The following is a 55094-nucleotide window of genomic DNA, read 5'->3' on the forward strand; positions in this document are numbered from 1 at the left end:
CATCGAAATAGATATCGCGATAACGATTTGTCTGGACAAGCCCCGGTCTGAGGGGTATGGATTTTATTATCGCGATAAATGATATCGCAAAATCGTTCCTCGGGAGATCGACATGACCTCGTTGAAGACCGGCGCCTCGCGTCGCGGCATGCTGACCGCTGGTTTGGGCCTGTCCGCCACAGCCGCCGCCCTGCCCTTCGTTCAGACCGCCCAGGCTGCCCAATCAACCACGGCATCCGCATCGGCCACGAAGAGGATGGGCAGCGGCACGGTCACGGCAAAGGACGGCACGCAGATTTTCTATAAGGACTGGGGTTCGGGGCAGCCGATCGTCTTCCATCATGGCTGGCCACTGTCGTCGGACGACTGGGACGCCCAGATGCTGTATTTCCTGTCGCAGGGATTCCGGGTCATCGCCCACGACCGGCGTGGTCATGGCCGGTCGACGCAGACCGCCACCGGCAACGACATGGACACCTACGCCGATGATGTCGCCGCATTGGCCGCCCATCTCGGCCTGAGGAACGCCATCCACATCGGTCATTCGACCGGCGGCGGCGAAGTGACCCGCTATGTCGCGCGGCATGGCGGGAACGGGCGGGTGGCGAAAGCCGTGCTGATCGGGGCGGTGACGCCGATCATGCTGAAGACCGCGGCCAATCCCGGCGGCCTGCCGCTGGAGGTGTTCGACGGCTTCCGCGCCGCACTGGCCGCCAACCGGGCGCAGTTCTTCCGCGACATTCCATCCGGCCCCTTCTACGGCTTCAACCGCGAGGGCGCCAAGGTCTCGCAGGGTCTGATCGACAATTGGTGGCGGCAGGGCATGATGGGCGGGGCCAAGGCCCATTACGATTGCATCAAGGCTTTCTCCGAAACCGACTTCACAGACGATCTGAAGATGATCGACGTGCCCGTCCTGGTGATGCATGGCGACGACGACCAGATCGTTCCCATCGCCGATTCAGCCCTGCTGGCGGTCAAGCTGCTGCGGAAAGGGACATTGAAGGTCTATCCGGGCCTCCCACACGGAATGGCCTCCACCCACACCGACATCATCAACCGGGATCTACTGGCGTTCATCAAGGCCTGATGCCGTCTCGCGAAAGCTCCGGACAGCGTCCGGAGCTTTCGCCGGCACTCGCCCCGGCCGTCCGAAGGGAGCGTTAGGCGAAGGGAAGGCTCCTGGGGTAGCGTGGCGGCAAAGCCAACCCCGGAGAGTTTCCATGACAGAGAAAAGATTGCGCATCGGCGTCGTGCTGTCGGGCTGCGGCGTGTATGACGGTGCGGAAATCCATGAGGCGGTCTGCACGCTGTTGGCCATCTCCAAGGTGGGGGCGGTCGCGGTGTGCTATGCCCCCGACATTCCGCAGGCCCATGTCGTCAACCATATGACCGGCAATGAAACCGGTGAGAGCCGCAACGTGCTGGTCGAATCGGCACGCATCGCCCGCGGCAAGATCACCGCGCTCAGCGAGTTTTCCGCAGGCGATGTCGATGCGCTGATCTTCCCCGGCGGCTTCGGCGCCGCGAAGAATCTCAGCGACTTCGCCTTCAAAGGGGTCGACTGCTCGGTCAACCCGCAGGTGGTGGCCGCCATCGCCGCCATGCGCGCCGCCGGCAAGCCGATCGGCGCGCTGTGCATCGCCCCGGCCCTCCTCGCCAAGATTCTGGGGCAGCAGGGAGTGGAACTGACCATCGGCAACGACAGCGGCACCGCCGCGGCTCTGGAGTCGATGGGAGCGCTCCACCGCACCACGACCCATGGCGAGATCGTCGTGGACGAGGGGCTGAAGGTCGTCACCTCGCCCTGCTACATGCTGGATGCCACCCTGGTGCAGATCGCCGAAGGTGCCGAGAACACGGTCAAGGCTCTGGTCGATCTGGCAAAGTAACGGGCGGAATTTTGCGGCAAAGGGGGTAAACCTGCCTCCTTTGCCTCCCGCAATATCACAAAGCTGGGCAATAATTCATTAACCGCCTTCCCACACCCTTTGCCTCGGTTTCTTTTAAGGCGAGGGTTGGCAATGACCTGCATTGTGGGATTGGTGGACGGCGACCGGGTGTGGATGGGTGGCGACAGCGCCGGGGTGAACGGCCTGGACATCACCGTCCGCGCCGATACCAAGGTGTTCCGTAACGGCGACAGCCTGATCGGCTTCACCAGTTCCTTCCGGATGGGCCAGCTGCTGCATTACCGGCTGGAGGTTCCGTCGCGCGACCATGACACCGACCTGTTTCGCTATATGGTCGTCGACTTCGTCGATTCCGTGCGCAACTGTCTGAAGGATGGCGGCTACGCCCACCGGTCCAACGATGTGGAAACGGGCGGCACCTTCATGGTCGGACTGGAAGGCCGGCTGTTCACCGTGCAGTCCGACTATCAGGTCGGCGAGGCGGTGCGCGGCTATCACGCCATCGGCTGCGGGTCGGATTACGCGCTGGGTTCGCTTGCCTCCACCATCGGCCAGCCGCCGGAAGAACGCGTGCTGAAAGCCCTGGAATGCGCCGAGCTGTTCAACGGCGGCGTCCGCGCGCCCTTCACCATCCAGTCCAGCCTGCGCCGTCCGCAGCTGGCGCTGACCGAAGCGGCCTGACCGTCTTAGTCCTCAACCTTCGACCAAAGTCGAAAGCAGCAGCGAAGGCCGCGCTCTGGTCATCCAAAGCATCGTGGCGTATGAACCCCTGTCCTGCTGCATTGCGGGACAGGGAATAACCACAATAATTTTTGGGTGATAGAGATGACAGACCAGGCGGTTACAGCCGATGCTTATCTGGGCGAAGACGCCAACCCGGCCGGGTTGCTGAGCAACTGGGGGAATTCGCCCCTCTTCGTATTCCCCGCCATGCTGCTGATCTTCATCATGCCGCTGGCGATCATCTTCCACCCGACCTGGGTGGTTCTGCCCGCCGTGCTGTGGACCTTCGGCATGATCGCCACGATCATCAAGCTGACGCGCGGCTGACATCCCGGTGACAGCAAAACGGGCGTGAAGGGGGATGGCCCCCTTCCACCCACCCTGCTCTAGCGCAAATCGGTAAAGCCGCCGGCAATCGGAAAGCGCCACGGCCGCGCAGCCGTCCGGCGCGACACCCGCGGGCCCGGCGGAGCCCGGCGGCGGCCTGCTTCCGCTTGGACCACCAGCCGCCAGACCTTCGCCACCGTCTCCGCCGCATGCCCGCGCGCCACGAGATCGGCCGGCGAAAGCCCGCCATCGAGCAGGCCGGTGACAAGATCGTCCAGCGCCTCCGCAGGCGGCAGCCCGGCCGGAGAGTCGACCTTCATCCGGCGCGCCAGCACCCGTTCCGGCACCACCAGGCCGGCCGGCCCGCGCGATCCTGCCGGCTGGTGGGCATTGCGCCAGCGCGCCAGTTCCAGCGCCGCCGTTTTCGGCACATCGGCCAGCACGGCATAGCCGCAGCCGCTCTCCTCCGGCCCGAGCCCGAGCAGCCGGTCGGTGCGGTCCGCGGTCGACAGCAGAATCGCGCCCATCCGCTCCGCCAGCGCCGCCAACGTCGCGGCGCGGAGGCGGGCATGCAGTCGATCCTCCGCCACGGCGGAGTCGCGACCGGCAAAGGCAGGGGCCAGCAGCGAGTCGGCGGCCTTCAGCACCGGCGCCAAGGCGACATTGTCCAGGCGGCAGCCCAGCAGTTCGACGATTTCCGCCGCATCGTCCAGGCTGTCGGCCAATTCGGCGGTCGGAGCCCCCGGCAGCGGCGCCCGTACCGCCAGCACCCGGTCCGGCCCGAGAGCATCGACGGCGATGGCGGCGACCAGAGCCGAATCCAACCCGCCTGTCAGGCCGACCACCACACCCGGTGCGCCGGATTTCATTACGATATCGTGCAGACTCAGCATCAGCGCGCCATAGAGCGCTTCCGTTCCCTCCGCCGGAGCGATCGTTTCGGCTTCGAAACTGTCCCAGGAATCGTCTTCCCCACGCTCCCATCGGGTCAGCAGGAGATGCTCGGCGAACAGCGGGGCCTGGGCGACCAGACGGCCGCCGGTGGCAAGCGCGAAGCTGCCACCGTCGAACACCCGCTCCTCCTGTCCGCCGACAAGATTGACCGCGGCCAACGGCAGCCCGCATTCCACCACCCGTGCGACGGCGGCCTGCACCCGCGCATCGGCGCGACCGGGGGCGAAGGGGCCGGCCAGCATTGCGACCAGCAGTTCGGCTCCGCTTTCCGCCAGCGTTTCCGCCACGTCGCCGGTAGCCAGATCGCCGCCGACCAGCACCCCGATCCGCACCCCACGGACATTTACCGGCCCGGGCATGGGACCGCTGTCGAAACGATCCTCCGCCGGTACACCGATCTCGGCAGGATCCATTGCGGCCTGAAAACGAACCGCGGCGATCTTGCCATCGTCCAACAGCAGGGCGGCGTTGTGGAGCCCCGCTTCCCCACTCCCTGAATTTCCATGCCAGAGCGTGCCCACCAGCAGTGCCGGACCACCGTCGGCGGTCTCGTCCGCCAGCGCCTGGACCATCGCCCTCACCGCATCCAGAAAAGCCGGAAGTGCGGCCAAATCCATCAGCGGAGCGCCGGACACGGCAGCAGCCGGGCACACGACAAGGTCGGCGCCACGGGCGGCGGCCTCCGCCCTTGCGGCACGGAGCCGGTCGGCATTCGCAGCAAGGGTGCCTGCGGCGGGATTGATCTGCGCAAGCGCAATGGACAGGCGGTCGGTCATGGTGGCTGGCTCCCTTGTTCCGGGTCCTTTTGCAGCAAGGGTAGCAGCCCCATCCCCGCGGTGAAAGCAGCGGCTCGTCGCAGCTCATCACGCAGGCGGAACAAGTGCCGGCAAGACATCGGATGAAGTTTCACAGTCGATAACGCTTAGTAAGGTAACGAACTTGTTTCAATCATTGAAGGAAATCTATGAAATTAAGAACTGGTAAAGGTTGTCGGCGCCATGCTTCCTCCTGCAAGCAAACAACGCGATGCGGGGGCATCAATGTACTACGCGGAGCTCAGCGGCCCGAACGGCAAACCGTCGGTGCTGTCCACGGCTGTGCAGAACGGATCGTCAAAGACGGCCGGCACGGCGAAGGACGCGCTGACCAAATCGGACGCGAAACCGGTGGACGGCGACAAGGCCGACAAGAAGGGCCAGTCGCCGGCCTACACCATCAGCCAGTCAATGGAATCGCTTCTGGACAGCATGACCGGCAAGGCCGCCGCCCAGGCGGCGGGCGGGGGCAGCGCCCTGGCGACCGGCAACAACAGCCTCGACCGTGCCAAGCAGGCCCAGTCGCTGATGCAGTCGGCGCTGGACCACGGCAAGGATCTGGCCGGCATGTTCGGCAAGGGCATCGACTCCCTGAAGCAGGGGTTGGGCGATGTGCTGGGCGCACTGGGCGTTCCGCAGAACCGCATCGACGACGCCGTGAACGGCTTCGGCGACGGTCTGAAGTCAAAGCTGGACGGCATGAACCTCAGCGACCTGTCGGTGGACATGCAGGCCACCCAGTCGCAATGGTCGATCGAGTCGCACGGAATCGACCTGGAAATCCAGGATGGCGACCGCAGCGTCAAGATTTCCTTCGCGAAGTCGACCCTGGATTTCCGACGGGACGATCAGCGCCTGCAGGCGTCGCTGGGCAAGGGCGGCGACATGGCGCTCAGCGCCACCGGCATGACCACCACGGCCACCGGCAAATCCACCGGCATGATCGTCCGCTCCGAAGGGTTCAGCGAGGATGAGATCAAGGACATCCTCGGCAAGCTGAACGACATGGCCGCCAAGGGCGGTGGCGGCGACGGGATGAAGGGGCTGGCGGTGCTGAAGCCGACCACCTCAAAGGACGGCGTCACCAAGCTGACGCTCGATCTGTCCAGCCCGATCGCAGCGGGGCTGTCGGCTGGAAAGAGCGGAACGGCAACCACTGCGTCGGCCGGCTCCGCCGCCGCGGGCGCCAAGCAACAGAGCGTCGATCTGACCGCCTGACGCTGTCAGGGGCATTCATTGTCACAGCACCGGTCCGGATCCGTCCGGACCGGTGCTTGCCCATGCGGAATGGCTTCTTTACAAGCGGTCGCGGTGGCGATCCGAGGACCGTGCATCGCCCGAACGAACGCCCCCGGATGAACGACATGACCGACCGCGACACGCTGCTGGCTCTGAACCAAGCCTTCTATCGGGCCTTCACCAACCGCGACGCCGCCGCGATGGAGGCCCTGTGGGCGGAAACGCTGCCCGTCTCCTGCATCCATCCCGGCTGGACCGCCCTGTTCGGGCGCGACGCGGTGCTGACAAGTTGGCGCGACGTGCTGCGGGCACCGAGCGGCATCACGGTGGAAGCGCGGAACGAGCGTGTCACCCTGCATGGCGACACCGCGCTGGTGGTCTGCGAGGAAATGCTGGGCGACGCCGTCTTGGCGGCGACCAACCTGTTCGCCCGCGAAAAGGGCAGTTGGCGCCTTGCCCATCATCAGGCCGGCCCCATCGCCCCCGCCCGCGCCGATGTCGAAATCCCGGCCAAGCCGCCACGGCGGCTGCACTGACCGGTCAGGCCGTGTCCTCACGGCAGGCTCGCCACCTCCGGGCGGGCTTCCAGACGGCGGACGATGTCGATCACCACCTGGTCGGCGGTCACCTGATCAGGGTCGCTGTTGGTCAACGCCACCACGCCCCAGCGGTGCGCCTTTGAAAAGGCGATGTAGGCGTTGAAGCCGCCGGTGGAGCCGGAATGCCAATGGATCGGCGTGCCGTCCGTGGCCCAGGCGACGAACCAGCCGAGCGCCATCGCCCCATTCCCCAGGCTGCCCGGATCGGCCAGCAACCGGCCATCCACCTGAACCGACTGCGCCAGCGCCAATGCGGCTGCCACCGATGGCGCGCAGCCGTGGCCATCCGGCCCCGCAGCCCCGCTCGGGCAATCACCGAGGTTGGCGGAGAGCCAGCGCAGCAGATCGTCGGCCGATGAATAGAGGCCGAAGGCCGGCAACATCGCCGGCGCCTCCCAATCCGGCACGGTCCGGCCATGGGCGTGGCCGGCTGCCTTGCGCATCCGCTGCTCCGCCGTTGGATGCAGGGTGGTGTCGCGCATACCGAAGCGGTCGGTCACCACCCGCTTCAGCAGCGTCTCATAGGGTTGGCCGGCCGCCGCCGACAGCGCCTCTCCCAGCACCGCCATGCCGGCATTGGAATAGCTGAAGCGCATCCCCGGCGGCACCGGCAACTGATACCCCGACAGCCACAGCACCAACTCCCTCCGTGACAGCGGCTTGTAGGGGTTGCGCGGGTCTTCGAGACGGTTCCAGGAGAACCGGGGGGTTTCCGGCACGTTGGGCAGGCCGGCGGTGTGGGTGGCGAGATCCCGCAGCAGGATCGGCCGGCCGTCAAAGTCCGGCACATGGGCCAACGGCACACGGGTCCGACGCGGTGCAGATGACGCTGGAGCGGGTCGTCGGCGCCGACGCGCCCCTCCCGCATCAGTTCCGCCATGATGGTGCCGGTGAAGGGCTTGGTCAGGGAGGCGATCTGGAACAGGGTGCGTCCGTCGGCCGGTCCGCCATCCGGGCGCCCGGCATCGCCGCGTCCGACCACCAGCGTCCGTCCATCACGGATGATACCGACCACCAGACTGCCGCTGCCCGCCGGCGGTTGCCGCTCCTCCACCGCCCGGGTCACCACATCCACCAGGGGATCGGGAACCCGGTCAATGCCGATCGCCCCGGTTTGCCCGAGCGGAACGCTCCACAGCAGCAGACACAAAACGCCACAGAGCAGCCCGCGCCGCATCCCCACCTCCGCCAGGCTCCAAGTCACTGGCCCGGAGAGTGGGCGGACGCACGGCAGGCGGACAGGGCCGCGAAGGGCGATGCGGCGAAAGGCCGTGCGGGAGCCGCCGGGGTACTCCCCAACCGCCCAGTCACAGCCCGACCGGTCAGGCTTGGCAGGCCGGAGACGGCTATTCGGTGGGAATTTCGGCCCTGGGCGGGCGTCGGTCCTTGACCACGGACAGCGGCACGTCGTCCGCCGCGATTTCCAGGATCGGGTGTCCGTCCAGCAGCGACGGGCAGCGCTTCACCTGGGTGAAGGCCAGGAAAAAGTCGGCCTTGCGCCAGTCCGGTTCGATCCCGTTCACCAGACGCAGCCAGGGCGGCAGTTCGAATCGCACCGCCAGCGTGTTGCCGCAGACCGTCAGCGTGTATTGCCGTGGCGGGGCGTGGCCGTCATTCTCGCGTTCGACATACTCGATCAATTCCTGCAACGCCTCATGCAGGGAGTTGCCCCAGTAATCCAACTCGAACTTGCCGTCGGCGCCGCGTACTCCTCCGACGAACTGGTTGTAGTAGACGTACTGGTTCGGGTGCATGGCACCCAACTGCCAGGCGTACACCACACCGACCACGGTCATCGCGGCGGCGAAACCCTGCCCAAGCGCCCGGCCGCCACGCAGGGACAGCGTCCACAGCCGGTCGGCGGCGATGGCTGCCATCACCACGAAGGGCGGCGCCAGGAACAGGAAATGGCGGATGCCGTTGTAGACCGACGGCCGCATCAGCACGAACAGCAGGATCGGCAGGAAACCCGCCAGCACCAGCGGGGTGTAGCGGACCACCGTGAAGGCGCCGGCCCGGCGCCAGCCGCCGCGCGCCAGCCAGATCACCGCCATGATCACCGCGGCTCCGACGCCGATCACCACCGCCTCCGGCAGCTTCACCGCCAGATAGACCGGCAGATACAGGGCGGGCGGGTCGTTGGAATGGACCAGCTCGCCCATGAACAGCGTCTGGATATCGATCGGGAAGTGGGAGACGACGCGCAGCGCCTCCAGCGGGTTGCGGAACGGCCGCTGCACCACCCAGGGCCAGAACACCGCCATGATGGCGTAGGCGACCGGGATCGCCGGCCACAGCGACAGGAAGGCACGCCGTGCATCGGCCAGCGCCCAGCGGTGCCCCTCCTGCCGGGTGACCAGCGCGAAATGCAGCGCCATGGCGACCGCCAAATAGAAGCCGGCCAGCACGGCACCAACGCGGATCGCCAGCGTCATGCCCAGCACCAGCCCGAACTTGAGCACCGCGCTGCGGCTGGGCCGCGGCATCTGCTTCAGGATGCGTGTGGCGAAATAGAGCGTCCACACCATGCCGGCCGCAAAGGGCACGTCCTTGGTGTTGTTGAACATGGCGCCGTAATAGACACCGCTCAGCGACAGCAGCGCCGCGGCGATGAAGCCGGCGCGCGGACCGGCCAGCAGGCGGGTGTAACGCCAGGTTCCGGCGATGCCCAGCACACCGACCAGTGCACAGAGCAGGTGCCGCGTCTCGTACTCCTCGAAGGGGGAGAAGGGCACGATGACGGCGGTGACGAGGTCGAACAGTCCGCCGTAGTAGGCCAGATCCTTGAAATGGAAGGCAGACCGGTCCTGGAAACCGCTGAGATAGTAGGACAGCAGCTTCTTGCCATAGATGTGCTGCACCTCCTCGTCCGTGCTGATGCCATAGCTGAGGAAGGTCAGCGCAGCCAGGATCAGCACGCCCAGCAGAAGCGCGCGCGACAGCCCGTCCCACAGGGCAGCCTCGCCACGCGGCAGCGCGCGGCCGCTCGCCGTGACGGTGGACGGTGCGGCGATGGCGGGGCGCGGGCGGCGGCGGGCGGCACCGTCATTGCCGTCCCCGTCGCCAGTGTGCAGACGGGTCTCGATGCTCATCGGCGCGGCTCCCGCCCGAGGGCTCCGTCGCCCACGGCGTCGCCGACGGGATCCGGCTCGCGTTCATGCCGGCCATCCGCTTGGCCGAAGCCGTGGGCGGAGCGGACGATGAACAGCGGCCGCCCCTTCACCTCGGCGAAGACACGGCCCAGATAGTCGCCAATGATGCCCAGCGTGATCAGCTGGATGCCGCCCAGGAACAGCACGGCGACCAGCAGAGACTCATAGCCCGGCACGTCGATGCCGTGGACCAGCGTGCGGATCAGGCGGATCAGGATATAGACGAAGGCGACACCCGAGACGGCCATGCCGACCAGACTCCACACCCGCAGCGGGAAGGTGGAGAAGGCGGTCAGCCCGTCGAAGGACAGGCGCAGCAGCTTGACGAAGCCCCATTTGGTGTCGCCGCCGGCGCGTTCCCCCTGCTCGTAGGGGATTGCGGCCTGACGGAAGCCGACCCAGGCGAAGATGCCCTTCATGAAGCGCGTGCGCTCCGGCATCCGGTTGATGACCTCGACGACGCGGCGGTCCATCAAGCGGAAATCGCCCACCTCGCGCGGCAGCTTGATCTCCGACAGATGATCGAAGACCCAGTAGAACAGACGGGCGAACAGCCGATGCTTCAGGCTCTGACCGACGCGGGCATGGCGCACGGCGACGACGACATCGAACCCCTCGCGCCACTTGGCGATGAAGGCCGGCAGCAGTTCCGGCGGATGCTGGAGATCGGCGTCCATCGGCACCACGGCGTCACCGGTGGTGTGGCTCAGGCCGGCGGAAAGCGCCAGTTCCTTGCCGAAGTTGCGCGACAGGTCGACCACCTTGACCCGCGGTTCGCGGTCATGCACGTCCAGCAGCCGGTCGACGGTGTCGTCGCGGCTGCCGTCGTTGACGCACACCACCTCCCAATCCATGTCGAGCCCGTCCAGCACCGGCACCAGCCGGGCGAACAGGGCGTCGATGTTGGGACCCTCGTTGTAGAAGGGGATCACGACCGACAGGCAGCCGCGCCGGGGACGGCCGGACCGGTCCACCGGGGGCCGATCGGCCGCAGGGCGGGCGGAAGCGGTGCGGGCATCCTGGGAAGCCGCGGAAAGGGGCGCGTCGGGAATGGACATGGCCAGCCGTCGGGTCAAAGCGTCAGGGACCGGGAGATGAAGGGATCGGCGACGACCCCGGACGGCCGCTGCGCCCTTCGGCATATATCACGATACGGGGGGATGTTCAAAATGCCTCTCCTGTGACCGCCGCGGCACAAAAAATGGCCTGTTCGCCCGTGAAAGCATCCGGACGCCCGCCACCCGCAGTCCAACGAAACAGGCAAACATCCCCCGTTGCGGTTTATTCCAACCCAGCGGAACGGCGGCGTTTCCCTGCGCCAGTCACAGGGTCTCCCCGGTTATCGGTGAGCACAGCCGGGTGATCGCCGATCATACCAGGGCATGTGGCACGCTTCCTGAAACCGGCATTGTGGAACAGGTCGCAATCATTGACCTTTTCAGGTTCCGCACAGCACCCCGTGCCGATGGAGGCCCCGGCCATGAGCCTGTTCAATCGCTTTTCCGTAGGAACGAAGATCACGGCTTCCAGCGCCGGCATTCTGGTGTTCCTGATGCTGATCGGCGGCATCGGCGTCGCGGCCCTGTCGGAGGCCGGCAGTGCCGTCGAAACCTATCGGCGGCTCGGCCAGCAGACCAACGAACTGGGGCGCATCCAGGCGCTGATGCTGGAGATGCGCCAGAAGGCGACCCGGTTCCTGCTGACCGGCGATCCGGAGGTCGGCGCCACCGTCCGCCGCACCGCCGAGGACGCGGCACAGACCATCGACAAGGCCCGCAGCCTGTTCACCGATGCCGCACTGTTGCAGACCGCCGACCATATGGCGCAGGAGATCGCCCAATATCAGGAAGCTTTCGCCGCGACGATGGATTTACAGGCCCAGCGCAGCAAGGCCATCTCCGAACTGGATGAGATCGGGCCGCGGCTGGAAAGCGCGCTCGACAGCATCATGGACAGCGCCAGCTCCGCCGGTGACACCGACGCTGCCTATTTGGCAGGCATGGCGTTGCGCCACATGCTGTCGGCGCGGATTTCGGCGACGCGCTACAATGTCGATGGCTCCCCGGCGCTGGCCAGCCAGACCCGATCCCAGTTCACCGATGCCGCCAGCCGCGGCGGCGCGATGATGGCGAAGCTGACCGACATGGACCGCCGCAAGATGGCGATGTCCTATACCGCCATGCTGCGCGTCTACACCTCCGGCTTCAACGCCGTGGTCAAGGCGACCACCGAACGCGACCGGCTGGTCAACGAGGTGCTGATCCCCGTCGGCGATTCCATCGCGAAGGAGGCGGAGCAGCTGACGGAGGCCAGCGTCGGCAATCAGAAGAGCCTGGGCATGGCGACCGGCGCCTTCATCGACAAGGCGCGCGGCGGGATGATGATCGCCTCGCTGGTCGCCGTGGTGCTGGGGCTGGCGACGGCGCTGCTGATCGGACGCGGGCTCTCGCGGCCGGTGGTGGCGATGACCGAGCGTATGACCCGGCTGGCCGGTGGCGACCGCGGCGTCGACATTCCCGGCCTGGAGCGCGCCGACGAGATCGGCGGCATGGCAAAGGCCCTGCGGGTCTTCAAGGACAGTTTGATCGAAAGCGACCGGCTTGCCCTGTCCCAACGCGCCGACCATGAGGCGCAGCGCAGCCGCGGCGAACGCATCGACCGCCTGACGCAGGAATTCGACCGGCTGGTGCTGGCGGCGCTGGGCAGGGTGTCGGCAGCGGCGACGCAGTTGCAGGCGACCGCCCAGACCATGTCGGCCACCGCGGAACAGACCACCCGGCAGGCCGATGCGGTCGCCAATGCCTCCCATGAGGCGACCGGCAATGTGGAGACGGTGGCCGCCGCGACGGAGGAACTGACCGCCTCCATCGCCGAGATCGGCCGGCAGGTGGCCGAGAGCACCCGCATCGCCGGACAGGCGGTCGCCACGGCCGAGAAGACCGACAGCACCGTCCGTGGCCTGGTCGACGCCGCCCAGCGCATCGGCGAGGTGGTGCAACTGATCACCGACATCGCCAGCCAGACCAACCTGCTGGCGCTGAACGCCACCATCGAGGCGGCACGGGCCGGCGAAGCGGGCAAAGGCTTTGCCGTCGTGGCGTCGGAGGTGAAGAACCTCGCCAACCAGACTGCCAAGGCGACCGAGGAGATCGGCAGCCAGATCGCGGGCATCCAGGAGATCAGCCGGCAGGCTGCCGGCGCCATTGCCGAGATCGGCCGGGTGATCGCGGAGATCAGCCATATCTCCACCACCATCGCCGCCGCGGTGGAGGAACAGGGTGCCGCCACCAAGGAGATCAGCCGCAACGTCCAGCAGGCGGCGCGCGGCACGCAGCAGGTGTCCGGCAACATCGCCGGCGTGTCGGAAGCCGCGGCGTCCACCGGCGACGCCTCGCGCGAGGTGCTGACCGCCGCCGACGGACTGAACCATGAGGCGACCGACCTGCGCGGCTTCGTGTCGCGCTTCCTGTCGGACATGCGCGCCGCGTAAGAAACGGTGCCGGACTCGAGCGCTGCCATTACAGTTATGGCGCTGGCGGGACCCGAATGGACCGGGTCTTACCGGCGCCATTTGTTTGCCGGACAGCCCTGCTCCTTTGCGCGGTTACATTCCGCTTGCGCCGGGGCGCCCCCTTCGGCACATAGGCGCCATGATCCTGACCCCCATCGCCATCGACGACATGCCGAAGGCCGTCGCCGCCTTCGACGCCCATCTGGACGGCCACAGCCAAGCGCGGGCCGCCTTCCGCCGGATCGCCGCGACCTGGCCCGTGCGGCCGGACGATGAGCCCGGCGGCGGAGTCGACACGCCGGCCCACCGGGCGGACGCGGTGCGGCTCGCCCACGCCCATGGCATCGACACGCTGGACGAGCCGCCCAGCCGCTCCTTCATGTGGGACGGCAAGGTGATCCGCACCGATGTCGAGGCGACGGTTATCGTGCATGAGGTGGCGCACTGGCTGTGCGCGGCGCCGGAGCGGCGGACGCTGATCGATTACGGTCTTGGCCCCGGCCCGGAGACCACCGCCCGCAAAGAAGCGCGCGCCGACAAGCGGCTGTGTTTCGAGGACTGCATGCATGAGGAGCAGCAGACCTCGCTGCTCGGCGTGCTGTGGGAGGTCGAACTGGACCAACCGGGCATTCTGGCCTTCCTGGAGCAGAACTGGATGGAGCATTGGGAGCGGCCGAGCACCGCCGCCTTCTTCATCCGTCATGCCGAGGAGTTGTTCACCCGCGGCCTGATCGACGCCGACGGCCGCCCGACGACGGCGCGCGCATGGGCGGATTCGCGCAAGAGCGTGCTGGTAGGGTAAAGGCTCGGCCGGCGATTGCCGGCAAAATCCGACGCCACGCAAAAATGCCCTCCCCTGCGCGCCGCGAGGGAGGGCATTTCCGTTTTACCTCAGCCTCACGCCCTCCATCATCACGCCGCGGTGATGCGGGTGATGAAGGCTTCGATCTCGTGATCGAGACGGTTGAAGCTGCGCGACAGCTCCTCGGTGGTGTTCTGCACCGAGCCGGCGGAATGGCCGGTGGTCTCGGCGGCCTGCTGGACCAGACGCATTTCCTGCATCACCGCCATGGTATCGACCGCAGCACGCTGGGAACGGGCGCTGATGTCGCGGGTGGCGGCGTCCTGCTCCTCCACCGCGGCAGCAACGGTACCGAGGGATTCGTCGACCTGACGGATGGTGCCGACAATGGCGCGGATGGCGCCCACCGCCGCATGGGTGGCGGACTGCACCGCCGCGATCTCGGCGCCGATCTCCTCGGTCGCCTTGGCGGTCTGGTTGGCGAGGCTCTTAACCTCCTGGGCCACCACGGCGAAGCCCTTGCCGGCCTCGCCGGCCCGCGCCGCCTCGATGGTGGCGTTCAGCGCCAGCAGGTTGGTCTGGCCGGCGATCGACTGGATGAGGCCGACGACCTCCTCGATCTTGCGGCTGGCCTCGCTCAGACCCTGAACGATGCTGTCGGTTCGTCCGGCCTCCTCCACCGCGCCGCGGGCGAGCTGCGCCGACTGGCTGATGGAGCGGGTGATCTCGTCGATGGAGGCGCGGAGCTGTTCGGCGCCGGCTGCCACGCTTTCGACCTCGCTGGTCGCTTCCTGCACCGAATGGGCGACGCTGTCGCTGTGGTGGCTGGTCTGCTTGGCGTTGTCGAGCATCGAGTTCGCCTCGTTGCGCATCGACGTCGCCGACCGCACCACCTCGCCCATCATCGCCTTGACCGACGCTTCCAGATCGTTGGCGAGTGCGGCCATCGCCTGCCGCCGCTCCTGCTCGTTGCGCAGGCGCATCGCCTCCTGCTCACGCGACAGTTCCTGCACGCGGACGGCGTTTTCCTTGAAGACCTGCACCGTGCGGGCCATCTGGCCGATCTCGTCGCCACGGTCGGCGGCCGGGATGTCGGCCTCCAGATTGCCGCGGGCCAGACGCTCCATCACGTCGGTCAGCCGCACGATCGGGCGGGCGATGTTCATGCCGATGAACAGGGCGACGCCGACCGTCATCAGCAGCGCGCCGCCGGCAACCACCATGAATGCCTGCGTGGTGTGGTCGACCGAATCATTGACCGCGGCATAGGCATCGGTGGAAACCTTGCGCTTGTAGGTCAGATAATCGCGGCTGGTGCCCTGCAGGCGGGTGTAGGCGGCCTGGACCTCCTGCAGGAAGTCCAGCGGATCGACGCCCATCTTCAGAAGGTCGAGGAAGCTGCCCACCTTCGCCAGATAGGTGGCGCCATCGGCACCGAACCGCTCGAAGAACTTCGCCTCCTCGTCGGTGTCGGCGGTGGCGCCCTTCAGCGCCTCCGACTGGCTCTTCAGCTTTCCGAGCTGGTTGTTGAGAGCCTTCATCTCCTCTTCCACCGCCTTGGGCGAGGCGTTCGCGCTGCTGAGGATCACGGTCCGGTACATGCCGGCGTGGGCCACCGTCAGGGTGTCGGTCAGTCCCTGGATTTCCGCTTCGCGGGTGAAGGAGCGGTTGAACAGGGCGTCGAGCAGGGTCGATTGCTGGGTGATCGCCGACCAGCCGAGCACCGCGATCACCAGCATGCCGATGATCGCCGTCGTCGCCGGAATGGCCATCTTGACGGGAATATGGAAGTTGTTGAGGAGGGTCATGGGGCACCTGCGTCGGCCGGCAGTCCGTGGCGAGAACGATCCGGCATGGCATTGGGGCGGAGAAACGTGCGGCTACCGCGCAACGCCGCTCCGGTCGATGAAATCCTGCGGGGACGTACTCCCGCGCCGGTTCCGGGGCTGACGTCGAGGCGGCCTGCCCACCGACACGGCCATCGCTGCGCCATCTGACCCGGGAAATCTTTTTCAATGATTAACGCGCTTGTGTTTGGGCAAGTCTTTGATCTGACACAATTCACAAGCAATTTCTTCGGTGTCGAAGAGTTCAGTATCTTGATCATACTATGATATGCGACAGAAGAGACGGACCTATTGTTGTCCGGATCAAAAACGTCCGGCCACCGCCAGCATGACGGTAAACTCTCATATTCCGTGTTATTCCAGATCAAGACACAGCCTTGCCGATATCGTGATGCTTAGAAATTCATACAATTAGAGGCTAACAGGATTTCCCTCTCTCATCAATGGCGGTGGATGCGGCCATTCCCCTGAAAAGGGCATGAAAATCTCCCTTCGCTCCCGCAACGCGGCGCGATAGCGCTATCAAGTAAAATCAGCGTATTGAAAATATTGTCGGCAATGATGGCGAGCAGGCTCTCGCAGTCCTTCAGCCCGCCGACGACACCATGAAGGCGATGGAGATCGACACCGGCGACAGCAGAGTGGAGATCAGCAGCGACATCGACACCACCTCGCGCCCGGCATTGTAGCGCTCCGCGAAGACATAGGCGTTGATGCCGATCGGCAGGGCCGCGGCGGTCACCGCCGGGGCGACCCACAGCGGCGGCAGGTCGAAGACCTGGGTGGCCAGCAGCCAGGTCAACAACGGATGCAGGCCGGTCTTCAGCAAGGCCACGACAGTGGCGGGCAGCACCGCGCCCGAAGCCGGGCTGAGCGCCAGCGACGCCCCCAGCGTGAAACAGGCGCAGGGAAGCACGGTCTGCGCCAACATGGTGAAGCTCTTCATCACCATCGGCGGAATCGCCAGATGGATGAGGTTGGCGGCCAGCCCAAGGATCACCGACACCACCAGCGGGCTGCTCAGCGTCGCCTTCGCCGCATCCAGCGTCGCCTTCACCGGCCGCCCGGCCCTTCCGTTGCGTGCCGACCGCTGGGTTTCCGCCAGCATGGTGGCCGAGGTGAACAGCAGCGGCGACTGGAAGACGATCAGCAGCATCACCGGCACCGCCACCGTCGGTCCATAGGCCTCCATGATGATGGGCGACCCCAGCAGCGCGATGTTGGAGAAGGAACTGGCGAGGCCGATGGGCGCGATCTGCTCCCGCCGGCCCGCCAGCCGCATCCACAGCCCGCCCACCAGGAACACCGCGACCGCCGCGACATAGAAGGAGCCCAGCACCGCCCATTCCAGCGGGTCCGGAATATCGGCCCGCGCCATGTTGGAGAACAAAAGCGCCGGCAGCGCGTAGATACCGAGGAAACGGGAAAGCCCCTGGACCATCGCTGTGCTGAAGCCACGGTAGCGCGCCGCCCAGAAGCCAAGGGCGATCAGGCCGAACATCGGCAGGACGATCTGGAAAATCAGCGACATGGACGCGGCACCATAGGGGGCGGGGTCGGCGACAACCGCCGATGCGGGGGCTTTCCTTTACACGGTTCCGCTCAATCGGCGGGAACGATCTCCAGCGGCGGAACGCCCAGCACGTCCACCAGGGTGGCGCCGGCCTCGATCTGCTCGGTCCATTTGCGCTCGCGCTCCAGCAGGGCGAGGCTTTGGACAAGGGCGGCCTCGGCGAAGGCCAGCGGCACCACGACCACACCGTCCTCGTCGCCCAGGATCAGGTCGCCGGGATTGACCGGCACGCCGCCGATGGCCGCGGTGACGTCCATCTTGCCGCCGAAATTCTTGTGCGGGCCGCGGGCGACAGCGCCCTTGGCGAAGACCGGCAGGCCAAGCCCGCGGATTTCGTGCAGGTCACGGACCGACCCGTCGACCACCAGACCGCCAAGCGCGCGCCGCTTGCAGCAGCGCACGACCCATTCGCCGGCCAGCGCCACGTCGTCCAGGCCGCCACCGGCCACCACCACGACGTCGCCCGGCTCCGCCAGGCTGACGGCATGGTGAACCATGCTGTTGTCGCCGGGCATGGTGACCACGGTGCGCGCCTGGCCGCAGATCCGCATGCCGGGGACCATCGGCTTGATCCGAGAATCCATGCTCTGGCAGCGGTTCATCGCGTCGGAAGCGACGCTGCTGGGAACCGACGACCATTTGGCAAGGGCGTCGGTCGACAGGCGGGGATAATCGACGAGGTAGCGTTGCATAGCCATGGCGGTTTCCTTTCTTCGTATCTGGTTCTGGTAACGGAGTCGCGATGTCCGGTTCGAAGTGCGGCGGCGGAATGCCCTTCCGTGACGGACCGTTTCCCGCTTCCGGCAAGGCTGGGCGAAGGTGGGGCGGAGGCAGGACCAAGCGACGCTTTCTGCCATCCCGATCCTCGGCCCGCGCCTTACCAGGCACCATTGCAAGGAAAGGCGCCGGACCAGCGAAGATCGATGGCCGGGACGTCCCCACGCGGGAATGTTTCAGAATTTTAGCGCGCTTTTCCGCAGATCATCAACGTTCGGCACAACCCCCGGAGCTTTAAGCGCCATTTATTTAGATTTTGAAGTGTAACCGCCCCGGCGATCAGGCGCAAGGAGGTTGACAATCTGTAAATATGTCATGGGAAATTCCGCATCGCTTTCCGGGCTGTTGTAAGGCGCAACGCATCCAAAGCGCGAAATTTCAGTGAAACAACAACGTCGGACGATGGTGGATACAACTGCGGACCCGCGGAACGGTCACTCCTCGACGTCGGAAAGACACTGGCACGTTTCTGCCGAAAGGATTGACTACACTTGCATGACGGTTGGAATTGGCTTTGCAGCAATTGAAAGCTGGGCAGGCCGCCAGACGGCAGATCCGGCGGGCCGGTCATCCTGCATCGAACCGCTGCAGCGGGCGGAACGGAAGCCCCACGGGCGGTGGGAGCCCAGGCGGCAGAAGCGAGGCGCCAAAAAGCGAAAGGCCGGCACCCGAAGGTCCGGCCTTTTGAGATCGCATACTCCAGCATAAAGGCTGGATGAAAATGGAGCGGGCGAAGGGATTCGAACCCTCGACCCCAACCTTGGCAAGGTTGTGCTCTACCCCTGAGCTACGCCCGCGCTCCGTACCGTCAATCGGCAGTTTGTTTCTGCCGTCCGGCGGTGTGCGGCGGACTATACTCATCGGCCGACGCAATGCAAGCGCCTTGTTTCAGTTTTTTTCACCGGCTGGACGATTTTCCAAGCACCCAGTACAAGGGCTGTCATGGACACCGCATCGACCTCCCTTCCGGACGCCTCCCTTCCAGATGGGGACGCGCCGCTGCCAACCTCGCCGGAGCAACTGCTGGCGCGGCTCGACGCGCTGGGCATCCGGGCGACCACGCACAGCCACCCGCCGCTGCATACGGTGGAGGAGAGCAAGGCCCTGCGCGGCGCCCTGCCCGGCGGCCATTGCAAGAACCTGTTCCTGAAGGACAAAAAGGAGCAGCACTGGCTGGTGGTGGCCCTTGAGGATGCCAAGGTCGACCTGAACAGGCTGGACAAGGTCATCGGATCGGCGCGGCTGTCCTTCGCCTCGGCTGAGCGGCTGTGGCGCTTCCTCGGCATCCGGCCGGGATCGGTGACACCCTTCGCCCTGGTGAACGACACGGAACACAAGGTGCGCGTGGTCCTGCAGCAGGCGATGATGGAGCATGACCTGCTGAACTATCATCCGCTGCTGAACGACCGCACCACCGCGATCCCGCGGGACGACCTGCTGCGCTTCATCCGCGCCTGCGGGCACGAGCCGGCTATCGTCGAGTTCGGCCGTCCGCAGGAGTGACGGGCGCCACGCGGTTTCGACGCAATGCTTGCTTGAGCCGCCCCGCGCGCTCACATATGTCGGCAACGACGACGGTTCGGACCCGGAGAGGGCCGGATCGGCAACTTCATGGCCCACCGGGATGTCCTAATGGGCCAGGCATCACCAACGGGACCGAAACACGCCATGTTCTCCATGCCCCCTGCCAACGGGTCAAAGCCCGCCGCTCCCGCCGCCGGTGCCGCTGACGTCGTCAAGGACAGCAGCGACCGCGCCTTCATGGCCGACGTGATCGAGGCCTCACGCGACGTTCCGGTGATCGTCGATTTCTGGGCACCCTGGTGCGGCCCCTGCAAACAGCTGGGCCCGATCATCGAGAAGGTGGTGCGCGCCGCCAAAGGCGCGGTGCGCCTGGTGAAGATCGACACCGACGCCAACCCGATGATCGCCTCGCAGCTGCGCGTGCAGTCGATCCCGGCGGTCTACGCCTTCTTCCAGGGCCGTCCGGTCGACGGCTTCATGGGCGCCCTGCCCGAATCGCAGGTGAAGGCCTTCGTCGACAAGCTGGTGGCGCTGGCCAAGCAGGCTGGTGTCGGCGGCGATGACATGCTGGACGAGGCCTTCGCCCAGGCCAAGGAGTTGATGGAGGGCGGCGACCTTCAGGGCGCGCTGGACCTCTACAGCCAGATCCTGCAGGCCGAGCCGGAGAACGCCCAGGCCTATGCCGGCATCGTCCGCTGCCTGATCGCCGCCGGCGACCTGGAAAACGCCAAGCAGATGCTGGCCCAGGCCCCGGAAGCCATCGCCAAGGACAAGGAGCTGGCCAATGTCCGCGCCTCGCTGGAGGTGGCGGAGCAGGCCTCCAACGCCGGCCCGATCCCGGAGCTGATGGAGAAGGTCGCCCACGACCCGAACGACCATGCCGCTCGCTTCGATCTCGCCATGGCACTGTTCGCCGCCGGCAAGCGCGAAGCGGCGGTGGACGAGCTGCTGGAGATTTTCAAGCGCGACCGGACCTGGAACGACGATGGCGCCCGCAAGCAGCTCGTCAAGTTCTTCGAGGCGTTCGGACAGACCGACCCGCTGACGGTGAAGACCCGCCGGCGCCTGTCGACCATGATGTTCAGCTGACGTTTTTTCCGGACGCAGGACGGCTGTTCCACCGGCGATGGGGTTCTATCTGATTGGCATGACCACGAACCCAACCAGAAACCCCTTCGACCCTGAGTTCAGCCAGTTGCCGGCGATGCTGCCGATCTTCCCGCTGGCCGGCGTTCTGCTGCTGCCACGGGCAAGATTGCCGCTGAACATCTTCGAGCCGCGCTATCTCGCCATGGTCGAGGATGCGCTGGGCAGCGGCCGTATGATCGGCATGATCCAGCCGCTCGACCCCGCCGGGCGGGAGCGGGAACCGGCGGTCTACGGCTGCGGCTGCGCCGGCCGCATCACCAGCTTCGCCGAGACCGAAGACGGCCGCTTCCTGATCACCCTGACCGGCGTCGCCCGCTTCGAGATCGGGCGGGAGGTGGAGGGAACCCGCGGCTACCGGCGGGTGGTTCCCGACTGGCGGCCCTTCCACGCCGATCTGGAACACGAGCCCTGCGGCGACATCGACCGCAACCGCCTGCTTGGCGCGCTTAAGAGCTATTTCCGGGTCCAGGGTCTGTCGGTCGACTGGAAATCCATCGAATCGACGCTGGACGAGCGGCTGGTCAACTCGCTGGCGATGATCTGCCCCTTCACTCCCGGCGAGAAACAGGCACTGCTGGAGGCCCCGACGCTGGCAGAACGCGGGAAGCTCTTGATCGGGCTGGTGGAGATGGCCATTCTCGACAGCCATGACGGGGACGGTCCGCCGCCCAGGCACTGACATTCTTCCAGTCACCGCCCTTCTTCCAATCACCACGAGACATGAGATGGCGACGCCCGAGGACAAGAGCAGCGAAGCGAAAACCAACGCCCGCGTCGATCCGAAGCTGCTGGAGATCCTGGTCTGCCCGCTGACCAAGGGTCCGCTGCGCTATGACGCCGAGCGCGGGGAGCTGGTCAGCGAGCGCGCCGGCCTCGCCTATCCGATTCGCGACGGCATCCCGATCATGCTGATCGACGAGGCCCGCAGCATCGACAAGGCGGGGTCGCCGCGATGAGCGACAACGGGTTCGGCACCGTCCACTGGCCGACCGAGATCCGCCTGAAGAAGGAGGAGAAGCGGCTGGACGTCGATTTCGACGACGGCCGGACCTTCTCCTACCCGGCGGAGTTCCTGCGCGTCGTCAGCCCGTCCGCCGAGGTGCAGGGCCACAACCCCAGCCAGAAGCAGACGGTGGCCGGGCGCCGCCATGTCGGCATCATGCGGCTGGAGCCGGTCGGCAACTATGCCATCCGCATCGTCTTCGACGACCTGCATGACAGCGGCATCTTCAGCTGGAAATACCTCTATGAGATCGGCACCGAACAGGACGCCCTGTGGGCCGAATATCTCGAAGAGTTGCAGGCCAAGGGCCTGAGCCGCGACCCGCGACGGTAATGGCGTCCCTCTCCCAACCTGGGTTGCGAGAGGGATTTCACCTTACTTCCAGATCGGCTTTCCACTGCCGGGCAGGCCGTACAGGTCCCACTTGCGGCTGACCGTCTCCACGACCTCGTCGGTCATGTGGAGCTTCTCGCCCCATTCGCGCTTGGTCTCCGGCGGCCATTTGTTTGTAGCGTCCAGACCGACCTTGCCGCCCAGGCCCGATTCCGGGCTGGCGAAGTCGAGATAGTCGATCGGCGTGCCTTCGATCACCGTGATGTCGCGCGCCGGGTCCATGCGGGTGGAGATCGCCCACATCACATCCTTCCAGTTCCGCGCGTCGATGTCGTCGTCCACGACGATCACCCACTTCGTGTACATGAACTGGCGCAGGAAGGACCAGACGCCCATCATCACCCGCTTGGCGTGACCGGGATAGGCCTTCTTCATGCTGACCACCGCGATGCGGTAGGAACAGCCTTCCGGCGGCAGCCAGAAATCGACGATCTCCGGGAACTGCTGGATCAGCAGCGGGATGAACACCTCGTTCAGCGCCTCGCCCAGCACCGACGGCTCATCGGGCGGACGGCCGGTGAAGGTGGACAGATAGATCGGCTTGCGGCGCATCGTCATGGCGGTGACGGTGAAGACCGGGAAGGGCTCGACCGAGTTGTAATAGCCGGTGTGGTCGCCGTAGGGCCCCTCGTCGGCGTATTCGTCGAGGCTGACATGGCCTTCAAGGACGATCTCCGCCTGGGCCGGCACCTTCAGCGGCACCGTCTTGCACTCCACCAGCTCCACCTTCTTGCCGCGCAGCAGGCCGGCGAACTGGTATTCAGACAGGGTGTCGGGCACCGGCGTCACCGCCGCCAGGATGGTGCCGGGATCGGCCCCCAGCACGACGGCGCAGGGCAGCGGCTCGCGCTTCCCACTCGCAGCCCAGCGATGATGGTGCTGGGCACCGCCGCGGTGCTTCAGCCAGCGCATGATGGTCTTGTTCCTGCCCAACACCTGCATGCGGTAGATGCCGAGGTTGAAGTCGTCCTCGCGCTTGCCCGTCGGTCCCTTGGTCACCACCAGCGGCCAGGTGATCAGCGGCGCCGGCTCGCCCGGCCAGCAGCTCTGCACCGGCAGGCGGCCGAGGTCGATGTCGTCGCCGGTCAGCACGACCTCCTGGCAAGGGGCCGAGCCGACCGTCTTCGGCTTCATCGACAGCACGGTCTTGGCGAGCGGGATCAGTTCCAGCGCCTCGCGGAAGCCGCCCGGCGGCTCCGGCTGCTTGAGGAAGGCCAGGGTCTCGCCAACCGCGCGCAGCTGGTGCGGCTCGCGGTCCATGCCCCAGGCGACCCGCTCCACCGTGCCGAACAGGTTGACCAGCACCGGCATCTCCGAGCGGGTGCCGTCGGCCTTGATGACGTTCTCGAACAGCACCGCCGGGCCATTCTCGGCGAGCAGGCGGGTCTGGATCTCTGTCATCTCCAGAACGGTGGACACCGGCTCCTTCACCACCACCAGCCGCCCCGCCTTCTCCAGCCGGTCGATGAAGTCACGCAACGAGGTGTAGGGCATCGCAGGGTGTCCGATGTGGTGGTACGTCCGAAACGGACGATAACCTTCAACTCGGCGGCCGGTCCGTCAAGTGCGGCGGGGTGGAAATGCGGAGAATTGTCTCCCCGGTCATCGGCTCCCAAGCCGGTCAACAATCTGCCGCCGGTGATTGACGCCACCGAAGAACACGGCGACGATCAACACTTCGGTAAGCACATCGTCGATACTGAAATAGAATGTGAACTTGTTGCTCGTCACCGTCCGGATGTCCGGTCGGATTTCCGGATGTTCCGTGCCGCGATCGGAATGGGTTGCACATGTCCGAAGGTAATCGGGCGCCTCGGGAACGCGGCGCGCCGCCCTTCTGGCCGCTCTTTCAGAGTCGTCCCCCAAATCCAGGTAAGCCTGAAACAGATAGCCTTCGATGCAGTCGAAGTCCCGAGTGACTATCGGCGCATATCGCACCTTATTGCGCTGCACGTGCTTTCCTCTTGCGCTCCAGCATCGCGTGGATGTCCGCGATCCCCTCATCCACATCGATAAAGGGACCGGCAAGGCGCTGGTCGATCAGCAGCCGGAGAGCTTCAAGCTCCAAATCACGGGCTTCCGTCTCGTGGCGTAGCACCTCAAGGCCCTGCTGGATGACGGCGCTGAGGCTTGGATAATGCCCTGCTTCGACGAGGCTGCGCGCGTAGGCTTCCTGCTCGTCGGTGAGGGAAATCGAAGTCTTCACGGTCATGGGTCACCCCCAGCGCCAGACGGCACTACTGGGTCATACCAAGAGCAAGAACCAGACCCCGCCCGCCCCAAAACAAAACCCCTCCCCCACCCCCAGTGGACCAGAGGTCCGGCCGGGCGCGGGAAAGGGGCTCCGTCACCACTCAGGAACCAGGGTGCGAGACCCGGTCCAGGATCAGTACATGTGCTGGCCGCCGTTGACCGACAGGGTCGAGCCGGTCATGAAGCCGTTGTCGTCATCGACAAGGTACAGCACGGCCTTGGCGATCTCCGACGCGCGGCCCAGGCGGCCGACCGGGATGCGGGCGACGATCTTCTCCAGCACGTTGGCCGGAACTGCGCGCACCATGTCGGTGTCGATGTAGCCGGGGGCGATGGCGTTGACGGTGATGCCCTTGGCGGCGCTCTCCTGCGCCAGCGCCTTGGTGAAGCCGTGGATGCCGGACTTCGCCGCGGCGTAGTTGACCTGACCGTACTGGCCGGCCTGGCCGTTCACCGAGCCGATGTTGACGATGCGGCCGAAACCGCGCTCGCGCATGCCGTCGATGACGTTGCGGCACATGTTGAAGCAGGAGGACAGGTTGGTGTGGATCACCTTCTCCCACTGGTCGTAGGTCATGCGGTGCATCACGCCGTCACGGGTGATGCCGGCATTGTTGATGAGCACATCGACCGGGCCCAGGTCGGACTCGATCGCGGCGATACCCTTCTTGCAGGCGTCGAAATCCGCGACGTCGAACTTGTAGGTCGGGATGCCGGTGCGGGCGGTGAACTCCTCGGCCGCCTGATCGTTGCCGGCATAGTTGGCGGCGACCTTGTAGCCGGCATTCTTCAGGGCGACGGCAACCGCCTCGCCGATGCCGCGGGTGCCACCAGTGACGACTGCAACACGAGCCATAGTTCTTCTCCCCAGATTTAGTGATGGTTGGTTGGTTTCTTTGGATTTTTATTGTTGGGCATGGGACTACCTCCGCAGATCCGGCGGAAGCCCCAAGCCTTGGACGAAGCGGGCCGCTTGAATGGTCGAAAGCGGCCCGTCCGGTCCTCAGTCGCGCTGGACGCAGAGGGCGATGCCCATGCCGCCGCCGATGCACAGGGTGGCGAGCCCCTTCTTCGCGTCACGCTTCTGCATTTCGAACAGCAGCGTGGTCAGCACGCGGGCACCCGAGGCGCCGACCGGGTGGCCGAGCGCGATGGCGCCGCCGTTGACATTGACCTTGCTGGTGTCCCAGCCCAGATCCTTGTTCACCGACAGGGCCTGAGCGGCAAAGGCCTCGTTCGCCTCGATCAGGTCGAGGTCGTCGACGGTCCAGCCGGCCTTTTCCAGAGCCTTGCGCGAGGCCGGGATCGGGCCGGTGCCCATGATCGCCGGATCGACGCCGGCGGTCGCCCACGAGACGATACGGGCCAGCGGGGTAACGCCGCGCTTGGCCGCGTTCTCCGCCGTCATCAGCACCAGCGCAGCGGCGCCGTCATTGATGCCCGAGGCGTTGCCGGCGGTCACCGTGCCGTCCTTCGAGAAGGCCGGGCGCAGCTTGGCCAGCGATTCCACCGTGGTGCCGTGCTTCGGGTACTCGTCTTCCGACACGACGACGTCGCCCTTGCGGCCCTTGATGGTGACCGGGACGATCTCGTCCTTGAAGCGACCGGCCTTCTGGGCGGCCTCGGCCTTCTGCTGGCTGGCGGCGGCGAAGGCGTCCTGCTCCTCGCGGGTCAGCTGCCACTTCTGGGCGACGTTCTCCGCGGTGGTGCCCATGTGATAGCCATGGAAGGCGTCGGTCAGGCCGTCGCGCAGCATGGTGTCGAGCAGCTCGGCGGAGCCCATCTTGGTGCCGTTGCGCAGGTGCATGACGTGCGGCGCCATGCTCATGCTCTCCTGGCCGCCGACGACCAGGATATCGGCGTCGCCGTTCTTGATCGCCTGATAGCCGAGCGCCACGGTGCGCAGCCCGGAACCGCAGAGCTGGTTGACGCCGATGGCGGTCGCCTCCACCGGGATGCCGGCATTGACGGCGGCCTGACGGGCCGGGTTCTGACCCTGGCCGGCGGTCAGGATCTGGCCAAAGATGACTTCGTTCACTTCCGCCGCGTCGGTCTTGGCGCGGGCCAGCGCTTCGCGGATCGCGATCTCGCCCAGAACATGGGCGGGAACGGCGCTGAGAGCACCGTTGAAGCTGCCGATGGGCGTACGGGCGGCACCGGCGATGACAACCTCGGTCATTGAACGCTCCTCGAAATAGGACAGTTTTATTATAGCGCTGGTGGGACGCTCGGAGTGATTGTTACCTTAAGTCGAGCACTATGACCGGTGCAAGCTGGCTGAAGGTCGCGGAGCTAACCTGTCGCAGCAAGCCATTCGGCCAGCGGATTCCACACCCCGGTTTCGGCGCCCGCACTCACCACCATTCCGATATGCCCCAGCGGCGGCCGCAGAATCCGGGCACCGGCAATCGCCGCGGGAAGCGCCAGGGCGGAGGCCGGCGGGACGATGCGGTCGCGCTCCGGGATCAGGGCCAGCGTCGGCACGCGGATGGCCTGGGGATCGACCGGAAGGCCGGCGACCATCCAGGCCCCCGCCACCGTGTCGTTGCGACCGTACCACCCGGCCAGCGCGTCGCGCGCCACCCCGGCCACCAGCGGCACACCGTCGTTCAGCCAGTCCTCCAGCGCGACAAAGGCGGCGGCGGCACGGGAGTCCGGCGCCATCCGGGCGAAGCCGGAGAACTTCTTCAGCGCGAGCAGCGGGTCGAGCTGGGCGAACAGCGCCTGCAAGGCATCGGTCGGCAGTTCGCCCCAGCGATCGAGCACAGGTCCCCAGGGCTGGATGAAGGTCGCCACCCGGCGCGCGGTCGCCGAGTCCTCCGCGTGAAAGTCCCAGGGCGTCGCCATCAGCCCCAGTCCGGCGAGGGAGCGCGGCCGGCGCTGCGCCAGCGCGGCGGCCAGAAGCCCACCCATGCAATAGCCGACCGCCGGCACCGGCGCCCCGGCCGCCTCGACCACGAAATCCAGCGCGCGTTCCAGCCGGCCGGCGATGTAGTCGGTCAGGGTGAAGCGGCGCTCCAGCGGCCCCGGCCTCCCCCAGTCGAGCAGAAGCGGCCGGAAGCCGCGCGCCGCCAGCCAGCGCATCAGGCTCCTGTCCCGCGACAGGTCCAGGATGTAGGCGCGGTTGACCAGGGACGGCACGAACAGGACCGGCCGGCCGCCGGCACCCTCGCCATAATCCAACAGGCGCGATCCACCCTCCGCCCACACCACCGGCGGATCGGGCAGGTCGCGGCGGTAGGGATGGCTGCGATAGCGTTCGATCCCCGTCAGGACGGCGTCGATGCGCCGACGGACCTCGCGGTCAATTTCCCGGGTCAGCCGGTCGCCGGGCTCTTGCGCTCTTCCTTGCGGCCGGCCGTCCCGCATCCGGTCCGCCCGCGCCATCTCCTCCCGCAGCACCGCCGCCCGCTCCCGCAGGGCCGGGGCCCAGGGAAGCGAGCCGCTCCTCAAGAGCGGCAATGCGGCCGAGGAGCTGAGCAAGCTGCCCAGCGCCGCCGTCAGATGCAGGGCCAGCGGGCGCGGCCCCTGCCGCTTCACCACTCCCCGGCCGGGTGGAGTTCCGCCCGTCTGCCTGTGGTCCGCCAGACGTTCGCTCATCGGAAGGCCGTCCGTGTTTGGGGGAGCCGCTGTGGGGGAAGGGCGAGGGGCGGGGATCCCAGCCGGTGCCGGGCATGGAGCCACCGGCCAGGCCGCCCAAGCCGAACGGTCCGGCCCAAGAACCCGTCCAAGAGCCGGCCCCCTGCCCCATCATCTGGAACATCCGGGTCATCATGTCCGCCATTTCCGGATCGGCGGCGCAGGCCGTCCATTGATCCTGCCACAGGTCCAGGTAACGGCGCGCCAGCGCTTCGTAAGAAGGCGGCTCGGCGGCGGACGGATCGGAAGGGCGGTCTGGATTCGACGGGTCGGCCATGGTCGGATTATAGGGGGCGCCGGGCGGCATTGACCAGTCCGGCATAGCCCCCACCCTGACCTTTCGGGTATCGGCGGCAAGCGGCCGGACGCGTCCCGCCCCCTCGTCCTGACCAGGAAGAGAGCGCAACCGCGGCGCTATGCCGCGGCGCAACGCTGGACAAATTGCTATCCCTTCGAGTAGTTCTAATGACGGAACAATTTCCGCCGCAAGTCCCGCGTGTTCCGGAACAGCATGGCCTGGAACACGTCCCTTCTTGAAAGAATCAGCGATGGCCGACAAGGAAGACCAGAAGTCCGCTCCGATCACGATCAAGAAGTACGCCAACCGGCGGCTCTACAATACCGCCACCAGCAGCTACGTCACGCTGGACCATCTCTGCCAGATGGTGAAGGACGGGCTGGACTTCGTGGTCTATGACGCGAAGACCGGGGAAGACATCACCCGGTCCGTGCTGACCCAGATCATCGTGGAGGAGGAAAGCAAGGGCCAGAACCTGCTGCCCATCAGCTTCCTGCGCCAGTTGATCGGCTTCTACGGCGACAACATGCAATCGGTGGTGCCGCGCTATCTGGAATATTCGATGCAGGCCTTCTCCCGCAATCAGGAGCAGATGCGCGACTATTTCCAGAACACGCTTGGCGGCATGTTCCCGTTCGGCCGTCTGGACGAGGTCAGCAAGCAGAACATGGCGATGTTCGAGCGCGCCATGCGCATGTTCACGCCCTTCGGCGCCCCCGGCGCCACCGACGAGGCACCCGGCGCACAGCGCCCGGCCGGTCAGTCTGCCCAGGCGCCCGCCGCCCACCCCGTCGGCGCCACCTTCGACGAGCTGCAGAAGCAGATCGACGAATTGCAAAAGCAGATCGCCAGCATCGCCAGCCCCAGCGGCAAGTCGGACACGAAGTAACGGGCAGCCGGCAGGTCCGGCGGAAAACGTTCCCGGTTGACGGGCAGCGAGGAAGGCGGGGTCATACCCCGCCTTTTTCATTGCGCATACGGAAACGGACGCGCAGGCTTTGGACCGTGCACAGGGGGGCAACTTCTCGTCCACGGAGCCGGTACGGACAAATGCTGGCCTGCCAGCTTTCGACTTCGAATCCGCCGGCCCGTCCAACCGCCAGGAGGGAACCGACCATGACCACCGAACTGACCGTTTCCATCACCATGGCCAGCGACGACCCGCGCGAGGTGACGCGGTTCGAGAACCTGCTGCGCGACTGGCTCAGCCACCAGCCTGGCGTGGCCGGCATGGCCATCGCCGACCGCGGCAACGACGCGGCGGCCGAAAGCATCTGGCGCGCCGCCCGCAAGGCGACCTTCGGCCCGGCCCTGAAGAACCCGTTCGCGCCCTGATCAGCCCCGGAACAGGTGCGGGATCATCGCCGACTCCGGGCAGACGCCCGACCCCAGGCGTGGATCTGCCGATTCCCGCACCGCCATGCCCAGACATTTGTCGCCGACGATCCAGGCGTGCAGAACGGCGCGCGTGTCCTCTTCGCGGAAACAGGGCGGCGTTTCCAGCCAGACCGCGCCATGGGCCGCGACATCCTCGCCGATGTCCGGCCCGTCGTCGGCGATCACCGCCCCCTGCCGCAGGATACGGGTCGGCGCACCGTCCAGCCCGTGCAGGGCGCGGACCGTCACCATGTCGGCCCCGGCGATGCCACTGGAGTCCAGCGCCGCGCGGCACAGGTTGGGGTGGCGCGGGTACAGGTGGGACAGCACCGCCAGCAGTCCATGGTTCGACCACAGCCAGCACCACAGCGGCGACAGCACGCTCATGCCGCTGCTCCGCAGACGCTGGAGGAAGCCGTCGTCGGCCAGCCCGTCCCAGGGATAGAGCTTCGCCAGCCAGGAGATCGGCTGCCCCTCGTCATCCAGGAACCGGCGACCGTCCCAGGCGATGGTGTGCAGCGGCAGAAGGCGGGTGTCGATGCCGGCCTCCGCCGCGGTGGCGGCGAGATAGACCAGTTCACCTTCACGCACCGGATCGGGGGTGGCGCAGGTCGCGTGCATCCGGTCCCGGCCGGGCATGCCCGTCGCCATCTCCTCCCACCGCTCCACCAACGCCTCGTGCAGGCCGTTGAACTGGTTAGCGTCGGGGGCCATCGCCTCGCGCCAATTGCGCTGGATCAGCGAGGCGGCGAACAGCCCTTCCGTGGTGTCGTAGTTGCACGCCAGCAGCTTCACACTGTCGCGCCCGTCATAGGCCAGCGTCAGCCGGCCGGCCAAGCCGCCGGCCCGTTCATTGCGCCGACCGCCAGCCCAGTAATCAAGCCAGGAAGCCTCCAGCAGGCGCGCCAGCTCGCCGCGGATGCCGAGCGAAGCAAACAGCTTGTGCTCCATCACATGGCGAACGGCGACGGCGATCATGCTGTGCAGTTCATCCGCCACGCTTTCGATCAGGTCGATCTGCGAGGCGGTGAACTCATAGACGGTGTCCTCCCGCCAGCCGGCCCCGGCCGACATGGCGCGCACACCATAGGGATATTTGCGGAGCCCCGGACGCCAGTCGGCCCGCGGCTTGATCGTCGTCCTGCGCATGCCCGTTCCGAGTCCCGATCGTCAGCGGCGGAAGGCCGGGTGGCAGGCGGCGGCAAGGGGGCGACGCCCGCAAAGCCGCATGGCATGGGTGACGGTCAGCAGGCTGGTCAACTGTCCACAGGTCAACGGTCAACTCCGGGGGAGGCCAATCCGACGCAGGCGCGGATGCTCGCGACGCAATCGCTGCGACGCAAGCACAGCCTTGCGTATGTAACCTGCCGCGCCGCAGCGCGCCAGCGCGCATCCGCGATAGCTCTCCCCCGACTGAATGTGCCGAAGCCACGGCGGGCAAGGCCGCGCCCTCGATTGATCGCTGAAGCGGACCAGCGGCTGCGGCGAAAGGCAGCAGCGGTCCGCCTCGGCGGGCACCGGTCGCCGGCACCCGTCAGATCAGCGTCGCCGCGGGATGCCGCGCCAACGAACGCATGGCCCACAGGGCGAGACGGCCGCGACGCGGCTTCATGGTGACGGCCGCCTGATGCAGCGGTGGCAGTTGCGAAACCGCCGACAGGCCGGGGACCAGCAGCGGGCGGTCGTCGCGCGAGCCGCCCATCCGCTTGAGGCGGCGGGCCGACAACACGATGCGCAACACCTCTTCCTCGGACAGTGTCCGGCGGGCCGGGACGGAGGCGAGGCTCGCTGCCTCGCACAGGGCCGCCCGTTCGGCCAACAGCCCGGTCAGGCCCTTGGCAGCCGCCGTCAATGCAGCTTCATCGTAAAGGGCGAGGACAAGCGTCCTCAACCCGTGTTCCATCCGTGTGGACATGGCGGGCGCTCCGGAAAAATCGGAATGGCGTGCGGAATGGGTGCGTGTTTTCGTCGAAGCGTGCAGAGGAAGGCTTACGGTTCGACAGACGCGATTATCCGTGCGCGGCACCCGTTCGGCCATGCGCCCCAAGGTGGTAACACCCTGTCTGCGACTTCCTGATGCGGAAAGGCCACAGTGGCTGTACCGATAAATATCCCGACAGATCGGTCGGAAATTCAGCTTATCAGGTGATGGCCGGCTTTACTGAGCCCCGGCAGATGTTAGAGAATGGTGGAGCCAAGGAGGATCGAACTCCTGACCTCTACAATGCCATTGTAGCGCTCTCCCAGCTGAGCTATGGCCCCACTATATATCTCTTACTCTTGACCAACACTGATGGTGTTGGTGCGCTTGGAGGGACTCGAACCCCCACGGCCTTTCAGCCACTAGGACCTGAACCTAGCGCGTCTACCAATTCCGCCACAAGCGCGTCCGCGTTTCTTGGGGTCACGCGGGGCGCTCTATGTACCCAGAGCCGCTGCTTCGCTCAAGTGGAAAATGCAATCGCGCAAAAGTTTTTCGGGAGGCTTGGTGGAGGGCAATCCGCTCCCATCACTCCGCCGGCTTGATCGCGTAGAACCGGTAGACCCGCATACCGGCCTCTATGGCGGCGACGCGGCGGGCCCACAGCTCGACCTCCTCCATCACCGCCAGTTTGGTCGGCGTGTCGAGTTGGAACTTCTCCAGATGCTCGACCAGCCCCTGGATAGCGGACAGGATCAGGCCACGGTGGGTGTCGGTGATGTCCTCGGCGATACGCAGGTCGAGGTTGCGCTGGGCGAACGCATTGGCCATGCGGTCCTTCGGCCACAGGTTCGGCGTCAGAGGCTCCTTGTCGCACCAGGTCTGCACTGCCTTGGTGCCCATCGCGTCCGCTTCGGCGATGTAGTCGGTGATCAGCAGATGGCCGCGCGGCTTCAGCGCCAGTTCCATGCCGTCGAACATCTGTTCCTTGTCGCGTACGAAGAACAGGCCTTCCTTATAGACGATGGCGTCGACGCGCTTGGGATAGCCGAAATGTTCGGGATTGAAGGTCTCGATCGGCGCTTTCTTTTCAAGGCCCATCTTGAAGGAGCGGACCATGCCCTCCTTCGCCAGCAGTTCCGACGCCTCCAGCCCGGTGACCCAGCAGCCGTATTTGCCGGCCATGGTGCGGCTGGTGCCGCCCAACCCGGCAGCCAGATCCAGCACGCTCATCGCCGGGTTCAGGCCCAGCGGCTTGACCAGATAGGGAATATGGTCGGCCCCACCGGGGGTGTTGAAACCCTCGCCCCACATCTTCTCCGCCACCTCGATGCGGGTGGCGGTCCACAGCGGCTTGCCCCAGCGATTCATACCGGGGCCGGGAGCGGAGGCCGCAGGCTGCGGCTGCTCCTTCTCCTGCGGTTGCTCTTCGCCCTTCTTCGCCTTCAGACCGGACAGGTCATAGCCTTCCCACCACGCATACAGGCGCGTCTTCAGGCTCGGTCCGTTTCCGGATGCTCCGTCCTTGTCCGTCATCGCCCCATGTCCGTCATCGCCGTGGCACCCCATCCGCCGACCGACCCCCGCCGCAACCGGCTTCCCCGGCCGGTTGCGAGCGGCACGCCATCCTTACGGTTGCTTGGCTCACCCCAAACACACCGTCCGCAAGAATCCGTTCAGCCTCAGGTTAGACGGACGCTAATGGCATGCAAGCGGAAAAATTTCTCCGCGGAAACATGCCCGGCCCCCGTCAGCGCGCGGCCTTGGCCGATGCCGTGCCGGACTCGGCGAGGGAGGCCATGCGGGTACCCGCCGCGTTCAGCACCGGAGCGCAGGCCGCCGGCATCTTGCGGACCACCCGCGGTTCGGGCTTGTGGCCCGGCGGATGCTCGATGGCGGGAGAAGCGCTGTCGAGCCAGGACATCAGCTCGTCGCCGCAACCGTCGCCTTCGGGCTGGGCGTCCTGCTGTTCACACAGCGGGCTGCCGGCCGGGCAGCCCAGGCGGATGTGCATGTGGCCGTCATGGCCGTGCCAGGGGCGCAGCTTGTTCAGGAAACTGCGGTCGGCCCAGCTGCGCTGGCACATCGCCAGCTTGATCGCCGGATTGACGAAGATGCGGGTGACGCGGGCGTCGCTGGCGGCGATCTGGATCATCTTCGCCTGCCGGTCCGACCAGTCGTCGGTGACGCGCATGCGGTCGTAATCGACATACTTGATCTCGTCCAGCCGCTCACGCCCGGCCCGGCCCATCGGCGGCAGATCCAGCCGCAGCCAGACGTCGGCATCCAGCCCGATCTGGTGGCTGGCATGACCCGACGGCATCGGCCCGCCGCGCGCCTGCCCCATGTCGCCGATCAGCGCAGTGCCCAGCCCGGCCATCGCCACTTTCTGACCGAAGTCGCGCAGCATGTCGACCAGCACCGGATGGCCGAAGTTACGCTGGCGCGACAGGCGGATCACCTGATAACCGACACCCTCCGGCGGCAGGGCGCGGGCGCCGGCGATGCAACCGGCCGCATAGCCGCCAATGGATTTGGCGGCACCCAGCGACGGGCCAGTCACCGCCGCCCAGGCGACGCTGGTGGCATAGACGGGGATCGGCGCCGGCTTCTTCTTCCGCTGCTTGGCGTCGACTTCGCCCGCCGCCAGCAGGGCGGCGGCAAGCGCGACGCAGGCGGCCAGTTTGAAGACACGCCCGCCAAAAGCGCGAAATCCCATCTCCGTCCCCCGCATCGCCGCCGCCATCACCACGGCTATAGCGGAGTCGTGGTTAAGGAATGATGGAGGAGGTAGCCGGGCGGCACAACCGGACGGACAGGCGCGAGCCTGGCCCATCCGGGCAATCCAATCGGGGTGCGCCCCGCAATACCTGCCGCTCAGTCCAGAGTCTGGCGATAGCGCTTCAGCGCCACCACCGTGACCACCGTCAGGAACAGGGCCAGCGCCAGCACCTCGGCCGCGATCTCGGCCAGCCCGTTGCCTTTCAGCAGGATGCCGCGGACGATGCGCAGGAAATGGGTCAGCGGCAGGATCTCCCCCACCGTCTGCGCCCAGCCGGGCATGCCGCGGAAGGGGAACATGAAGCCGGACAGCAGCATCGACGGCAGAAAGAAGAAGAAGGACATCTGCATCGCCTGCAACTGGTTGCGCGCCAGCGTGGAGAAGGTGAAGCCGACGGCCAGATTGGCGGCGATGAACAGGATCAGCACCGCTGACAGCAGGCCCAGGCTGCCGACGATCGGCACGTCGAACAGCAGCCGCGCCGCCACCACGATCAGCAGCACCTGGACATAGCCGACGACGACGAAGGGCACGATCTTGCCCAGCATCACCTCGAACGGCCGCACCGGCATGGCAAGCAGGTTCTCCATGGTCCCGCGCTCCCGCTCGCGGGTGACCGCCAGGGCGGTCATCATCACCATCGTCATGGTCAGCACGACGCCCATCAGGCCGGGCACGACATTGTATTGCGTAATGCCTTCCGGGTTGTAGCGGCGATGGACGCGCAGTTCGATCGGATCCGGGCCGGTGCGCAAGCTCGCCAGTGGTCCGGTGAGGTCGGGGTTCAGCGCCTGCCGGGCGATGGCGGTCAGGGCTGACAGGGCGTTGCTGGTCGCCGCCGGGTCGGTGGCGTCGGCCTCCACCAGCAGGACAGGGCGGGCGCCACGCTGGAGATCACGGGCGAATCCGGTGGGGACGGTGACTGCGAACTGCACCTGCCCCTCCGCCAGCAGCCGGTCGATCTCGGCCTCCGATCCCGCGATCCGGGTGATGGCGAAATAGCGGGAGTTCTCCATCGCCGCGACCAGGGTCCGGGCGAAGGGGCTGGAGTCGGCGACCAGAACGGCGGTCGGCAGCGCCTTTGGGTCGGAGTTGATGGCGAAGCCGAACAGGATCAGTTGCAGGATCGGCACCCCCACCATCATGGCGAAGGTCAGCCGGTCGCGCCGCATCTGGATGAATTCCTTCACCATCACCGCCATCAGGCGGCCCGCCGATATCCGCGCCATCGCACTGCCTCACAGGACCGGGGTATGCGCAAGACTCTACGCCACCCCGTCGGCCCGGTCGAACTGCAACGCCGCCAGCCTGGCATAGAGCCCGCCCTGCGCCACCAGCTCGCCATGGGTGCCGGTCTCCACCACGCGGCCCTGGTCCATCACCACGATGCGGTCGGCATTCAGCACCGTCGCCAGCCGGTGGGCGACGATCAGCGTGGTGCGGCCGTGCATCAGCCGGTCGAGCGCGTCCTGCACCATCCGCTCGCTCTCGGCGTCGAGCGCGCTGGTCGCCTCGTCCAGCAGCAGCACCGGCGGGTCGCGCAGGATGGCGCGGGCGATGGCGAGCCGCTGGCGCTGACCGCCCGACAGCCGCACGCCCTTCTCGCCGAGGAAGGTGCCCAACCCCTCCGGCAGCGCATCGAGGAAATCCAGCGCATGGGCGGCCTCGGCGGCGGCGCGAACCTCGGCGTCCGAGGCGTCGGGCCGGCCATAGCGGATGTTCTCCCAGGCATTGGCAGAGAAGACCACCGGATCCTGCGCGACGAGGCCGAGACGGCGGCGCACCTCCACCGGATCGGCATCGCGCAATTCGACGCCGTCGAGCCGCACCGAACCGGCCTGCGGGTCGTAATAGCGCAGCAGAAGCTGGAACACCGTCGACTTGCCGGCGCCCGACGGGCCGACCAGCGCCACCCGCTCGCCCGGCCTGACGTCCAGCGAGAAGCCCTCCAGCGCCGCCCAGTCGGGCCGCGATGGATAATGAAAGCGGACAGTGTCGAAGGACAGCGCCCCGGCCGAAGGGCTGGGCAGCGGCTTCGGCACGGCCGGCGGGCGGATCTCCGACTCGATGGCGAGCAGGCTGAACAGGCGCTCTGTGGCACCGGCGGCGCGCTGGAGATCGCCGATAACCTCGCTGATGGCGCCGACCGATCCGGCAACGACCACCGAATAGATGACGAAGGCAGACAACTGGCCCGGCGTCAGCCGGCCCGCCACCACGTCATGGCCCCCGATCCACAGGATGATGCCGACTGCGCCGAAAACCAGGACGATGACGATCACCGTCATCACAGCCCGCACCCGCACGCGGCGGATGGCGACGTCGAAGGCCTCCTCCACCCGCTTGCCGAACAGGGCGCGGTCGATGGCCTCGTGGGTGAATGCCTGGACGGTGCGGATGGCGGCCAGAGTCTCCTCGACGAAAGAGCCGACATCGGCGATGCGGTCCTGGCTGTCACGCGACAGCTTGCGCACCCGCCGGCCGAAAAAGATGATCGGCGCCACCACCAGCGGCACCACCAGCGCCACCAGCCCGGTCAGCTTGGGCGAGGTGATCAGCAGCATGCCGGTGCCGCCCAGGAACAGCAGCGCGTTGCGCAGAGCGATGGAGGCGGACGAGCCGACGACCACCTGCAACAGCGTGGTGTCGGTGGTCAGGCGCGACAGGATCTCGCCGGTCTTGGTCGTCTCGAAAAAGCCGGGGGACAGGGTCAGCACATGGTCGTAGACGGCGCGCCGGATGTCGGCGACCACCCGCTCGCCGATCCAGCTGACCAGATAGAAGCGACCATAGGTGGAGGCCGCCATCAGCGCGATCACCGCCAGCAGAACCAGAAGCGAGCGGTCGAGCAGCGAGGTGTCGCCGCCGGCGAAACCCTGGTCGATCAGCACCCTCATCCCCTGCCCCATCCCGAGCACGGTGCCGGCGGCCACGGTCAGCGCCACCATCGCGCCCAGGATGCGCCATTTGTAAGGGAGCAGGAACGGCACCAGCCGGCGCAAGGGCCCAAGGTCGCGGCGGCGGGCATCCGCCTCGCCACGGGCAGAGGCGGCGATCATGTCGGGGGAGGGTTGGCGAGCCACGCGGTTCCCGCTTGTCTGTTGGGGTTATTGGTGCGGATCGCTGGCATATAGCGCGGTGCGGTGACGCCAACAAGGCGACGGAGGGGCGAAACCCCTCGCAAAATGGTCTTGGAACCGAGCGCGAACTCCTCGATCGGGCCTCGATTCCGGGGTTGCGCCGACGAGGGGCTTTTGGTATAGACGCCGCTCGCTTTGCAGGAACCCCGGCCATGAAGACTGACATCCATCCCGACTATCACGAGATCACCGTGGTCATGACCGACGGCAGCTCGTTCACGACCCGCTCCACCATGGGCAAGCCGGGCGACACGCTGCGCCTCGACATCGACCCGAAGTCGCACCCGGCCTGGACCGGTGTGCAGAAGCTGCTGGACACCGGCGGCCAGATCGCCAAGTTCAACAAGCGCTTCGCGAACTTCGGCCTCAAGAAGTAAGCGTTACCGCACTTCTATCCTGCCGATGCGAAAAGGGCGTCCGACCGGTTCGGACGCCCTTTTCGTTTGTGCATTCGTCGGTGGCTGTCGTTTACCCCACCGCCGCCGCGGCCTCGCGCTCCACATCGGCGCGGACCATGGCGTCGAGCCGGTGGACGCGCATGTACAGGCTGTGGCTGCGCTCCAGCAGGCTGCGCAGGCCGGACGGCAGTTCCTCGTTGTCGGGTCCGCCGGGGTCGGAACAGATCTCGCCGCCGGACAGCGCGAAATCGTCGCTGGCCGCCTGCTCCTTCGTCATCTCGCCGGCATGCACGGCCTTCTGCGCCAGCAGCCACGCCATCACCTGGGTCAGGCGGCTGGTCACCCGCATGGATTCGTAGGAGATTTGCAGACGGACCTGCGGCGGCAGCTTCCGGTGTTCGGCCGCATCATGATAGGCGATGTAATTCCGCGCCTCGATCAAGAGGGCCATGGTCTCGTCGTAGGGACCGTTGAAGAAGAAGGTGTGCGAAGTCATGGTCGTCGGCCCCCTCCCGCGGACTTACGGCCCTAGCGTGAGCCTTGCCGCAACTGATTAACAATTGGTGACCGGGCGGTGGCCAGCAACCCCAGGCGGGGTTCGACCGGGCTTTGTGCGGCCGCCCTCTTGAACAGGGAAAAGCGTCGATTATCTCTCGCTCGTCCGGCGGATGCCCATACGGGGTCCGCCATCAACCGGGGCCCCGGCCCAGCCTTTAGAGGACCGACCAAGCCGTGGTCCTCGACGGCCGTATCGCTCTTTCGGAGGATATGTCATGCGCAGCTACGACCTTTCGCCGCTGTTCCGTTCCACCGTCGGTTTCGACCGCCTGTCGCGTCTGCTTGAGACCGCGACCACTGGTGACGAGGCGGCGTCCTACCCGCCCTACAACATCGAAAAGCTGAGCGAGGATTCGTACCGGATCACCATGGCCGTCGCCGGCTTTGGTCTGGACGACCTCAACATAGTCGCTCACCAGAATTCGTTGACCGTCACGGGTAAAGCTAGGAAGGACGAACCGACCGGCCAATTCCTCTACCGGGGTATCGCCGGCCGCGCGTTCGAGCGCCGCTTTCAGCTGGCCGATTTCATCAAAGTGACCAACGCGTCGCTTCTGAATGGCCTTCTGCACATCGAGCTGGCGCGCGAGGTACCCGAAGCGATGAAGCCGCGAAGCATTCCGATCGTCACCGCCGCCGGCGACCAGCCGGTGGAGGTCGAGGCGCCCGCAACCGCTCCCGCCCTGACCCGGCAGGCGGCCTGACGCTCTGTCCGGTCCATCCGCTCCCGATGCGGAGGTGAAAACGGCGCCCCGGACCATCCGGGGCGCCGTTTCATTATAGGCTTCGCCGATTCAGGGGCGCGGGAAGCTGTCCGGCGGCGCCAGAACCCACTCGGCATAGCCGGCACGCAGCAGCTCGTAGGCGGCAACCAGTCCGGCGGCGGCGGCATAGGCGGTGATCAACACCTGCTCCGGCGCCACTTGCGCCCCGAAGACGATCAGCAGGGCGCCCAGGAACGGTCCGCCCAGCAGGAACGCCGCCAGCCACAGCGGCTCGGCCGACAGCCAGGCGCTGAGAACCGCGCGGGTGCGCTGCGACAGGCGCAGCAGCCCACCCACCTTGGCGTCGAGCGCCTCCAGGCTGCCGGCCCGCAGTTCCGCCAGCCGTCGGCCATCGGCATCGATGAAGACCACCTCCACCTTCATTCCATGACGGCGGACCGAGGCACGCACCGAGTCGCCGAGCCGCGTTTCCAGCAGAATGGCGTTGCCGCCCAGCGCCGGCAGGGCGTCGCGCACCTCTTCCGGCGGTTCGCCCCATTCGCGGAGCGCCGCCAGGATGACGCGGGGATCGTCGCAGGGAAGCGCATCCATATGGATCACCCGCCCCTGTGGCGCCATCACCTTCAGGATCAGCACCTGCTCCGCCGGATCATGGGTGCCTTCGACCCGCAGCCCGCCCTCGACAACATAGGAGAATCGCAGGCATCCGTCGTGACGGCTGAGCGTGTTCATGGCGGCACCCCTCCGGTCGCATCCCTGGCGGATCACACCGAAGGGATCTGGGCGTTGGCATCGACATGACCAACAAACCAGCCGGGGGAACGGCCATAGCGATGGTGCGGCGAAAAAGGGGAAGCCCGACTGGCCAGAACAGGAGCGGCCGACGCTACATTCGGACAAGAAAAAAGCGCCAAGCCGATGTGGCTGGCGCTTCCAATTTGCCCTCTCAGAAGAGAGAGTGGCGGATGGGGGGAGATTCGAACTCCCGATACCCGTGAGGGTATGCCGCATTTCGAGTGCGGTGCATTCAACCGCTCTGCCACCCATCCGCTGCCCCGTTTGGCGGGGTGGGCGGAACCTATATAAAGGCCTCCGGGCGTGCAAGCCTTTTTTGCAGAAAAATGCGATGCCTTTCGGCGGCATCCCTGTTGACTCTCGGGCCACCTTGAGTATAGATCGTCGCTCCCATGAACGGGCTTGCGCATCGAACGGTGGGCGAGAAGCCCGCCGTTTGTTTTGACATAGGCAGTGACGACAATGTTTGCAGTGATCCGCACCGGCGGCAAGCAGTACAAGGTCGCCAATGGCGACGTGATCCGTGTTGAGAAGCTCGAGGCCGATGCTGGCGCCTCCATCACGCTCGATGACGTGCTGATGGTCGGCGACGCAGGCAACACCACCATCGGCACCCCGACCGTGGCCGGCGCCTCGGTCGTCGCCGAGGTCGTCGCCCAGGATCGCGGCCCGAAGATCATCGTCTTCAAGAAGAAGCGCCGCCAGAACTACCGCCGTAAGAACGGCCACCGCCAGGACCTGACCGTCCTGCGCATCACCGGCATCAACGGCGCGGCCTGATCCGGGTCTTCCGGTCAGGCTTCCAGGCGCATCTTCAGTATTAGGAGCAACACCCCATGGCACACAAAAAGGCAGGCGGCTCGTCCCGCAACGGCCGTGACTCCGCCGGTCGCCGTCTCGGCGTGAAGCGTTTCGGTGGCGAGAACGTCGTCTCCGGCAACATCATCGTCCGTCAGCGTGGCACCAAGTTCCACCCGGGCGAGAATGTCGGTCTCGGCCGCGACCACACCCTGTTCGCGATGGCCGACGGCCAGGTTTACTTCAAGCACAGCTCGAACGGCCGGACCTTCGTCAACGTCGTTCCGGCCAATGACCAGGAAGTTCCGGCCGTCGCTGCCGAGTAACCTCTAAGGTCGTTGCGCGGCCTGTGTCGCAGGCCTGCACGCTTGTGGGATAAAATCGGGGGACCGGGCGACCGGCACCCCGATTTTCGTTTTCAGTCCGGTGCCGTCCCGCCGCCGGTTTCCCTTCCGTTTACGGGCAGGTTCCCCGATGAAGTTTCTCGATCAAGCCAAGGTCTTCCTGAAGAGCGGTGACGGCGGTCCCGGTGCCGTCGCGTTCCGGCGCGAGAAATTCATCGAGTTCGGCGGCCCGGACGGTGGCGACGGCGGTCGCGGCGGCGACGTGATCATCGAGGCGGCCGACGGCTTGAACACGCTGATCGACTACCGCTACAAGCAGCACTTCAAGGCGCAGCGCGGCCATCACGGCATGGGCAGCAACCGCAACGGTGCGCGCGGCGAGGATGTCGTCCTGCGCGTGCCGGTCGGCACCCAGATCCTCGACGAAAATCAGGAAACCGTGCTGTGCGACCTGACGGAGGCCGGCCAGCGCCGCGTCTTCCTGCGCGGCGGCGACGGCGGGCACGGCAACGCGCATTTCAAGACGCCGACCAACCGGGCGCCGCGCAAGTTCCACCCTGGCTGGCCGGGGCAGGAGCAATGGGTGTGGCTGCGGCTGAAGCTGATCGCCGACGCCGGCCTGCTGGGCCTGCCCAACGCCGGCAAGTCGACCTTCCTGGCCGCCACCACCGCGGCCAAGCCGAAGATCGCCGACTACCCCTTCACCACGCTGGCACCCAACCTGGGCGTCGTCCGCGCCGGTGACGAAGAGTTCGTCATCGCCGACATTCCCGGGCTGATCGAGGGCGCGCACGAGGGGCATGGGCTGGGCGACCGTTTCCTCGGCCATGTCGAACGCTCGCGCATCCTGCTGCACCTGATCGATGGCACGGCCGACGACGTCGTCGCCTCCTACCGCACGATCCGCAACGAACTGGAAGCCTATGGCGGCAACCTCGCCGACAAGCCGGAGGTCATCGGGCTGAACAAGGCCGATGCTCTGCTGGACGAGGAGATCGAGGAGAAGAAGGCGGCATTGGAGGAGGCATCGGGCGCCGAGGTCATGGTGCTGTCCGGTGCCACCGGCCAGGGCGTGAGGCAGGTGCTGTACCGCCTGCTGACGGTCATCAAGGACTCGAAGGCGGAAGAGCCAGAGGTCATAAACGCCCCCGCGACCCGGTCCATCCCGCGCCCGCCAGTCGGCCAGAAGCTGCCCGACGACGGCGAGATGCAATGGGATGATGAAACCGGCGAGTGGGTCGGCGGCGAGGATGAGGATTTCGAGGAGGATCTCGAAGAGGGCGAGGAGTTGGAGGACGGCGACTCGGACGAGGCCCTTGACGGCGACGAGCCGGAGGGCGAAGAGGACGCCTCGGACGACGATACGGACGGAACCTCCCGCCATGGCGCTTGACGCCCCCACCCTTCTCGAATCCCGTCGGCTGGTCGTGAAGATCGGCTCGGCCCTTCTGGTCGACGGGGAAACCCGGCAAATCCGCCGGGACTGGCTCGATGCGCTGGCCGACGACGTCGCCGCCTGCCGCAAGCGCGGGCAGGAGGTGGTGATCGTCACCTCCGGCGCCGTCGCCTGCGGGCGGGAGCATCTTGGCCTCGTAGGCCGGGCGCTGAAGCTGGAGGAGAAGCAGGCGGCCGCCGCCACCGGCCAGATCCGCCTCGCCCACGCCTATCAGGAAACGCTGGCCCGTCATGACGTCACCGTCGCCCAGGTGCTGGTGACGCTGGAGGATACGGAAGAGCGGCGGCGCCATCTGAACGCCCGCAACACCATCGACACGCTGCTGAAGCTGGGCGCCGTTCCCGTCATCAACGAGAACGACACGGTCGCCACCGCCGAAATCCGTTTCGGCGACAACGACCGGCTCGCCGCCCGTGTGGCACAGATGGTCAGCGCCGACACGCTGGTTCTGCTGTCGGACATCGACGGCCTCTATACCGCCGATCCGCGCAAGGACCCGAACGCCCGCCACATCCCCACCGTGCTCGAACTGACGCCGGAGATCGAGGGCATGGCCGGCGAGCCGCCCCCCGGCTACAGCAGCGGCGGCATGGTAACCAAGATCGCCGCGGCGCGCGTCGCCCTGTCGGCCGGCTGCCGCATGGTCATCGCCAAGGGCAAGCGCATGAACCCGCTGGCGGCACTGGAACAGCGGCCGGAGGATGGCGGGGCGCTCTGCACATGGTTCCTGCCGTCGGCCGAGCCGACCAGCGCCCGCAAGGCCTGGATCGCCGGCCATGTGAACGCCACCGGCGTGCTGGTGGTTGATGACGGCGCCATGCGCGCCCTCTCCCATGGCGCCAGCCTGCTGCCGGCCGGCGTAACCGCCGTACAGGGTGAGTTCGACCGCGGCGACGTGGTGATCGTCCGCACCCAGGAGGGGCGCGAGGTCGCCCGCGGCCTTGTCGCCTACAGCGCCGACGATGCCCGCAAGATCCTGCGCCACAAGAGCACGGAGATCCCGGAGATCCTGGGCTATCAGGGGCGCGACGAGATGATCCACCGCGACGATCTGGTGGTCCGGTGACCGGTATGGCTCGCAGTCCCATTCGCGCCATCCTGTGGGACATCGACGGCACGCTGATGGACAGCGAGCCCTGGCACCAGCAGATCACCGTCGACGTCTGCCGCGGTTATGGTCATGAACTGAGCGAGGAGGATTGCCGGTCGATGCACGGCGTGGCCTTCCGCGAAATCTACGCCGCCCTGCATGCCCGCCGCCCCTTCCCCATCGACCTGCACGCCTGGGCCGACAAGATCAATTCGCAGTATGTCGCCCGCGTCGATCAGGTGCGCCCCCGCGACGGCGCCTTTGCCCTGGTGGAGGCCTTCGCCGCCCGCGGGCTGGCGCAGGCCTGCGTCTCGAACGGCGGACGCATGATCGTCGACGCCAACATGCGCGCCATGGCGATCCCGCATTTCCGCTTCAGCATCGCCCGTGAGGACGTCGCGAACGGCAAGCCTCATCCGGAGCCCTACCTGCTGGCGGCGAAGATGCTGGGCTTGGCCCCGGAAGCCTGCGCGGTGATCGAGGACAGCCCCACCGGCGCCCGCAGTGCCAAGGCCGCCGGCATGCTGACCATCGCCTGGCCCCAGCACCCCGCCGTGGTGTTCGATGCGGTCGACCATCTGGTGGAGGACCCGGGGGCGCTGGATTGGGATGCGCTTTGCGGGTGAGAGTGTGCTCCAGGGTTCCCGTCAATCCAACGTCCATTTCGCCATTTGCGGGAACGGCGCCAGTCCGTTGTTCCCCATGGCGGCGAACATTCCCGCATAGCCGGTGAAATTGGCCTGCGCCAGATTGATCAGTCCAAAATGCGTCCCCTGCTCGATCCAGGCCTGCATCGGGTGGATGCCCTGATAATCGGTGTATTTGTAGGAACCGGGGAAGAACAGGCACTCCTGCGGCAGGCCCAGATGCTGGACCACCGCGTATGACCAGGCCTGCGACATGAACTCGCCCTGACGGGCAGCCCTGGTCAGAACCGGGTCGGGTGTGCCGTCGCGCGCGGTCTGATCGGCCAGCAGTATGTCGATGTCATCCTGCAGGTCGCGGTTCATCAGCGACCAATGGCGACGCGGCAGGACGACGATGTGCCCTGCCTCATGCAGCAGGTCGCCCGGCCCAACCAGGGTTTCCGGATCGACATGGAGCACGCCGGCCAGGATGTTAACGCCGGGCAGAAAGCCGCCATGTGCGCCCTCGCCATACTGCACCTGCATGCCGATGCCGCGCAGGAACGCGATGATGGGCTCCAGCGCCTCCGGATGATACATCCACCCACTCCGCCAATTCGAACTTTGACGGAGATATTCTCGCAAAGGGCGCGTTCGGGCAAGGCGCACCCGCGCCAGCCGACACCACGCATTGTCGCAGCCGGCGGAACGGCCAGCGGCGCTATTTCTGGATATTGACCACCGCCGACACCGGGGCAAGCGCAATGCCGCGATCGGCCAATGCCGTCAGCCACAGGTTCAGCCGCTCGATCGTCGTCGGATAGGGAGAGGCGAAACCGACCGCGGCGCCATTGGTCTTGGCAAGCTCCTCGAGTTCGCGCAGTTGGTCGTCGATGGCACCGCGCGACAGGTCGCGGTCGATGACACGATCGCCCAGCGCCCGCGGCACGCCTGCCAGAGTGGCAAGCGGACCGGCAACGCTCTTGGGATTGACCCTGGAATCGACCAGCAACAGGCCACGCGCCTTCAGCGCGTCGATCACCGGCTGCATCGCCGCCGGATTGGCGGTAAATTTGCTGCCGGTGGTGCTGGTGATGCCGACATAGCCCACCGCCTTGCCCAGCGACCATTCCAGCCGTTCGTTGTTACGGTCGGGGCCGAGCATGGTCAGCAGCGCATTGGGCCCGGGATCGTCGCGCGGGTAGCTCAGCGGCTCCATCGGCACCGACAGCATCACCTCGTGCCCCTTGGTGCGGGCACGTTCGACCCAGTCGTCCAGCCGTTCGGCATAGGGCAGGAAGGCCAGCGTGATGCCGGGCGGCAGTTTCGCCAGCGCGTTTCCGGTGGTGACGCCACTGAGCCCGAGGTCGGACATCACGATGGCGACGCGCGGCCGCTTGTCGGTCGCCGGGAAGGGCCGGGCATAGACCTGCCAGGGCTTGCGCCCATCCTGGGCGATGCGCGGCAGCGGCCCGTTGCGGCTGTCCTCCACCAGACCCGGCACCGGGGCCGGGACCAGCGTCACCGCCGCGGCCTGGGCACCCGGCAGCGGCAGCGGAGCCGGGTCGGTCGGGACGGGCGGTGGCCCAGCGGATGCGGCGGCCTTGGGCTCCGGTGCCGGTGGCGGCGGCAGCGGAGCGACCGCCACGGTCGTCGACGGAATCGATGCCTGCCAGGCCTCCCGCGTGGCCGTGCCGTTCAGCGCCAGCCAGCCGGCCAGCCCGGCATAGACGACCGCCACCGCGGCGACGGCGCCCAGCAGGGGCTTGGAGAGCGGCTTGCGCGGCTCTCCGCCGACGTCGTCTCCGTTGCGGCGGAAACGGCGCAGCCAGCCGAGTCCGGGGCGCAAGCCCCGGACATCGAACCGCAGACGACCGAGCAGGGCGGGAGCCTTCACCGTCTTGTGCTCCGGTCAGCGCGCCGCGGAGCGCTGCTGGAACAAGGCAACACCGCGCAGCAGATCCAGCGCGCGGGCGAGCTGGAAGTCGAAGGGAGGCTCGGCACCCTCCGCCGCGGCACCTTCGGCCGGTGCGGGGGCCGGCGCAGCCCCGGGCGCCGCCGGCACAGCACCGGCCCCCGGCCCCGGAGCGGGCGCTGCCGGATTCGGGGCCGCCGGCGTGCCGGGAGCGGCCGGGTTGGTGGTGGCCGGACGCGGCGCCTTGCTCGCGTCGGGATTGACCAGCGCACCCTTCAGATCGGCCTCGCGGCGGCGGACGACGTTCTTGTCCAGATCCTCCACCTTGGCGACATGCACCTCGATGTCCGGGGTGATGCCCAGCTGCTGGATCGAGCGGCCCGACGGCGTGTAGTAGCGCGCCGTGGTCAGCCGCATGGCGCCATGGCCGGGCAGCGGGATGATGGTCTGCACCGATCCCTTTCCGAAGCTCTGGGTGCCCATGATGATCGCGCGCTTGTGATCCTGCAAAGCGCCGGCGACGATTTCCGAGGCCGAGGCCGAGCCGCCGTTGATCAGCACCACCAGCGGCATGCCCTTGATCAGGTCGCCCGGCTTGGCGTTGAAGCGGGTGCCCTCCTCCGCCCGCCGGCCGCGGGTCGACACGATCTCACCCTTCTCCAGGAAGGTATCGGATACCGAGACCGCCTGATCGAGCAAGCCGCCCGGATTGTTGCGCAGGTCGAGCACGAAGCCCTTCAGCTTGTCGCCCAGCTGCTGCTGGATCGAGGCGATCGCCTTCTCCAGCCCGCTCTGCGTCTGCTCGTTGAAGCTGGTGATGCGGACATAGCCGATGTCGCCTTCGGTGCGGAAGCGGACCGACTGCACCTTGATGACGGCGCGGGTCAGCGACACGGTGAAGGGCTCGCCCGCCTCGCCTCGGCGGACGGTGACCTTCAGTTCGCTACCCACCGGGCCGCGCATCTTCTCCACCGCCTCGTTCAGGCTTAGGCCCATCACCGCCTCGCCGTTCAGTTGGACGATCAGGTCGCCCGGCTGCAGGCCGGCACGGAAGGCAGGGGTGTCGTCGATGGGCGACACGACCTTCACCAGGCCGTTCTCCATCGTCACCTCGATCCCCAGCCCGCCGAACTCGCCGCGGGTCTGGACCTGCATGTCCTGGAAGCTTTTCTTGTTCAGATAGCTCGAATGCGGGTCGAGCGAGGTCAGCATCCCGTTGATCGCCGATTCGATCAGCTGTTCGTCGGTCACCGGCTCGACATACTCGGCGCGGACGCGCTCGAAGACGTCGCCGAACAGGTTCAGCTGCCGGTAGGTGTCCGACGAATTGCTGGACTGCGCCGTGACGGTGGCGACGCCGGCGCCCAGAAACACCAGAGCTGCCGCCGTGGCGGCACGCTTGATCATCCTCATCTACCCTTGTCCTTTCCCCTCCGGGGCGCCGAACCCGCGTTGCGGGTTGATCGGCTGGCCGTTTCGTCGCAGCTCGAAATAGAGATCCGGATTGCCGTCCGACGGCATGACCGCCAGCGGTTCCCCGCTGGCCACCTTACGCCCGACAGCCGTTTCGATCCGGCCCAAACCCGCAATCAGACTATGATATCCGTTGCCGTGTTCCACGATCAAGATGAGGCCATAGCCCTTGAACGGGCCGGCGAACACGATCGTGCCGCCGCGCGGGGCCACCACGGCGGCCCCGGCGCGGGTCTGGACGATGACGCCTCGGCTGGTGGCGCCATAGCGGTCAGGCTCGCCGAAGCGGGTGGTCAGCTTGCCGGCGGCGGGCAGGACCATGCCGGCGACCGCCGGCGGACCGTCGGGAGACTTCGCGGCCAGCTCGCGCTCGCGCGCCGCTTCCCTGGCGGCTTCGTCCTTCGCCCGCCTCTCCTCGGCGGCCTTCTGTTCGGCGATTTTCTGTTCGGCAGCGCGCAGTTCGGCCAGCTTGCGTTCGGCTTCCTTGCGCTCGGCTTCCTTCTGGGCGGCGAGGCGGCGTTCGGCCTCGCGCTTTTCCGCCTCGCGCTTCGCGGTTTCCTTGCGCTCCGCCTCGCGCCTTTCGGCCTCTCGGCGGGCGGCGGCCTCGATGGCGGCGCGGCGTTCGGCCTCGACCCGTTCCATCAGCTGGCGCAGGTCGGTGGCCTGCCCCGACAGGTCCGCCATGCGTTGGCCGACCTGGACGCGCTCCTCCTCGGTCTGGCGCGACAATTCCTCGCGCCGGGCGATCAGGCGGTTCATCTCGTCCTGCTTCTCGGTCAGCGCCACCCGCGCCGCCAGAGCCTTGGAGCGCTGATCGACCAGCTTGCCGCGGGTGTCGGCCAGCCCGTTCAGCGCCTGGGCCAACGCATCGGCCCGCGCCTTCAGCGCCGGCACGGCGTCGCGCAGCAGCAAGGCGGAGCGCAGGGTATCGACCGGGCTTTCCGGCCGGGCCAGCGCCGCCTCCGGCGGGATGCGCGCCAGCCGCTGGAGAGCGGCCAGCAGAGTGGCGATCTGCTGGCGCTCGGCGTCGAGCCCGGCGGAGCGTTCGCGCTCCTCCGCCTCCAGGGCTGCGAGCGAGTCTTCCAGCTGGTCGAGCGTCTGTTCCTGCCCGCGCGCCTGATCGGCCAGCGCGATCAACCGGCCGCGCAGGGTGTCGAGTTCGCTCTGGAGCGCCTGGGACTGGCGTTCCAGCTGCTGCTGGCGCTGCTTGCCGGTCTGAAGCTGCTGCTCGACGCGCTTCAGCGTGTCCTTGGGGGCTTCGGATTGAGCATTCGCCGGCTGGGCGAGGATCAGGCCGGCGATGACGACGAAGCCGGCGAGCAATCCCTCTCCCGCCCCGTATACCCTCTCCCCCCGGGGAGAGGGCTGGGTGAGGGGGATGCGCTGCGTGACGCTGGCCGAAAAGCCGAGCTACGCCCCCCTCCCCTTGCACCTCCACGCCACGCGCCCCCCTCACCCCGACCCTCTCCCCGGGGGGGAGAGGGGGACAATGAGGTGAAAGGGACGGGCGCCATCCGTTACTCCGCCGCTGCGCGGGCGGCGGTGCGGACCAGCAGGTTGCGGCCGGTCATCTCGGCCGGCTTGGGCAAGCCCAGCAGGTCCAGCAGCGTCGGGGCGATGTCGGCCAGGCGGCCGCTGTCGATGCGGGCGCCGGCCGGGCCGTTGACCAACACCAGCGGAACCTTGTCCAGCGTGTGGGCGGTGTGCGGGCCGCCGGTCTCCGGGTCCTTCATCAGCTCGCAGTTGCCGTGATCGGCGGTGATCAGCATGGTGCCGCCGGCGCGGCGCACCGCGGCCTCCACCTGACCGATGCTGCTGTCGACCGCCTGCACCGCCTTGATGGCGGCGTCCAGCATCCCGCTGTGGCCGACCATGTCGGGATTGGCGAAGTTGACGACGATCAAGTCGTACTTGCCGGAATCGATGGCGCCGACCAGCTTGTCGGTCACCTCCGAAGCCGACATCTCCGGCTGGAGGTCGTAGGTGGCGACCTTCGGCGACGGCACCAGGATGCGGTCCTCGCCCTCATAGACCCGCTCCTCGCCGCCGTTGAAGAAGAAGGTCACGTGCGGATACTTCTCCGTCTCGGCAATGCGCAGCTGCTTCATTCCGGCCTCGGAAACCACCTCGCCAAGCACCTTGGTCAGGGATTTCGGCGGAAAGATGGTGGTCATCAGCTTCGCCAGCGCCGACGAATATTCGACCATGCCGACCACGGCGGCCAGCTTCGGCGCCCCATCGACAGGGAAGCCGTCGAAAGCCGGCTCGACATAGGCGGCCAGGATCTCGCGGGCGCGGTCGGCGCGGAAATTCGCCATCAGGATGGCGTCGCCGTCCTTCATGCCGGCATAGTCGCCGATCACCGTCGGCAGGATGAACTCGTCATGCTTGTCGGCGGCATAGCTCTGCTCGATCGCCTGGATCGGGTCGGCGGCGCGCTCGCCCTCCGCCTTGGTCATCGCGGCATAGGCCTTGGCGACACGGTCCCAGCGCTTGTCGCGATCCATGGCGTAATAGCGGCCGATGACGGTGGCGACCTCGACACCCGGCAGCTCGAACACGTCGGCCATGAACTCGGCGACCTGGTCCTTGGCGCTCTGCGGCGGCACGTCGCGTCCGTCGGTGAAGGCATGGACCGCCACCGGCACGCCCTCGCGCGACAGCACGCCGGCAAGGGCCGCGATGTGGTCCTGGTGCGAGTGGACACCGCCGGGCGACAGCAGCCCCATCAGATGGACGCGCCCGCCGGTCTTGTGCATCGCCTTGACCAGATCGTTCAGCGCGGCGTTGCGCTCAAGCTCGCCCTCGACGATGGCGTGGTCGATCATCACGAGGTCCTGCATGACGACCCGGCCGGCGCCGAGATTCATGTGGCCGACCTCGGAATTGCCCATCTGGCCCTTCGGCAGGCCGACCTCCTCCTCGCTGGCGTCGAGGAAAGCCGTCGGTTCGGCCGACCACAGGCGATCCCAGTTCGGGGTCTCGCCCAGCGCAATCGCGTTGTCGGACCGCTCCTCGCGATAGCCCCAGCCGTCCAGGATACAGAGGACGACAGGGCGGGGTCGGTTGGTCTCGGTCATCGCGCTTACCTTTCTCGAAAGGTTGTGGTCTCGGAGTTTCGTGTTTTCAGCTCCGGCGCTTTTCCGCGCGCCGGGTTTGTTCGACGCTTGGAATCAGGACCTGTGATAGGGGTGGCCGGCAAGAATTTGTTGGGCGCGATAGAGTTGCTCCGCAAGCATGCCGCGCACCAGCATGTGGGGCCAGGTCATCGGCCCGAAGGCGAGCAGGAAGTCGGCCCGCGCCCGCACCGCGTCGCCATGCCCGTCGGCCCCGCCGATCAGGAAGGCGAGGTCACCGGCGCCACGGTCGCGCCAGTCGCCAATCTTGGCGGCGAAGGCCTCGCTGGGCAGCGCCTTGCCGCGTTCGTCCAGCGCCACGACGATGGCGCCGGCCGGCACGGCGGCGAGCAACAGCTCCGCCTCCTGCCGTTTCAATTCGTCGGAGGAGAGGCGTTTCTTCACCTCGACCTCCTTCAGCGTGAAGGGCCAGCTGAGCCGTCCGACATACTCGTCGAACAGGTCGCGGGTCGGTCCGCCCCGCGACCGCCCAACGGCGGCGAGCCACAGACGCATGATGCGGCCCTCCGCCCCGTTTCCGCTCTCGTTTCCGTCCTCGGCCCGTCAGGCGCTCAGCCGCGCCGTGCCCGACGGCGTCGGCAGCTCCAGACCCCACATCTTCTCGATGTTGTAGAAGGTCCGGACTTCCGGCTTGAACAGGTGGACGATCACGTCGCCGGCATCGACCAGCACCCAGTCGCACTGGGTCATGCCTTCCATCTCGACGCCGCGGACGCCGGCCTGCTTCAGCTTTTCGGCCAGCTTCATGGCCATGGCGGCGATGTGCCGCGTGTTGCGGCCCGACGCCACGATCATGTAATCGGCGAAGGTGGTTTTCCCGGCGAGATCGATGACGGTCACGTCATCCGCCTGGTCGGCGTCGAGCGACGCCTGGATGAGCGCCTTCAGGTCCTGCGGTTCCAGGATCTGGGGAACGGCGGCTGGCCGCGGAGCGGTCGCGGCCGTTTCGGTGTGCGTGGTGATGGCTCCAACCTCTTGCAACGGTTTCACGACCCGGCGGCCCGTGCCTGCCGGATCGCCGTCGCCGAGGCCGGGTGCAAGGGGTTGCGTAAGAACGCCCAGGCCGGCCGCCTGCGGCGCGCCAGCCCTTTTACCCCAGACACCGACACCCGCCGACGGATGTAACGCTGGGCAGCCTTGCCGCTCAACGCTCCAAGAGAATAGGTGGGGCGGGCGAAAACCGCAACGGCCACCGAGTCGAAGATTCGAGTCCAGTGCTTCCAGCGCGGAATTTGCCGCAGATTGTCCGCCCCCATCAGCCAGACGAAGCGGGTTTTGGGGAAGCGGCGCTGCAGCTTGGCCAGCGTATCGGCGGTGAAGCGGGTGCCGAGCGCCGTCTCGATCGCCGTCACCTCGATGCGGGGATGGGCGGCGACGGCCCGCGCCTCCGCCAGCCGCTCGGGCAGCGCGGCCATGCCGGAGGTCGACTTCAGCGGGTTCTGCGGGCTGACCATCCACCAGACGCGGTCGAGGCCGAGCGTCTTCAACGCGAACAGGCTGATGTGCCGGTGCCCGGCATGGGCCGGATTGAACGACCCGCCGAGAATGCCGACGGTGAGCCCGGCATAGAGCGGACCGGAATAGAGGTGGGGAGCGCGATCCGTCCCGGCACTCTTCCCCTCTCCCCCCGGGGGGGAGAGGGTTCCGGCAGGGCGGAAGAGGGCTTCTTCCTTAAGGCCGCGTCTGGCCATCGCCACGCACGACATACTTGTAGCTGGTCAGCTGCTCGGCCCCCACCGGGCCGCGGGCGTGGAATTTGTCGGTGGAGATGCCGATCTCCGCCCCCATGCCGAACTCGCCGCCGTCGGCGAACTGGGTCGAGGCGTTCCACAGCACGATGCCGCTGTCCACCCGCGACAGGAAGCGCTCCGCCACCGCCGGATCCTCGGTCAGGATCGATTCGGTGTGATGGGAGCTGTGGGTATTGATGTGGTCGATTGCCGCATCCACCCCGTCCACCACGCCGCAGGCGATGATGGCATCGAGATACTCGGTGTCCCAATCCTCCGGCGCCACCGCCGTCACGCGCGGATCGACCGCCCGGGCCGCCGCGTCGCCGCGCACGGCGCAGCCGGCCTCCAGCAAATCCTTCACCAGAAGCGGCAACGCCTTGTCGGCAATGGCGCGGTCGACCAGCAGCGTCTCGGCGGCGCCGCAGATCGAGGTGCGGCGCATCTTGGCGTTCAGCACCACCTTGCGCGCCGTCTCCAGGTCGGCGGCGGCATCGACATAGACGTGGCAGTTGCCGTCCAGATGCTTGATGACCGGCACCCGGCTCTCGTCGGCGATGCGCTGGATCAGCGACTTGCCGCCGCGCGGGATGATGACGTCGATGTACTCGCGCATCGTCAGCATGTGGCCGACGGCGGCGCGGTCGGTGGTCGGCACCAGCTGGATCGCCGCCTCCGGCAGGCCGGCCTCACGCAGGCCCTGGGCCAGACAGGCGGCGATGGCGCGGGACGAGCGGATGCTCTCCGACCCGCCGCGCAGGATGGCGGCGTTGCCCGACTTCAGGCAGATGCCGCCGGCGTCCGCCGTCACGTTGGGCCGGCTTTCATAGATGATGCCGACGACGCCCAGCGGCACGCGGACGCGCTGGATGCGCAGACCGTTGGGCCGCGTCCAATCCGCCAGAACGCCGCCGATGGGATCGGGGAAGTCGGCGATGTCCTCCAGGCCCTTGGCCATCGCCTCGATGCGCTTATCGTCCAGCATCAGCCGTTCGCGCATGGGGCCGGACAGGTCGCGGGCATTCGCCATGTCCTCGGCGTTGGCAGCCTTGATCTCGGCGGCACGGGCGCGGATGGCCGCCGCCGCCGCCCTCAGCGCCCGGTCCTTCGACGGTCCTGGCACGGTCGCCAGCGCGGCCGCGGCGGCGCGGGCGGCGCGGCCGAGGGCGATCATCTGGTCGTGCAGGGCGTCGGTGGTGTCGAGCAGGGCGGACATGGAGGTCTCCGGACACTCTATCCGTTGAAGGGACGACGACCTTAACGAATTGTTCGGGGTTGCGAAAGCCGCGCGGTTGTGGGACTTCGGCGTTGCGGTATGGGCGGGCGTGTGCAAAACGCAACGCGCCCCCGCAATGCCGGGACAGGTTTCGGGTAGGGTGACATGCTGACGCTGCTGCTGATCGTCTCCGCCTTCTTTGCCGGTGTGCTGAACGCCGTGGCCGGGGGCGGCAGCTTTCTGACCTTCCCCGCCCTGATCCTGGCCGGCGTGCCGCCGCTGAACGCCAACGCCACCAGCACCGTCGCGGTGTCGCCGGGTGCGCTGGCAAGCGCCTACGGCTACCGGCGGGAACTCGGCCGCATCCGCGACATCCACCTGCCCTCCTTCCTCGGCATCAGCCTCGTCGGTGGGCTGCTGGGCGCGCTTCTGCTGCTGTGGACGCCGCAGCGGACCTTCGAGGTCATCGTTCCCTGGCTGCTGCTGTTCGCGACGCTGCTGTTCGCCGTCGGCCCGACGGCGTCGGCCTGGATCCGCCGCAACTTCACCATCGGCCACGGGACCGTGCTGGCCGTGCAGTTCCTGATCGCGGTCTATGGCGGCTATTTCGGCGGCGGCATCGGCATCCTGATCCTGGCGACGCTGGGCGTCTTCGGCCTGACCGACCTGCATGCGATGAACGGTCTGAAGTCGCTGGTCTCCGGCTGCCTGAACGCGGTGGCGGTGGCGGCCTTCGTCGCCGGCGGGGCGGTCTACTGGACAGAAGCGCTGATCATGCTGGTCGCGGCCATGGCCGGCGGCTATGCCGGCGCCTCGGTCGCCCGCCACATCCCGCCGCCGGTCCTGCGCAAGCTGGTGATCCTGGTGGGGGCCGGCATGACCGTCTATTTCTTCGTCACGAAAGCCTGATTCCCAACGGAGCCCCCGGCATGTCCGCCCTCATCGACCGCAACACCCTGCCCTACCGCCCCTGCGTCGGGATCATGCTGCTGAACGACCGCGGCGAGGTGTTCGTCGCCAAGCGCTGCGGGTCGGAAGCCGACTGGCAGATGCCCCAAGGCGGCATCGACGAGGGCGAGGATGCCCGCAGCGCCGCCTTCCGCGAGTTGGGGGAGGAAATCG

The 55094-nt window shown here is 66.9% G+C and carries 54 protein-coding genes, 4 tRNA genes and 1 pseudogene (1 of these 59 only partly in view); 24 read left to right on the plus strand and 35 right to left on the minus strand.

Going from position 1 to position 55094, the window contains the following annotated elements:
• Window positions 1-256 precede the first annotated feature (256 nt).
• From E6C72_RS01395 to E6C72_RS01410, 4 genes are all read left to right on the plus strand, one after another.
• On the plus strand, window positions 257-1090 hold the full coding sequence (locus tag E6C72_RS01395; protein ID WP_109086751.1) for an alpha/beta fold hydrolase: 834 nt from the start codon (window positions 257-259) through the stop codon (window positions 1088-1090).
• Between the two features lie 133 nt (window positions 1091-1223).
• On the plus strand, window positions 1224-1892 hold the full coding sequence (elbB, locus tag E6C72_RS01400; RefSeq protein WP_109086730.1) for an isoprenoid biosynthesis glyoxalase ElbB: 669 nt from the start codon (window positions 1224-1226) through the stop codon (window positions 1890-1892).
• Between the two features lie 132 nt (window positions 1893-2024).
• Window positions 2025-2594 (plus strand): hypothetical protein, encoded by a 570-nt coding sequence (locus E6C72_RS01405; RefSeq protein ID WP_109086729.1) that lies wholly within the window; start codon window positions 2025-2027, stop codon window positions 2592-2594.
• 144 nt (window positions 2595-2738) lie between these two features.
• Complete coding sequence (locus E6C72_RS01410) at window positions 2739-2963, plus strand: hypothetical protein (protein ID WP_109086728.1); 225 nt, start codon at window positions 2739-2741, stop codon at window positions 2961-2963.
• 59 nt (window positions 2964-3022) lie between these two features.
• Here E6C72_RS01410 and nadE read toward each other — a convergent pair whose 3' ends face one another.
• Entirely contained in the window at window positions 3023-4693 is a 1671-nt protein-coding gene (gene nadE / locus E6C72_RS01415; RefSeq protein ID WP_109086727.1) for an NAD(+) synthase, read from the minus strand.
• Window positions 4694-4957: 264 nt separating this feature from the next.
• Between nadE and E6C72_RS01420 the strand changes: the two genes are divergently transcribed.
• Both E6C72_RS01420 and E6C72_RS01425 read left to right on the plus strand, forming a co-directional pair.
• A complete protein-coding gene (locus E6C72_RS01420) occupies window positions 4958-5950 on the plus strand; it encodes a hypothetical protein (RefSeq protein WP_247875812.1) in 993 nt (330 codons plus the stop codon).
• A gap of 146 nt (window positions 5951-6096) precedes the next feature.
• On the plus strand, window positions 6097-6507 hold the full coding sequence (locus tag E6C72_RS01425; protein ID WP_247882066.1) for a nuclear transport factor 2 family protein: 411 nt from the start codon (window positions 6097-6099) through the stop codon (window positions 6505-6507).
• Between the two features lie 17 nt (window positions 6508-6524).
• On the opposite strand, the gene E6C72_RS01430 is transcribed toward E6C72_RS01425, so the two are convergent.
• The 4 genes and pseudogenes from E6C72_RS01430 to E6C72_RS01440 all read right to left on the minus strand — a co-directional run bounded on the left by E6C72_RS01430 (window position 6525) and on the right by E6C72_RS01440 (window position 10780).
• Entirely contained in the window at window positions 6525-7358 is an 834-nt protein-coding gene (locus E6C72_RS01430) for a serine hydrolase (RefSeq protein ID WP_256379114.1), read from the minus strand.
• A 92-nt stretch (window positions 7359-7450) separates the two neighbouring features.
• Window positions 7451-7747, minus strand: a pseudogene (locus E6C72_RS32515) (serine hydrolase); the annotation flags it as partial.
• A gap of 169 nt (window positions 7748-7916) precedes the next feature.
• Entirely contained in the window at window positions 7917-9662 is a 1746-nt protein-coding gene (locus E6C72_RS01435) for a glycosyltransferase family 39 protein (RefSeq protein ID WP_109086724.1), read from the minus strand.
• On the minus strand, window positions 9659-10780 hold the full coding sequence (locus E6C72_RS01440) for a glycosyltransferase family 2 protein (protein WP_109086723.1): 1122 nt from the start codon (window positions 10778-10780) through the stop codon (window positions 9659-9661). Before E6C72_RS01440 ends, E6C72_RS01435 begins: the two co-directional genes overlap by 4 nt.
• A gap of 422 nt (window positions 10781-11202) precedes the next feature.
• Here E6C72_RS01440 and E6C72_RS01445 point away from each other — a divergent pair, with 422 nt between their 5' ends.
• Together E6C72_RS01445 and E6C72_RS01450 are read left to right on the plus strand one after the other, a co-directional pair.
• Window positions 11203-13212: a methyl-accepting chemotaxis protein gene (locus tag E6C72_RS01445; RefSeq protein ID WP_109086722.1), complete on the plus strand. Its 2010-nt coding sequence runs from the start codon at window positions 11203-11205 to the stop codon at window positions 13210-13212.
• 160 nt (window positions 13213-13372) lie between these two features.
• Complete coding sequence (locus E6C72_RS01450; protein ID WP_109086721.1) at window positions 13373-14035, plus strand: elongation factor P hydroxylase; 663 nt, start codon at window positions 13373-13375, stop codon at window positions 14033-14035.
• A 110-nt stretch (window positions 14036-14145) separates the two neighbouring features.
• On the opposite strand, the gene E6C72_RS01455 is transcribed toward E6C72_RS01450, so the two are convergent.
• The 4 genes from E6C72_RS01455 to E6C72_RS01470 all read right to left on the minus strand — a co-directional run bounded on the left by E6C72_RS01455 (window position 14146) and on the right by E6C72_RS01470 (window position 19029).
• Complete coding sequence (locus tag E6C72_RS01455) at window positions 14146-15843, minus strand: methyl-accepting chemotaxis protein (RefSeq protein ID WP_109086720.1); 1698 nt, start codon at window positions 15841-15843, stop codon at window positions 14146-14148.
• Window positions 15844-16468: 625 nt separating this feature from the next.
• Window positions 16469-17413, minus strand: coding sequence for an AEC family transporter (locus E6C72_RS01460; protein WP_109086719.1), 945 nt, complete (start codon window positions 17411-17413; stop codon window positions 16469-16471).
• 71 nt (window positions 17414-17484) lie between these two features.
• Entirely contained in the window at window positions 17485-18153 is a 669-nt protein-coding gene (locus tag E6C72_RS01465) for an RraA family protein (protein WP_109086718.1), read from the minus strand.
• Between the two features lie 801 nt (window positions 18154-18954).
• A tRNA-Gly gene (locus tag E6C72_RS01470) sits at window positions 18955-19029 on the minus strand.
• A 145-nt stretch (window positions 19030-19174) separates the two neighbouring features.
• Between E6C72_RS01470 and E6C72_RS01475 the strand changes: the two genes are divergently transcribed.
• The 5 genes from E6C72_RS01475 (at window position 19175) to E6C72_RS01495 (ending at window position 22241) form a co-directional block, all read left to right on the plus strand.
• Window positions 19175-19735, plus strand: coding sequence for a prolyl-tRNA synthetase associated domain-containing protein (locus tag E6C72_RS01475; RefSeq protein ID WP_109865334.1), 561 nt, complete (start codon window positions 19175-19177; stop codon window positions 19733-19735).
• Between the two features lie 165 nt (window positions 19736-19900).
• Complete coding sequence (locus tag E6C72_RS01480) at window positions 19901-20845, plus strand: co-chaperone YbbN (RefSeq protein WP_109865335.1); 945 nt, start codon at window positions 19901-19903, stop codon at window positions 20843-20845.
• A gap of 58 nt (window positions 20846-20903) precedes the next feature.
• The gene (locus tag E6C72_RS01485; protein ID WP_169055119.1) at window positions 20904-21584 is read left to right on the plus strand and encodes an LON peptidase substrate-binding domain-containing protein; all 681 of its coding nucleotides are present in this window, start codon (window positions 20904-20906) and stop codon (window positions 21582-21584) included.
• Between the two features lie 46 nt (window positions 21585-21630).
• Window positions 21631-21861: a Trm112 family protein gene (locus E6C72_RS01490; protein ID WP_109865336.1), complete on the plus strand. Its 231-nt coding sequence runs from the start codon at window positions 21631-21633 to the stop codon at window positions 21859-21861.
• Window positions 21858-22241 (plus strand): gamma-butyrobetaine hydroxylase-like domain-containing protein, encoded by a 384-nt coding sequence (locus tag E6C72_RS01495; RefSeq protein ID WP_109865337.1) that lies wholly within the window; start codon window positions 21858-21860, stop codon window positions 22239-22241. The genes E6C72_RS01490 and E6C72_RS01495 overlap by 4 nt, the downstream gene beginning before the upstream one ends.
• A 42-nt stretch (window positions 22242-22283) precedes the next feature.
• Here the strand turns inward: E6C72_RS01495 and E6C72_RS01500 are convergent, their stop codons facing one another.
• The 6 genes from E6C72_RS01500 to E6C72_RS01525 form a co-directional block, all read right to left on the minus strand.
• Window positions 22284-23795 (minus strand): UbiD family decarboxylase, encoded by a 1512-nt coding sequence (locus tag E6C72_RS01500; RefSeq protein ID WP_109865338.1) that lies wholly within the window; start codon window positions 23793-23795, stop codon window positions 22284-22286.
• Between the two features lie 108 nt (window positions 23796-23903).
• On the minus strand, window positions 23904-24254 hold the full coding sequence (locus tag E6C72_RS01505; protein ID WP_136700626.1) for a type II toxin-antitoxin system RelE/ParE family toxin: 351 nt from the start codon (window positions 24252-24254) through the stop codon (window positions 23904-23906).
• Complete coding sequence (locus tag E6C72_RS01510; RefSeq protein ID WP_109865340.1) at window positions 24241-24513, minus strand: type II toxin-antitoxin system ParD family antitoxin; 273 nt, start codon at window positions 24511-24513, stop codon at window positions 24241-24243. Before E6C72_RS01510 ends, E6C72_RS01505 begins: the two co-directional genes overlap by 14 nt.
• Window positions 24514-24687: 174 nt before the next feature.
• Window positions 24688-25410, minus strand: a complete 723-nt coding sequence (gene phbB, locus E6C72_RS01515; protein WP_063635164.1) for an acetoacetyl-CoA reductase — start codon at window positions 25408-25410, stop codon at window positions 24688-24690.
• A 147-nt stretch (window positions 25411-25557) separates the two neighbouring features.
• Window positions 25558-26733 (minus strand): acetyl-CoA C-acetyltransferase, encoded by a 1176-nt coding sequence (locus E6C72_RS01520; RefSeq protein ID WP_109865341.1) that lies wholly within the window; start codon window positions 26731-26733, stop codon window positions 25558-25560.
• A 113-nt stretch (window positions 26734-26846) separates the two neighbouring features.
• Window positions 26847-28154 carry an alpha/beta fold hydrolase gene (locus E6C72_RS01525; RefSeq protein WP_247876152.1) on the minus strand — a complete coding sequence of 436 codons (1308 nt, stop codon included), beginning with the start codon at window positions 28152-28154 and terminating at the stop codon, window positions 26847-26849.
• Between the two features lie 587 nt (window positions 28155-28741).
• Here E6C72_RS01525 and phaR point away from each other — a divergent pair.
• Window positions 28742-29380, plus strand: a complete 639-nt coding sequence (gene phaR / locus E6C72_RS01530; RefSeq protein WP_109865342.1) for a polyhydroxyalkanoate synthesis repressor PhaR — start codon at window positions 28742-28744, stop codon at window positions 29378-29380.
• Window positions 29381-29607: 227 nt separating this feature from the next.
• Window positions 29608-29826 carry a hypothetical protein gene (locus E6C72_RS01535; protein WP_109865343.1) on the plus strand — a complete coding sequence of 73 codons (219 nt, stop codon included), beginning with the start codon at window positions 29608-29610 and terminating at the stop codon, window positions 29824-29826.
• Here the strand turns inward: E6C72_RS01535 and E6C72_RS01540 are convergent, their stop codons facing one another.
• The 8 genes from E6C72_RS01540 to E6C72_RS01575 form a co-directional block, all read right to left on the minus strand.
• Complete coding sequence (locus tag E6C72_RS01540; RefSeq protein ID WP_109865344.1) at window positions 29827-31017, minus strand: glutathionylspermidine synthase family protein; 1191 nt, start codon at window positions 31015-31017, stop codon at window positions 29827-29829.
• 385 nt (window positions 31018-31402) lie between these two features.
• Window positions 31403-31783, minus strand: coding sequence for a hypothetical protein (locus E6C72_RS01545; RefSeq protein WP_109865345.1), 381 nt, complete (start codon window positions 31781-31783; stop codon window positions 31403-31405).
• A 271-nt stretch (window positions 31784-32054) separates the two neighbouring features.
• A tRNA-Ala gene (locus E6C72_RS01550) sits at window positions 32055-32130 on the minus strand.
• Between the two features lie 38 nt (window positions 32131-32168).
• Window positions 32169-32255 (minus strand) — tRNA-Leu (locus tag E6C72_RS01555).
• A 122-nt stretch (window positions 32256-32377) separates the two neighbouring features.
• Entirely contained in the window at window positions 32378-33325 is a 948-nt protein-coding gene (locus E6C72_RS01560) for a methyltransferase domain-containing protein (RefSeq protein ID WP_247875950.1), read from the minus strand.
• 214 nt (window positions 33326-33539) lie between these two features.
• Entirely contained in the window at window positions 33540-34508 is a 969-nt protein-coding gene (gene mepA, locus E6C72_RS01565) for a penicillin-insensitive murein endopeptidase (protein WP_247875951.1), read from the minus strand.
• A gap of 158 nt (window positions 34509-34666) precedes the next feature.
• Window positions 34667-35800 (minus strand): ABC transporter permease, encoded by a 1134-nt coding sequence (locus E6C72_RS01570; RefSeq protein ID WP_109443082.1) that lies wholly within the window; start codon window positions 35798-35800, stop codon window positions 34667-34669.
• A gap of 36 nt (window positions 35801-35836) precedes the next feature.
• Window positions 35837-37630 carry an ABC transporter transmembrane domain-containing protein gene (locus E6C72_RS01575; RefSeq protein WP_169055166.1) on the minus strand — a complete coding sequence of 598 codons (1794 nt, stop codon included), beginning with the start codon at window positions 37628-37630 and terminating at the stop codon, window positions 35837-35839.
• Window positions 37631-37863: 233 nt separating this feature from the next.
• Between E6C72_RS01575 and rpmE the strand changes: the two genes are divergently transcribed.
• Window positions 37864-38088, plus strand: a complete 225-nt coding sequence (rpmE, locus tag E6C72_RS01580) for a 50S ribosomal protein L31 (RefSeq protein WP_012974887.1) — start codon at window positions 37864-37866, stop codon at window positions 38086-38088.
• A gap of 91 nt (window positions 38089-38179) precedes the next feature.
• On the opposite strand, the gene E6C72_RS01585 is transcribed toward rpmE, so the two are convergent.
• Window positions 38180-38605, minus strand: coding sequence for a DUF1465 family protein (locus E6C72_RS01585; protein WP_109443084.1), 426 nt, complete (start codon window positions 38603-38605; stop codon window positions 38180-38182).
• Between the two features lie 277 nt (window positions 38606-38882).
• On the opposite strand from E6C72_RS01585, the gene E6C72_RS01590 reads away from it, so the two are divergent.
• Window positions 38883-39371 carry an Hsp20 family protein gene (locus E6C72_RS01590; protein ID WP_109443085.1) on the plus strand — a complete coding sequence of 163 codons (489 nt, stop codon included), beginning with the start codon at window positions 38883-38885 and terminating at the stop codon, window positions 39369-39371.
• A gap of 90 nt (window positions 39372-39461) precedes the next feature.
• On the opposite strand, the gene E6C72_RS01595 is transcribed toward E6C72_RS01590, so the two are convergent.
• Together E6C72_RS01595 and E6C72_RS01600 are read right to left on the minus strand one after the other, a co-directional pair.
• The gene (locus tag E6C72_RS01595) at window positions 39462-40124 is read right to left on the minus strand and encodes a hypothetical protein (protein ID WP_109443086.1); all 663 of its coding nucleotides are present in this window, start codon (window positions 40122-40124) and stop codon (window positions 39462-39464) included.
• 227 nt (window positions 40125-40351) lie between these two features.
• Window positions 40352-40441: transfer RNA gene (locus tag E6C72_RS01600), tRNA-Ser, on the minus strand.
• A 208-nt stretch (window positions 40442-40649) separates the two neighbouring features.
• On the opposite strand from E6C72_RS01600, the gene rplU reads away from it, so the two are divergent.
• The 5 genes from rplU (at window position 40650) to E6C72_RS01625 (ending at window position 44501) form a co-directional block, all read left to right on the plus strand.
• Window positions 40650-40967: a 50S ribosomal protein L21 gene (gene rplU / locus E6C72_RS01605; protein WP_012974890.1), complete on the plus strand. Its 318-nt coding sequence runs from the start codon at window positions 40650-40652 to the stop codon at window positions 40965-40967.
• Between the two features lie 56 nt (window positions 40968-41023).
• On the plus strand, window positions 41024-41311 hold the full coding sequence (gene rpmA, locus E6C72_RS01610; protein ID WP_109075582.1) for a 50S ribosomal protein L27: 288 nt from the start codon (window positions 41024-41026) through the stop codon (window positions 41309-41311).
• Window positions 41312-41459: 148 nt separating this feature from the next.
• Window positions 41460-42722 (plus strand): GTPase ObgE, encoded by a 1263-nt coding sequence (gene obgE / locus E6C72_RS01615; protein WP_109443087.1) that lies wholly within the window; start codon window positions 41460-41462, stop codon window positions 42720-42722.
• A complete protein-coding gene (proB, locus tag E6C72_RS01620; RefSeq protein ID WP_109443088.1) occupies window positions 42712-43851 on the plus strand; it encodes a glutamate 5-kinase in 1140 nt (379 codons plus the stop codon). Before obgE ends, proB begins: the two co-directional genes overlap by 11 nt.
• A 5-nt stretch (window positions 43852-43856) precedes the next feature.
• Window positions 43857-44501 carry an HAD family phosphatase gene (locus E6C72_RS01625; RefSeq protein ID WP_247875952.1) on the plus strand — a complete coding sequence of 215 codons (645 nt, stop codon included), beginning with the start codon at window positions 43857-43859 and terminating at the stop codon, window positions 44499-44501.
• A gap of 21 nt (window positions 44502-44522) precedes the next feature.
• Here E6C72_RS01625 and E6C72_RS01630 read toward each other — a convergent pair whose 3' ends face one another.
• From E6C72_RS01630 to E6C72_RS01670, 9 genes are all read right to left on the minus strand, one after another.
• Complete coding sequence (locus tag E6C72_RS01630; protein ID WP_109443090.1) at window positions 44523-45101, minus strand: hypothetical protein; 579 nt, start codon at window positions 45099-45101, stop codon at window positions 44523-44525.
• 121 nt (window positions 45102-45222) lie between these two features.
• Window positions 45223-46398, minus strand: coding sequence for a divergent polysaccharide deacetylase family protein (locus E6C72_RS01635; RefSeq protein WP_109443091.1), 1176 nt, complete (start codon window positions 46396-46398; stop codon window positions 45223-45225).
• Window positions 46399-46413: 15 nt separating this feature from the next.
• Window positions 46414-47829 carry a S41 family peptidase gene (locus tag E6C72_RS01640; RefSeq protein WP_109443092.1) on the minus strand — a complete coding sequence of 472 codons (1416 nt, stop codon included), beginning with the start codon at window positions 47827-47829 and terminating at the stop codon, window positions 46414-46416.
• A complete protein-coding gene (locus E6C72_RS01645) occupies window positions 47830-49212 on the minus strand; it encodes a murein hydrolase activator EnvC (RefSeq protein ID WP_109443093.1) in 1383 nt (460 codons plus the stop codon).
• A gap of 194 nt (window positions 49213-49406) precedes the next feature.
• Window positions 49407-50969, minus strand: a complete 1563-nt coding sequence (gpmI, locus tag E6C72_RS01650; protein ID WP_109443094.1) for a 2,3-bisphosphoglycerate-independent phosphoglycerate mutase — start codon at window positions 50967-50969, stop codon at window positions 49407-49409.
• A 93-nt stretch (window positions 50970-51062) separates the two neighbouring features.
• The gene (gene rlmH / locus E6C72_RS01655; RefSeq protein WP_109443095.1) at window positions 51063-51521 is read right to left on the minus strand and encodes a 23S rRNA (pseudouridine(1915)-N(3))-methyltransferase RlmH; all 459 of its coding nucleotides are present in this window, start codon (window positions 51519-51521) and stop codon (window positions 51063-51065) included.
• A 48-nt stretch (window positions 51522-51569) separates the two neighbouring features.
• Window positions 51570-52016 carry a ribosome silencing factor gene (gene rsfS, locus E6C72_RS01660; RefSeq protein WP_012974900.1) on the minus strand — a complete coding sequence of 149 codons (447 nt, stop codon included), beginning with the start codon at window positions 52014-52016 and terminating at the stop codon, window positions 51570-51572.
• A complete protein-coding gene (locus E6C72_RS01665; protein WP_371298434.1) occupies window positions 52013-52717 on the minus strand; it encodes a nicotinate-nucleotide adenylyltransferase in 705 nt (234 codons plus the stop codon). Before E6C72_RS01665 ends, rsfS begins: the two co-directional genes overlap by 4 nt.
• On the minus strand, window positions 52698-53972 hold the full coding sequence (locus tag E6C72_RS01670; protein ID WP_109443096.1) for a glutamate-5-semialdehyde dehydrogenase: 1275 nt from the start codon (window positions 53970-53972) through the stop codon (window positions 52698-52700). Before E6C72_RS01670 ends, E6C72_RS01665 begins: the two co-directional genes overlap by 20 nt.
• 165 nt (window positions 53973-54137) lie before the next feature.
• Between E6C72_RS01670 and E6C72_RS01675 the strand changes: the two genes are divergently transcribed.
• On the plus strand, window positions 54138-54881 hold the full coding sequence (locus tag E6C72_RS01675) for a sulfite exporter TauE/SafE family protein (protein WP_109443097.1): 744 nt from the start codon (window positions 54138-54140) through the stop codon (window positions 54879-54881).
• 20 nt (window positions 54882-54901) lie between these two features.
• Window positions 54902-55094: the 5' portion of an RNA pyrophosphohydrolase gene (locus E6C72_RS01680; protein ID WP_109443098.1), read on the plus strand. The gene runs 299 nt beyond the window's last position; only the first 193 of its 492 coding nucleotides appear in the window; its start codon is at window positions 54902-54904; the stop codon falls past the right edge of the window.

Source organism: Azospirillum sp. TSH100 (assembly GCF_004923295.1).
Taxonomy (GTDB): domain Bacteria; phylum Pseudomonadota; class Alphaproteobacteria; order Azospirillales; family Azospirillaceae; genus Azospirillum.

What these genes read in the sequence shown, in the direction of transcription:
- rlmH (WP_109443095.1), bottom strand. Translation starts at nt 51,521, where the DNA reads ATGCGTCTGTGGCTCGCCGCCGTTGGGCGGTCGCGGGGCGGACCGACC.
- elbB (WP_109086730.1), top strand. Translation starts at nt 1,224, where the DNA reads ATGACAGAGAAAAGATTGCGCATCGGCGTCGTGCTGTCGGGCTGCGGC.
- E6C72_RS01450 (WP_109086721.1), top strand. Translation starts at nt 13,373, where the DNA reads ATGATCCTGACCCCCATCGCCATCGACGACATGCCGAAGGCCGTCGCC.
- proB (WP_109443088.1), top strand. Translation starts at nt 42,712, where the DNA reads ATGGCGCTTGACGCCCCCACCCTTCTCGAATCCCGTCGGCTGGTCGTG.
- E6C72_RS01455 (WP_109086720.1), bottom strand. Translation starts at nt 15,843, where the DNA reads ATGACCCTCCTCAACAACTTCCATATTCCCGTCAAGATGGCCATTCCG.
- E6C72_RS01545 (WP_109865345.1), bottom strand. Translation starts at nt 31,783, where the DNA reads ATGTCCACACGGATGGAACACGGGTTGAGGACGCTTGTCCTCGCCCTT.
- E6C72_RS01425 (WP_247882066.1), top strand. Translation starts at nt 6,097, where the DNA reads ATGACCGACCGCGACACGCTGCTGGCTCTGAACCAAGCCTTCTATCGG.
- E6C72_RS01670 (WP_109443096.1), bottom strand. Translation starts at nt 53,972, where the DNA reads ATGTCCGCCCTGCTCGACACCACCGACGCCCTGCACGACCAGATGATC.
- mepA (WP_247875951.1), bottom strand. Translation starts at nt 34,508, where the DNA reads ATGGGATTTCGCGCTTTTGGCGGGCGTGTCTTCAAACTGGCCGCCTGC.
- E6C72_RS01540 (WP_109865344.1), bottom strand. Translation starts at nt 31,017, where the DNA reads ATGCGCAGGACGACGATCAAGCCGCGGGCCGACTGGCGTCCGGGGCTC.
- E6C72_RS01460 (WP_109086719.1), bottom strand. Translation starts at nt 17,413, where the DNA reads ATGTCGCTGATTTTCCAGATCGTCCTGCCGATGTTCGGCCTGATCGCC.
- E6C72_RS01585 (WP_109443084.1), bottom strand. Translation starts at nt 38,605, where the DNA reads ATGACTTCGCACACCTTCTTCTTCAACGGTCCCTACGACGAGACCATG.
- rpmA (WP_109075582.1), top strand. Translation starts at nt 41,024, where the DNA reads ATGGCACACAAAAAGGCAGGCGGCTCGTCCCGCAACGGCCGTGACTCC.
- E6C72_RS01485 (WP_169055119.1), top strand. Translation starts at nt 20,904, where the DNA reads ATGACCACGAACCCAACCAGAAACCCCTTCGACCCTGAGTTCAGCCAG.
- obgE (WP_109443087.1), top strand. Translation starts at nt 41,460, where the DNA reads ATGAAGTTTCTCGATCAAGCCAAGGTCTTCCTGAAGAGCGGTGACGGC.
- E6C72_RS01480 (WP_109865335.1), top strand. Translation starts at nt 19,901, where the DNA reads ATGTTCTCCATGCCCCCTGCCAACGGGTCAAAGCCCGCCGCTCCCGCC.
- E6C72_RS01510 (WP_109865340.1), bottom strand. Translation starts at nt 24,513, where the DNA reads ATGACCGTGAAGACTTCGATTTCCCTCACCGACGAGCAGGAAGCCTAC.
- E6C72_RS01560 (WP_247875950.1), bottom strand. Translation starts at nt 33,325, where the DNA reads ATGACGGACAAGGACGGAGCATCCGGAAACGGACCGAGCCTGAAGACG.
- E6C72_RS01625 (WP_247875952.1), top strand. Translation starts at nt 43,857, where the DNA reads ATGGCTCGCAGTCCCATTCGCGCCATCCTGTGGGACATCGACGGCACG.
- E6C72_RS01535 (WP_109865343.1), top strand. Translation starts at nt 29,608, where the DNA reads ATGACCACCGAACTGACCGTTTCCATCACCATGGCCAGCGACGACCCG.
- E6C72_RS01395 (WP_109086751.1), top strand. Translation starts at nt 257, where the DNA reads ATGGGCAGCGGCACGGTCACGGCAAAGGACGGCACGCAGATTTTCTAT.
- E6C72_RS01445 (WP_109086722.1), top strand. Translation starts at nt 11,203, where the DNA reads ATGAGCCTGTTCAATCGCTTTTCCGTAGGAACGAAGATCACGGCTTCC.
- E6C72_RS01440 (WP_109086723.1), bottom strand. Translation starts at nt 10,780, where the DNA reads ATGTCCATTCCCGACGCGCCCCTTTCCGCGGCTTCCCAGGATGCCCGC.
- rplU (WP_012974890.1), top strand. Translation starts at nt 40,650, where the DNA reads ATGTTTGCAGTGATCCGCACCGGCGGCAAGCAGTACAAGGTCGCCAAT.
- E6C72_RS01575 (WP_169055166.1), bottom strand. Translation starts at nt 37,630, where the DNA reads ATGATCGCCGCCTCTGCCCGTGGCGAGGCGGATGCCCGCCGCCGCGAC.
- E6C72_RS01675 (WP_109443097.1), top strand. Translation starts at nt 54,138, where the DNA reads ATGCTGACGCTGCTGCTGATCGTCTCCGCCTTCTTTGCCGGTGTGCTG.
- phbB (WP_063635164.1), bottom strand. Translation starts at nt 25,410, where the DNA reads ATGGCTCGTGTTGCAGTCGTCACTGGTGGCACCCGCGGCATCGGCGAG.
- E6C72_RS01490 (WP_109865336.1), top strand. Translation starts at nt 21,631, where the DNA reads ATGGCGACGCCCGAGGACAAGAGCAGCGAAGCGAAAACCAACGCCCGC.
- E6C72_RS01410 (WP_109086728.1), top strand. Translation starts at nt 2,739, where the DNA reads ATGACAGACCAGGCGGTTACAGCCGATGCTTATCTGGGCGAAGACGCC.
- E6C72_RS01520 (WP_109865341.1), bottom strand. Translation starts at nt 26,733, where the DNA reads ATGACCGAGGTTGTCATCGCCGGTGCCGCCCGTACGCCCATCGGCAGC.
- E6C72_RS01420 (WP_247875812.1), top strand. Translation starts at nt 4,958, where the DNA reads ATGTACTACGCGGAGCTCAGCGGCCCGAACGGCAAACCGTCGGTGCTG.
- E6C72_RS01435 (WP_109086724.1), bottom strand. Translation starts at nt 9,662, where the DNA reads ATGAGCATCGAGACCCGTCTGCACACTGGCGACGGGGACGGCAATGAC.
- nadE (WP_109086727.1), bottom strand. Translation starts at nt 4,693, where the DNA reads ATGACCGACCGCCTGTCCATTGCGCTTGCGCAGATCAATCCCGCCGCA.
- E6C72_RS01525 (WP_247876152.1), bottom strand. Translation starts at nt 28,154, where the DNA reads ATGAGCGAACGTCTGGCGGACCACAGGCAGACGGGCGGAACTCCACCC.
- E6C72_RS01640 (WP_109443092.1), bottom strand. Translation starts at nt 47,829, where the DNA reads ATGAGGATGATCAAGCGTGCCGCCACGGCGGCAGCTCTGGTGTTTCTG.
- rpmE (WP_012974887.1), top strand. Translation starts at nt 37,864, where the DNA reads ATGAAGACTGACATCCATCCCGACTATCACGAGATCACCGTGGTCATG.
- E6C72_RS01595 (WP_109443086.1), bottom strand. Translation starts at nt 40,124, where the DNA reads ATGAACACGCTCAGCCGTCACGACGGATGCCTGCGATTCTCCTATGTT.
- E6C72_RS01495 (WP_109865337.1), top strand. Translation starts at nt 21,858, where the DNA reads ATGAGCGACAACGGGTTCGGCACCGTCCACTGGCCGACCGAGATCCGC.
- phaR (WP_109865342.1), top strand. Translation starts at nt 28,742, where the DNA reads ATGGCCGACAAGGAAGACCAGAAGTCCGCTCCGATCACGATCAAGAAG.
- E6C72_RS01500 (WP_109865338.1), bottom strand. Translation starts at nt 23,795, where the DNA reads ATGCCCTACACCTCGTTGCGTGACTTCATCGACCGGCTGGAGAAGGCG.
- E6C72_RS01570 (WP_109443082.1), bottom strand. Translation starts at nt 35,800, where the DNA reads ATGGCGCGGATATCGGCGGGCCGCCTGATGGCGGTGATGGTGAAGGAA.
- E6C72_RS01475 (WP_109865334.1), top strand. Translation starts at nt 19,175, where the DNA reads ATGGACACCGCATCGACCTCCCTTCCGGACGCCTCCCTTCCAGATGGG.
- E6C72_RS01630 (WP_109443090.1), bottom strand. Translation starts at nt 45,101, where the DNA reads ATGTATCATCCGGAGGCGCTGGAGCCCATCATCGCGTTCCTGCGCGGC.
- gpmI (WP_109443094.1), bottom strand. Translation starts at nt 50,969, where the DNA reads ATGACCGAGACCAACCGACCCCGCCCTGTCGTCCTCTGTATCCTGGAC.
- E6C72_RS01465 (WP_109086718.1), bottom strand. Translation starts at nt 18,153, where the DNA reads ATGGCTATGCAACGCTACCTCGTCGATTATCCCCGCCTGTCGACCGAC.
- E6C72_RS01590 (WP_109443085.1), top strand. Translation starts at nt 38,883, where the DNA reads ATGCGCAGCTACGACCTTTCGCCGCTGTTCCGTTCCACCGTCGGTTTC.
- E6C72_RS01405 (WP_109086729.1), top strand. Translation starts at nt 2,025, where the DNA reads ATGACCTGCATTGTGGGATTGGTGGACGGCGACCGGGTGTGGATGGGT.
- E6C72_RS01665 (WP_371298434.1), bottom strand. Translation starts at nt 52,717, where the DNA reads ATGGCCAGACGCGGCCTTAAGGAAGAAGCCCTCTTCCGCCCTGCCGGA.